At 63.3% G+C, this 55,638-nt stretch carries 55 protein-coding genes (2 of these 55 cut by a window edge); 33 read left to right on the top strand and 22 right to left on the bottom strand.

The window, feature by feature from the left end; genetic code table 11:
* The 4 genes in view from AB5Y47_RS18730 to AB5Y47_RS18715 are tightly spaced (at most 55 nt apart) and all read left to right on the top strand, a layout consistent with a single transcriptional unit that may run on beyond the window.
* Positions 1–99, top strand: partial view of a hypothetical protein gene (locus AB5Y47_RS18730; RefSeq protein ID WP_103261193.1) — the end only. 282 nt of this gene lie to the left of the window's left edge; 99 of the gene's 381 nt are visible here — the last part of the coding sequence; its start codon lies beyond the left edge, outside the window; the stop codon is at positions 97–99.
* Between the two features lie 55 nt (positions 100–154).
* Positions 155–2,197, top strand: coding sequence for a protein-disulfide reductase DsbD family protein (locus AB5Y47_RS18725; protein ID WP_368220504.1), 2,043 nt, complete (start codon positions 155–157; stop codon positions 2,195–2,197).
* A gap of 10 nt (positions 2,198–2,207) precedes the next feature.
* The gene (locus AB5Y47_RS18720) at positions 2,208–2,948 is read left to right on the top strand and encodes a DsbA family protein (RefSeq protein WP_010672791.1); all 741 of its coding nucleotides are present in this window, start codon (positions 2,208–2,210) and stop codon (positions 2,946–2,948) included.
* Positions 2,949–2,951: 3 nt separating this feature from the next.
* Complete coding sequence (locus AB5Y47_RS18715; protein WP_368220502.1) at positions 2,952–3,476, top strand: protein disulfide oxidoreductase; 525 nt, start codon at positions 2,952–2,954, stop codon at positions 3,474–3,476.
* Positions 3,477–3,554: 78 nt separating this feature from the next.
* Here the strand turns inward: AB5Y47_RS18715 and AB5Y47_RS18710 are convergent, their stop codons facing one another.
* Complete coding sequence (locus tag AB5Y47_RS18710; RefSeq protein WP_368220499.1) at positions 3,555–3,965, bottom strand: EF-hand domain-containing protein; 411 nt, start codon at positions 3,963–3,965, stop codon at positions 3,555–3,557.
* A gap of 267 nt (positions 3,966–4,232) precedes the next feature.
* On the opposite strand from AB5Y47_RS18710, the gene AB5Y47_RS18705 reads away from it, so the two are divergent.
* Genes AB5Y47_RS18705 through AB5Y47_RS18690 form a run of 4 tightly spaced genes read left to right on the top strand, consistent with a single transcriptional unit; the run spans position 4,233 to position 6,777 of the window.
* A complete protein-coding gene (locus AB5Y47_RS18705) occupies positions 4,233–4,517 on the top strand; it encodes a DnaJ domain-containing protein (protein ID WP_042079392.1) in 285 nt (94 codons plus the stop codon).
* A 23-nt stretch (positions 4,518–4,540) separates the two neighbouring features.
* Positions 4,541–5,083: a hypothetical protein gene (locus AB5Y47_RS18700; RefSeq protein ID WP_128296340.1), complete on the top strand. Its 543-nt coding sequence runs from the start codon at positions 4,541–4,543 to the stop codon at positions 5,081–5,083.
* Positions 5,084–5,095: 12 nt separating this feature from the next.
* Positions 5,096–5,863 carry a hypothetical protein gene (locus AB5Y47_RS18695; RefSeq protein WP_010672787.1) on the top strand — a complete coding sequence of 256 codons (768 nt, stop codon included), beginning with the start codon at positions 5,096–5,098 and terminating at the stop codon, positions 5,861–5,863.
* A gap of 11 nt (positions 5,864–5,874) precedes the next feature.
* Positions 5,875–6,777 carry a hypothetical protein gene (locus AB5Y47_RS18690; RefSeq protein ID WP_336591196.1) on the top strand — a complete coding sequence of 301 codons (903 nt, stop codon included), beginning with the start codon at positions 5,875–5,877 and terminating at the stop codon, positions 6,775–6,777.
* An 85-nt stretch (positions 6,778–6,862) separates the two neighbouring features.
* Here AB5Y47_RS18690 and AB5Y47_RS18685 read toward each other — a convergent pair whose 3' ends face one another.
* Positions 6,863–7,186 (bottom strand): hypothetical protein, encoded by a 324-nt coding sequence (locus tag AB5Y47_RS18685; protein WP_010672785.1) that lies wholly within the window; start codon positions 7,184–7,186, stop codon positions 6,863–6,865.
* A gap of 246 nt (positions 7,187–7,432) precedes the next feature.
* Here AB5Y47_RS18685 and AB5Y47_RS18680 point away from each other — a divergent pair, with 246 nt between their 5' ends.
* The 4 genes from AB5Y47_RS18680 to AB5Y47_RS18665 all read left to right on the top strand — a co-directional run bounded on the left by AB5Y47_RS18680 (position 7,433) and on the right by AB5Y47_RS18665 (position 10,376).
* Complete coding sequence (locus tag AB5Y47_RS18680; protein WP_368220595.1) at positions 7,433–7,684, top strand: hypothetical protein; 252 nt, start codon at positions 7,433–7,435, stop codon at positions 7,682–7,684.
* 148 nt (positions 7,685–7,832) lie between these two features.
* Positions 7,833–8,207 carry a hypothetical protein gene (locus tag AB5Y47_RS18675; protein WP_069651980.1) on the top strand — a complete coding sequence of 125 codons (375 nt, stop codon included), beginning with the start codon at positions 7,833–7,835 and terminating at the stop codon, positions 8,205–8,207.
* Positions 8,208–8,316: 109 nt separating this feature from the next.
* Positions 8,317–9,111: a CPBP family intramembrane glutamic endopeptidase gene (locus AB5Y47_RS18670; RefSeq protein ID WP_368220497.1), complete on the top strand. Its 795-nt coding sequence runs from the start codon at positions 8,317–8,319 to the stop codon at positions 9,109–9,111.
* A gap of 623 nt (positions 9,112–9,734) precedes the next feature.
* Positions 9,735–10,376 (top strand): hypothetical protein, encoded by a 642-nt coding sequence (locus AB5Y47_RS18665; protein ID WP_167825769.1) that lies wholly within the window; start codon positions 9,735–9,737, stop codon positions 10,374–10,376.
* Between the two features lie 47 nt (positions 10,377–10,423).
* Here AB5Y47_RS18665 and parC read toward each other — a convergent pair whose 3' ends face one another.
* The 11 genes from parC to nudF all read right to left on the bottom strand — a co-directional run bounded on the left by parC (position 10,424) and on the right by nudF (position 21,972).
* Complete coding sequence (gene parC, locus AB5Y47_RS18660; RefSeq protein ID WP_368220496.1) at positions 10,424–12,718, bottom strand: DNA topoisomerase IV subunit A; 2,295 nt, start codon at positions 12,716–12,718, stop codon at positions 10,424–10,426.
* A 254-nt stretch (positions 12,719–12,972) separates the two neighbouring features.
* The gene (parE, locus tag AB5Y47_RS18655; RefSeq protein ID WP_042015440.1) at positions 12,973–14,883 is read right to left on the bottom strand and encodes a DNA topoisomerase IV subunit B; all 1,911 of its coding nucleotides are present in this window, start codon (positions 14,881–14,883) and stop codon (positions 12,973–12,975) included.
* A 113-nt stretch (positions 14,884–14,996) separates the two neighbouring features.
* The gene (locus AB5Y47_RS18650) at positions 14,997–17,000 is read right to left on the bottom strand and encodes an FUSC family protein (RefSeq protein WP_043153984.1); all 2,004 of its coding nucleotides are present in this window, start codon (positions 16,998–17,000) and stop codon (positions 14,997–14,999) included.
* A 1-nt stretch (position 17,001) separates the two neighbouring features.
* On the bottom strand, positions 17,002–17,868 hold the full coding sequence (locus AB5Y47_RS18645) for an HlyD family secretion protein (protein ID WP_069651983.1): 867 nt from the start codon (positions 17,866–17,868) through the stop codon (positions 17,002–17,004).
* Positions 17,861–18,103: a DUF1656 domain-containing protein gene (locus tag AB5Y47_RS18640; RefSeq protein ID WP_039039819.1), complete on the bottom strand. Its 243-nt coding sequence runs from the start codon at positions 18,101–18,103 to the stop codon at positions 17,861–17,863. The genes AB5Y47_RS18645 and AB5Y47_RS18640 overlap by 8 nt, the downstream gene beginning before the upstream one ends.
* A 171-nt stretch (positions 18,104–18,274) precedes the next feature.
* A complete protein-coding gene (locus AB5Y47_RS18635; protein ID WP_039039754.1) occupies positions 18,275–18,679 on the bottom strand; it encodes a GFA family protein in 405 nt (134 codons plus the stop codon).
* A 36-nt stretch (positions 18,680–18,715) separates the two neighbouring features.
* On the bottom strand, positions 18,716–19,339 hold the full coding sequence (locus AB5Y47_RS18630) for an NUDIX hydrolase (protein WP_368220494.1): 624 nt from the start codon (positions 19,337–19,339) through the stop codon (positions 18,716–18,718).
* 2 nt (positions 19,340–19,341) lie between these two features.
* Entirely contained in the window at positions 19,342–19,929 is a 588-nt protein-coding gene (locus tag AB5Y47_RS18625) for a YqiA/YcfP family alpha/beta fold hydrolase (RefSeq protein WP_368220493.1), read from the bottom strand.
* A gap of 9 nt (positions 19,930–19,938) precedes the next feature.
* Positions 19,939–20,757, bottom strand: coding sequence for a 3',5'-cyclic-AMP phosphodiesterase (gene cpdA / locus AB5Y47_RS18620; protein ID WP_041214382.1), 819 nt, complete (start codon positions 20,755–20,757; stop codon positions 19,939–19,941).
* Positions 20,758–20,784: 27 nt separating this feature from the next.
* Entirely contained in the window at positions 20,785–21,231 is a 447-nt protein-coding gene (locus AB5Y47_RS18615) for a DUF1249 domain-containing protein (protein WP_039039758.1), read from the bottom strand.
* Between the two features lie 99 nt (positions 21,232–21,330).
* Positions 21,331–21,972 (bottom strand): ADP-ribose diphosphatase, encoded by a 642-nt coding sequence (gene nudF / locus AB5Y47_RS18610; protein WP_368220490.1) that lies wholly within the window; start codon positions 21,970–21,972, stop codon positions 21,331–21,333.
* 306 nt (positions 21,973–22,278) lie between these two features.
* On the opposite strand from nudF, the gene tolC reads away from it, so the two are divergent.
* Positions 22,279–23,604 carry an outer membrane channel protein TolC gene (tolC, locus tag AB5Y47_RS18605; protein ID WP_029313618.1) on the top strand — a complete coding sequence of 442 codons (1,326 nt, stop codon included), beginning with the start codon at positions 22,279–22,281 and terminating at the stop codon, positions 23,602–23,604.
* Positions 23,605–23,758: 154 nt separating this feature from the next.
* On the opposite strand, the gene hldE is transcribed toward tolC, so the two are convergent.
* A complete protein-coding gene (gene hldE / locus AB5Y47_RS18600; RefSeq protein WP_043153992.1) occupies positions 23,759–25,186 on the bottom strand; it encodes a bifunctional D-glycero-beta-D-manno-heptose-7-phosphate kinase/D-glycero-beta-D-manno-heptose 1-phosphate adenylyltransferase HldE in 1,428 nt (475 codons plus the stop codon).
* A gap of 248 nt (positions 25,187–25,434) precedes the next feature.
* On the opposite strand from hldE, the gene lpxL reads away from it, so the two are divergent.
* Positions 25,435–26,358 (top strand): LpxL/LpxP family Kdo(2)-lipid IV(A) lauroyl/palmitoleoyl acyltransferase, encoded by a 924-nt coding sequence (lpxL, locus tag AB5Y47_RS18595; protein WP_010672769.1) that lies wholly within the window; start codon positions 25,435–25,437, stop codon positions 26,356–26,358.
* Positions 26,359–26,472: 114 nt separating this feature from the next.
* Here lpxL and AB5Y47_RS18590 read toward each other — a convergent pair whose 3' ends face one another.
* The 3 genes from AB5Y47_RS18590 to AB5Y47_RS18580 form a co-directional block, all read right to left on the bottom strand.
* Entirely contained in the window at positions 26,473–28,452 is a 1,980-nt protein-coding gene (locus tag AB5Y47_RS18590; protein WP_167825831.1) for a bifunctional 2',3'-cyclic-nucleotide 2'-phosphodiesterase/3'-nucleotidase, read from the bottom strand.
* Between the two features lie 127 nt (positions 28,453–28,579).
* A complete protein-coding gene (gene lysE, locus AB5Y47_RS18585; protein ID WP_103243798.1) occupies positions 28,580–29,200 on the bottom strand; it encodes an L-lysine exporter in 621 nt (206 codons plus the stop codon).
* A 262-nt stretch (positions 29,201–29,462) separates the two neighbouring features.
* On the bottom strand, positions 29,463–30,245 hold the full coding sequence (locus AB5Y47_RS18580; protein WP_010672766.1) for a LuxR family transcriptional regulator: 783 nt from the start codon (positions 30,243–30,245) through the stop codon (positions 29,463–29,465).
* Positions 30,246–30,309: 64 nt separating this feature from the next.
* Here AB5Y47_RS18580 and AB5Y47_RS18575 point away from each other — a divergent pair, with 64 nt between their 5' ends.
* The 8 genes from AB5Y47_RS18575 to AB5Y47_RS18540 all read left to right on the top strand — a co-directional run bounded on the left by AB5Y47_RS18575 (position 30,310) and on the right by AB5Y47_RS18540 (position 40,757).
* Positions 30,310–30,939 (top strand): acyl-homoserine-lactone synthase, encoded by a 630-nt coding sequence (locus AB5Y47_RS18575; protein WP_029313613.1) that lies wholly within the window; start codon positions 30,310–30,312, stop codon positions 30,937–30,939.
* 233 nt (positions 30,940–31,172) lie between these two features.
* Positions 31,173–32,072, top strand: a complete 900-nt coding sequence (locus AB5Y47_RS18570) for a LysR family transcriptional regulator ArgP (protein ID WP_010672764.1) — start codon at positions 31,173–31,175, stop codon at positions 32,070–32,072.
* Positions 32,073–32,158: 86 nt separating this feature from the next.
* Complete coding sequence (locus tag AB5Y47_RS18565; RefSeq protein WP_368220489.1) at positions 32,159–34,180, top strand: exoribonuclease II; 2,022 nt, start codon at positions 32,159–32,161, stop codon at positions 34,178–34,180.
* 643 nt (positions 34,181–34,823) lie between these two features.
* The gene (locus AB5Y47_RS18560; protein WP_102983736.1) at positions 34,824–36,752 is read left to right on the top strand and encodes a PTS mannitol transporter subunit IICBA; all 1,929 of its coding nucleotides are present in this window, start codon (positions 34,824–34,826) and stop codon (positions 36,750–36,752) included.
* Positions 36,753–36,789: 37 nt separating this feature from the next.
* A complete protein-coding gene (locus AB5Y47_RS18555; protein ID WP_052815685.1) occupies positions 36,790–37,935 on the top strand; it encodes a mannitol-1-phosphate 5-dehydrogenase in 1,146 nt (381 codons plus the stop codon).
* Positions 37,936–38,032: 97 nt separating this feature from the next.
* Positions 38,033–38,554 (top strand): MltR family transcriptional regulator, encoded by a 522-nt coding sequence (locus AB5Y47_RS18550; RefSeq protein ID WP_010672759.1) that lies wholly within the window; start codon positions 38,033–38,035, stop codon positions 38,552–38,554.
* Between the two features lie 94 nt (positions 38,555–38,648).
* Positions 38,649–40,439, top strand: a complete 1,791-nt coding sequence (locus AB5Y47_RS18545; RefSeq protein ID WP_045523088.1) for a sodium:proton antiporter — start codon at positions 38,649–38,651, stop codon at positions 40,437–40,439.
* Between the two features lie 69 nt (positions 40,440–40,508).
* The gene (locus tag AB5Y47_RS18540) at positions 40,509–40,757 is read left to right on the top strand and encodes a hypothetical protein (protein WP_010672757.1); all 249 of its coding nucleotides are present in this window, start codon (positions 40,509–40,511) and stop codon (positions 40,755–40,757) included.
* Between the two features lie 35 nt (positions 40,758–40,792).
* On the opposite strand, the gene AB5Y47_RS18535 is transcribed toward AB5Y47_RS18540, so the two are convergent.
* Positions 40,793–41,311, bottom strand: coding sequence for a mechanosensitive ion channel domain-containing protein (locus tag AB5Y47_RS18535; protein WP_039039767.1), 519 nt, complete (start codon positions 41,309–41,311; stop codon positions 40,793–40,795).
* A gap of 9 nt (positions 41,312–41,320) precedes the next feature.
* Positions 41,321–42,286 (bottom strand): zinc transporter ZntB, encoded by a 966-nt coding sequence (gene zntB / locus AB5Y47_RS18530; RefSeq protein ID WP_201890531.1) that lies wholly within the window; start codon positions 42,284–42,286, stop codon positions 41,321–41,323.
* 131 nt (positions 42,287–42,417) lie between these two features.
* On the opposite strand from zntB, the gene AB5Y47_RS18525 reads away from it, so the two are divergent.
* From AB5Y47_RS18525 to AB5Y47_RS18515, 3 genes are all read left to right on the top strand, one after another.
* A complete protein-coding gene (locus tag AB5Y47_RS18525; RefSeq protein ID WP_039039769.1) occupies positions 42,418–42,870 on the top strand; it encodes a YaiI/YqxD family protein in 453 nt (150 codons plus the stop codon).
* A gap of 121 nt (positions 42,871–42,991) precedes the next feature.
* Complete coding sequence (locus AB5Y47_RS18520) at positions 42,992–43,261, top strand: PepSY domain-containing protein (protein WP_010672753.1); 270 nt, start codon at positions 42,992–42,994, stop codon at positions 43,259–43,261.
* Positions 43,262–43,308: 47 nt separating this feature from the next.
* Complete coding sequence (locus tag AB5Y47_RS18515) at positions 43,309–43,866, top strand: cytochrome b/b6 domain-containing protein (protein ID WP_239052849.1); 558 nt, start codon at positions 43,309–43,311, stop codon at positions 43,864–43,866.
* Between the two features lie 106 nt (positions 43,867–43,972).
* Here the strand turns inward: AB5Y47_RS18515 and AB5Y47_RS18510 are convergent, their stop codons facing one another.
* Positions 43,973–45,178 carry a NupC/NupG family nucleoside CNT transporter gene (locus AB5Y47_RS18510; RefSeq protein WP_041214374.1) on the bottom strand — a complete coding sequence of 402 codons (1,206 nt, stop codon included), beginning with the start codon at positions 45,176–45,178 and terminating at the stop codon, positions 43,973–43,975.
* Between the two features lie 527 nt (positions 45,179–45,705).
* On the opposite strand from AB5Y47_RS18510, the gene dbpA reads away from it, so the two are divergent.
* Both dbpA and AB5Y47_RS18500 read left to right on the top strand, forming a co-directional pair.
* Positions 45,706–47,085, top strand: a complete 1,380-nt coding sequence (dbpA, locus tag AB5Y47_RS18505) for an ATP-dependent RNA helicase DbpA (protein WP_039039771.1) — start codon at positions 45,706–45,708, stop codon at positions 47,083–47,085.
* Between the two features lie 85 nt (positions 47,086–47,170).
* A complete protein-coding gene (locus tag AB5Y47_RS18500; protein WP_039039772.1) occupies positions 47,171–47,461 on the top strand; it encodes a YkgJ family cysteine cluster protein in 291 nt (96 codons plus the stop codon).
* 9 nt (positions 47,462–47,470) lie between these two features.
* Here the strand turns inward: AB5Y47_RS18500 and AB5Y47_RS18495 are convergent, their stop codons facing one another.
* Positions 47,471–47,893, bottom strand: a complete 423-nt coding sequence (locus AB5Y47_RS18495; protein ID WP_069785431.1) for a hypothetical protein — start codon at positions 47,891–47,893, stop codon at positions 47,471–47,473.
* A gap of 255 nt (positions 47,894–48,148) precedes the next feature.
* Here AB5Y47_RS18495 and AB5Y47_RS18490 point away from each other — a divergent pair, with 255 nt between their 5' ends.
* Complete coding sequence (locus AB5Y47_RS18490) at positions 48,149–49,543, top strand: PepSY-associated TM helix domain-containing protein (protein ID WP_368220487.1); 1,395 nt, start codon at positions 48,149–48,151, stop codon at positions 49,541–49,543.
* Positions 49,544–49,746: 203 nt separating this feature from the next.
* Here the strand turns inward: AB5Y47_RS18490 and AB5Y47_RS18485 are convergent, their stop codons facing one another.
* Positions 49,747–50,652, bottom strand: coding sequence for a 1,4-dihydroxy-2-naphthoate polyprenyltransferase (locus AB5Y47_RS18485; RefSeq protein ID WP_043154004.1), 906 nt, complete (start codon positions 50,650–50,652; stop codon positions 49,747–49,749).
* Between the two features lie 210 nt (positions 50,653–50,862).
* On the opposite strand from AB5Y47_RS18485, the gene AB5Y47_RS18480 reads away from it, so the two are divergent.
* The 5 genes in view from AB5Y47_RS18480 to menC are tightly spaced (at most 33 nt apart) and all read left to right on the top strand, a layout consistent with a single transcriptional unit that may run on beyond the window.
* Positions 50,863–52,194: an isochorismate synthase MenF gene (locus tag AB5Y47_RS18480; RefSeq protein ID WP_043154006.1), complete on the top strand. Its 1,332-nt coding sequence runs from the start codon at positions 50,863–50,865 to the stop codon at positions 52,192–52,194.
* Positions 52,195–52,227: 33 nt separating this feature from the next.
* A complete protein-coding gene (gene menD, locus AB5Y47_RS18475) occupies positions 52,228–53,973 on the top strand; it encodes a 2-succinyl-5-enolpyruvyl-6-hydroxy-3-cyclohexene-1-carboxylic-acid synthase (protein ID WP_043154009.1) in 1,746 nt (581 codons plus the stop codon).
* A complete protein-coding gene (gene menH / locus AB5Y47_RS18470; protein WP_043154011.1) occupies positions 53,963–54,727 on the top strand; it encodes a 2-succinyl-6-hydroxy-2,4-cyclohexadiene-1-carboxylate synthase in 765 nt (254 codons plus the stop codon). The genes menD and menH overlap by 11 nt, the downstream gene beginning before the upstream one ends.
* A gap of 4 nt (positions 54,728–54,731) precedes the next feature.
* Positions 54,732–55,580 carry a 1,4-dihydroxy-2-naphthoyl-CoA synthase gene (menB, locus tag AB5Y47_RS18465; RefSeq protein ID WP_010672740.1) on the top strand — a complete coding sequence of 283 codons (849 nt, stop codon included), beginning with the start codon at positions 54,732–54,734 and terminating at the stop codon, positions 55,578–55,580.
* Positions 55,580–55,638, top strand: the 5' end (the start) of a protein-coding gene (gene menC / locus AB5Y47_RS18460; RefSeq protein ID WP_043154014.1) for an o-succinylbenzoate synthase. 871 nt of this gene lie beyond the right edge of the window; the window shows 59 of its 930 coding nt (coding positions 1–59); it begins with the start codon at positions 55,580–55,582; its stop codon lies beyond the right edge, outside the window. Before menB ends, menC begins: the two co-directional genes overlap by 1 nt.

Genomic DNA, 55,638 nt, shown 5'->3' with positions numbered 1-55,638 from the left:
GTGCCCCTGTCACGGCGCGCGCCGGCACTGCCTCCCCCCATCAATGTCTCGCCGCCGGAGCGGCGACTGCACCTCACCCTCTGCGTCTGGCGGGAATGAGTTCAGCCGCGCTTTTTCAGCCTGCTGTCACTCATTTTTTTGCGAGACCCAACACATGTCGAATCTCTTCAAGGCGGCCCTGCTACTGGGCAGCCTGCTGTGGCAATCCAGCGGATTGGCCAGCGATACGGGGTGGCTCACCCGCCCCCAGAACAGTCACGCCAAGGTCAGGCTGCAAGCCGACCGCAGCGTCCCGGATCAGACCCGCATCCTGCTCGATGTCCAGCTGGCGTCCGGCTGGAAGACCTATTGGCACAGCCCGGGTGAAGGGGGCATAGCGCCCCAGATCCTGTGGGATGAGCCGGTCGGCGACTTCCAGTGGCACTGGCCCACGCCGCGCCCCTTCGAGGTGGCCGGGCTCAACACCCAGGGCTATCAGGAGCAGGTACGCTTCCCCCTGAGTCTGGAATACCCGGCCGGGCAGCCGCTCAAGGGCACCTTGCGCCTCTCCACCTGCAGCAATGTCTGCATCCTGACCGACTACCCCTTCACCCTGGCGGCGGATGGGCAGACGCCGGCCGGTTTCGACTTCGCCTGGGCCCGGGCCATGAGCACCCTGCCACAGACGCTGCCCGCCGACACCCGGGTCGAGCTCGGCTACCAGCACAACCAGCTGCAACTGCGGGCCGAGCGGGTCGAGGGCTGGCAGACGCCTGCGCTCTTCATCGATGCGCTGGAAGGGGCCGAGTTCGGCAAGCCCGCGCTCGAGGTAAGCGGCACCACCCTGATCGCCCGGGTGCCGGTCAGCGACGGCTGGCAGGGGGATGCCCCTGACTTGCGCGGCCAATCCCTCGGCCTGCTGCTCGGTAGCGGCGAGCAGGCCTGGCAGACCCGCGCCACCATCGCCGGGCCCCTCGCCCTGCCGGCCCCCGAGCAGCCACGTCTCTGGCTGCTGGGGGCGGCGCTGCTCGGCGGTCTCATCCTCAACCTGATGCCCTGCGTGCTGCCGGTGCTGGCCCTGAAACTCGGCACCGTGTTGCAGCAGCAAGAGAGCGAACAAGGAGGCGTGCGCAAACAGTTCCTCGCCGCCAGCGCCGGGATAATCACCTCCTTCTGGGTGCTGGCAGCCATGAGCAGCCTGCTGCGCGCTACTCAAGGAGCCGTCGGCTGGGGGATCCAGTTCCAGAGCGCCGGTTTCATCGGCTTCATGGTGGCGGTGACCCTGCTGTTTTGCGCCAACCTGCTGGGCTTGTTCGAGATAAGGTTGCCCAGCAATCTCAACACTCGCCTCGCCACACGCGGCGGCGAGGGGCTCGGTGGTCACTTCCTGCAAGGGAGTTTCGCCACCCTGCTCGCGACCCCCTGCTCCGCCCCCTTCCTCGGCACCGCGGTGGCCTTTGCACTGGCGGCGCCGCTCGGCCAGCTCTGGCTCATCTTCACGGCCCTCGGCCTTGGCATGAGCCTGCCCTGGCTGCTGGTGGCGGCCCTGCCGCGCCTTGCCCTCTGGCTGCCCAAACCGGGGCGCTGGATGGGGCGGCTGCGTATTCTGCTCGGGCTGATGATGCTGGGCTCCAGCCTCTGGCTGACGAGCCTGCTTGACAACCATCTGGGCAGCACGGCCACCGGCTGGCTGATGGCCGCCATGGTGCTGGTGCTGCTGATGGGCATCCTCTGGCGCTATGGCCTGCGCGGTTTCACGTTGGCCCTCTCCCTCTCGGCACTCATCGGCGGCGCCCTGCTGCTGGGGGGCGCCCTCACGGTGAAAGGGGGTGGCAGCGTCGATCGCATCGCCTGGCAGCCGCTCTCCGAGCAGGCCATCGCCGACGCCCTGGCCCAGAACAAGCGGGTCTTCGTGGATGTGACCGCCGACTGGTGCGTCACCTGCAAGGCCAACAAGTACAACGTGCTGCTGCGTGACGAGGTGCAGCGCGCCCTGTCGGCCCCGGACGTGGTGGCCCTTCGCGGCGACTGGAGCCGGCCGAGCGATGCCATCTCCGCCTTCCTGCGCCAGCGCGGCGCCGCCGCCGTTCCCTTCAACCAGATCTACGGGCCCGGCCTGCCGGAAGGGGAGATCCTCTCTCCCCTGCTGGACAAGGCCGACTTGCTCGACAGCTTGCACAAGGCCGGCCTCGTTCAGGCCGATGCCACCCATTTCTAAGGAGAATGCCATGAGACTGCGAACCCTGACCCTCTGCACCGCCCTGGTAGCCGCCACCCTGGGCACCCCCACGCTGCACGCCGCCCCCTTCACCCCAGAGCAGGAGGCCCGCATCAAGGAGCTCATTCGCGAGACCCTGATCGCCAACCCCGGGATCCTCGACGAGGCAGCCGAATCCTGGGAGAAACAGAACGCCGCGACCCAGCAGGCCCAGATGGGTGACTTCATCAAGGGCAACCAGGACGTGCTGTTCAACAGCCCCACCAGCCCGCGCCTCGGCGCCAAGCATCCCAAGCTGACCCTGGTGCTGTTCACCGACTACAACTGCCCCTACTGCAAGCAGTTCGACCCGGCGGTCGCCAAGCTGCTCGCGGCCTATCCGGACGATCTGGGGCTGGTGATCAAGTTGCTGCCGTTCAAGGGACAGACCTCCGCCAAGGCAGCCCAGTACAGCCTGACCCTGTGGCAACAGGATCCTGCCCGCTTCCTCCCCCTGCACGACAAGCTCATGAGCAAGCAGGGGATGCTGACCGAGACGGACATCAACAAGGCGCTGGCCGCCACCGACAACCTGACCCTCAAGCCCGCAGGCAAGGCCACCGAAGAGCTGCGCAACAGCCTGCGCATCGGCACCCTCCTTGGCGTGCAGGGCACCCCGGCGACCCTGATCGGCAACCAGCTGGTGCCGGGTGCCATTCCCTATGACGAGCTGGAACAGCTGGTCAAAGCCGAGCTGGCCAAGCGGAGCTAAGCCATGGCCGAGGATGCAGGCATAAAGGCCCCCCGCTGGCGCCGCTGGGGCAAGGAGGCGCTCTGGCTGCTGCTGATGGCGCTCGTCATCACCACCCTGGTGGATCTGTGGCGCAGCCCCACCCTGCCGGCGGGGGCCATGGAGGCCCCCTTCACCCTGCAGGACGGCACCACCACCACGCTGGCCGAGCAGAGCCGCGGCAAGCCCCTGCTGGTCTACTACTGGGCCAGCTGGTGCGGGGTGTGCCGCTTCACCACTCCCACGGTGGAACAGCTCTCGCAGGAGGGCGAAAATGTGCTGACGGTGGCCCTGCGCTCCGGCAGCGATGAGCCGTTGCGCGCCGGGATGGCGAAGAAGGGGCTGACCTTCCCCACCCACAACGACGAGTCCGGGGATCTGGCCGCCCGCTGGCAGGTGGGGGTGACGCCGACCTTCCTCGTCATCAAGGATGGGGCTCTGGTAAGCAGCACCACCGGCTGGAGCAGCGCCTGGGGGCTCAGGTTGCGGCTGCTCTGGGCAAGCTGGTAGCCCCCCTTCATGCCAGAGATGAAAAAGAGCCCGGTATCGCTACCGGGCTCTTTTTCATCAGAGGGCTGACAACCCGCCCTATTGGGCGGCCTCCATCGCCCGCTTCTCAAGATTGGCCTTGATGTCGAGACGCTCAGACTCCCCGATCACCCCGTCACCGTTCTTGTCCAGGCGAGAGAAGAGCGCCTCCTGCCGCGCCATGAACTGGGCCCTGGTGGTCTCCCGCGACGGCTTGAGCTGGCTCATCCGCTCCGGGACCGGCTTGCCTGCCTGCTGCATCACGCCAGCCAGCTTTGCCAGGTTGGCCTCTTTCTCGGCAACCGACAGCACGCCGTCACCGTTTTTGTCCTGCAAGGCGAAGCGCTGGGCGGCGCGCTCCATGAACTGGGCCCTGGTGACATCCCCCATCAGCGGCGAGGCGGGCAATTTGTCGCTGGCAGAGGCGGCACTGCCTGCCATCGCGAGCACGAAAAACGCGGACTTGACCATGGCGATGACTCCTTGTGACGGCAGAATCCGGATGGTTCGGACAAGAGGGGGTCGGGCAACGCCAGAGCCTGCCGCCCCCCTCTGCCAGTGTAGCCCCGCCGCCATCTCGCACCGCCCGCTCTTTTCGTACAGAAAGACCGCACTTTCATGGCAGAGGCGCCGGCTTTCCGTTAAAATCTCCGGTTTTTGCCGAGCCTGGTTTGCCGACGTTGCGCCACCAGGTCGACACAGGATGAATTCCACCATGCCAGTGAGGCAGGATCCGTCATGAACAACTACTTCCGGGTGTTGGGCGTCAAGTCCAATGCCAGTGAAAACGACATCAAAAAAGCCTATCGACGGCTGTCGAACCAGTACCACCCCGACAAGCTGCACGGGGCAAGCGAAGAAGAGAAAGAGCAGGCAGCCCTCAGGCTGCACCAGGTAAAGCAGGCTTATGAAGTGCTGTCCGATCCGAAACAGCGGGCCGCCTTTATCAAGGATTTCAACAACGTCATCGTGACCGATCCCGCTGCTGCCATGCAGGAGATGTGGGACCAGTTCTACCCCTGAGCCACCAGGCAAGAAGAGCGACTATGCAAAAAAAATGGGACCAGGCACGGCTCAAGGCCCTGCAAAGCGATGCCAGCGAGAACATCGAATCCTACCGGGATCAGGATGACCCCAAGGGGCTCGAGCAGTTCACCGACCAGATGAAGGCCCTGCTGCTGGCCGACATGAGCATGCTGGAGTTCATGCCCGAATACCTGCCGCTCGCCCTCTATGGCCGGGTGCAGTTCCCGCCCAAGGCCAAGTCGCAGTGGAACAAGTGGCTCGCCAGCGGCGAGCAGCCCTCCTGGGACGAGTTCAAGGTGAGCGTCGGCTTCAACAACGCCATCCTGCCGCTGGTCAAGGCGGTGCGGGCACAGAGCGAAGATCAGCTGATGGAAGCCTGCGCCGTGCTGTTCCTCCTGGACAACCCGCTGCCACGCGGCAGCCACCGCGGTGATGACGACTATGAGCTGCGCGACGAAGAAGAGGAAGACGGGGAAGATGCCGACGCCGACTACCACGGCGGCAGTGACCGCTATGGTGATGACGACGGCGATCAGGATATGTACGACGAAGTCCGTTTCTAATTGGGGCAAGGCATGAGCAACAGTCTGATAGAAATTACCGCCATCGAGATCAAAGAGCTGGCCGTTATCGAGCCGAAGCAGGCCAGCGAGAAGTTCGAGCTGATCGCCAAGACCATGTCTGACGACCAGCTGGCAGAAGTGATTGAAAACATTGATATCGTTACCCTGACCCAGATTAACGGCCAGCACGACATCTCCTTCCCCTCCATCATCTCCGAGCTGATGACCCCGGAGCGGATCCGCGACATCGTCTGCCAGCAGCCCCTCTACTGGGAAGAGGCGATCAAGAACAACGCCGACGAGCTGCAACAGCACACCTTCGACTTCCTCAACTACCTGATCCGCACCCAGGAGAGCGAAGCCAAGCAGCGGGAGATCCTCGAGTGCGTGGCCGAGGATCCGGCCGGTCTCTTCTACCTCGCCATCCCCTTTATCGAGTTTTATCGCGGCGATCGCTATGAAGAGGACGAGGGCTATCGCGACGTGCTGCACGCCGAAGAGGAAGATCTCGAAGAGTCCCTGCGCTACAGCGAGCGCCAGCAGGCCGAAGACAGCCACGACTATGCGCTGGACGACCCGCGCAGCCTCTTGATGCTCATTCGCGAGCTGGCCCCCGAAGTGGAAAAATCCATCAAGTCGCTGCTGCGCAACGAGCACTCCACCTGGGACGGCATCATCAACAAGTTTGCCGCCGAGCTGGTGATGCAGGCCAAAGAGAAGAACAAGGTCGAGGAAGACGAGTACGGCGACGTCGACGACATGTTCAGCTTTCTGGATTAAGGAGCCCATTCATGCAGTTAGTCATTCGCGATGCCAACCAGGGCCCCTTTCTGACCCAGGTGCTGCGCTTTGGCCGCGACAACGAACTCTTGAGTCAGCAGCAGCTCGCCGCCATCAAGGGCAAGGCGGTGCTGATGAGCCTCAAATTCGCCGACAAGTACTACAACAAGTACAAGATGCACCTGCTGGAGCAGGCCGCCCACGACGTCATCGGCGTGGTGAGCCTCGGTCTGCAGGAGCTATCCCAACGGGATCCGGCCAAGGCCCTGGCCCTGTTGCAGGCGCCGGAAGGCCCCATCAAGCCGTTCCAGAAGGGCTGGTCCATGCTCATCACCGTCAGCCCCAAGCAGGCTGGCAACAGCCTCTACGGTGACGTAGATGCGCGGCTCTTGGACAAGATCTCGAGCCCCCCCGATGTGGAGGAGTGGCAAGGGTGGCAGGAGTACGAGAAGGCGCTGACCGAGCACAACAAGAGCCGCCTGATGGAGCTCATCGACCAGCACTTCTTCGCCTGCGAGAGCGACCACCCCACCATGGAGGACAAGCTGGCCGAAGCGCTGCTCTACCGCATCCTCTGCGGCAAGGGCAGTGGCGCCGCCCCCCTCAAGGTGAAACAGGATCTCAAGCGCAAGCTGGCGCGGGAGATTGAGCTCGACGAGGGCTGGTACGACACCGACTACCTCGCCGCCCAGCTCACCCTGATGCTGAATGCGCTGCCCGCCGACATGGCCGCCGCCCTGCGTCAGGAGCTGAGCCCGGGCTTTGTGCCCAACCTGCTGCATACCCTGGGGTTTGTGCGTCAGTACCAGCAGTTGCAAAAAGAGGACGCCTCGCCGGAGAAGCTCGACAACATGGAGATGCGCGCCGGTCTCAAGCATCCATTGCTCGGCTGGCCCCTCTACCACGACTTCTGATGACGGGCTTTCCCCTTCACGCTGTTCCAACGCCCGGCTTGCCGGGCGTTGTCATTTTTGCAGCTCGCAGATGGCGGCGCCGACCCTATCGGGCAATGGTCCACATGGCGCTTTGCATCCCGGTCTCCCGAAAATCGATCACCACGGGATAGTCGTTGCCACAGCCCGTCACCGTCCAGCGCTCCTGCCAGTGGCGACTGCCCGGCTCCCCCTCGGGAAGTTGCAGTACCACGGGCACGAAGCGCTCCGGCGCGTCACACCCCTTGGTGGTCACCCAGGATGCGACCCCCACCATGGCATCCCGGATCAGCTGCTGATTGGCCAGGGTACCTTCCTGCACGGGTTCACTCGGGCTGGCCTCGGCCTGGCACACCAGGGGAAAAAGCAACAGCAGGGCACAGGGTCTCATCACACCTCCAGAGGGGTCAGTCAAAAAGTGGTTCGTTCGAGGCTTTCATCATGACCCGAAACGGCGCCAGACAGAAGAGGCCACCAAGGGGAAGTAGGCGCAGGATCCGGGGCGCGGTGGCGTGCACGCAAGTCGGACTACCTCCTAAGCGTCATTGGCCCACATTTTGTCAGGGATATAATGACTCCCCCATACAAGCCGCCGGGGAGCCAGACCGTGAGCAGAAAGCCGGACCGCATGACCGCCATGCAGCAGATCATCGACGCCGTGAAGGTGGAATTTCCGCTCTATCAACCGGATACCTTCAAATGCGGGCCGGACAACACCTGCATCGGCTGCCCCAAGAAGCTGATGGAGCTGGTGGATACGGACCTCTGCTACTGGCAATATCAGATCGATCGCGGCATCCCGCCCAGCTTCGACGAGCTCAACCGCTTCGGCAAGATGTGCAAAAATATCCGCCGGGCCCTGGTGCGCAATGGCCGCATTCCCGCCTGACGAAAAGCAATATGCTGCCTTCATCGGTTTTTTGTGATGGTTTTATCCACCAGAATGAATCACCACCTTATTTAATGGCTAGGCACACCTTTTTCACCGCCTATCGTGCTGATGGCCGACGCAGGTTCATTGCCCCAAGGAGCACAATATGACTCAGGAAAGCATCCAGACCCGCTACACGCTGGCTCCCGCCCTTGCCAGCGCCACCGAGCTGGAGCAGGCCATCGCCCGGGCCATCGAGGCCAACAAGCAGGACTTCTTCCCCCTGCTGGAGCGGCTGGTGGATGTGGGCGATAGCCGGGTCAAGCTCAGCCAGAAGGATCCCCTGCGGGTGCTGGGGGTGGAACTCGACGAGGCTCGCACCGGCGGCACTGCCCGCCTCGGCTACGAATCCAACTTTTCCGAGAGCTGCCGCCTTATCGACGAATACGACCAGCACCAGACCAGCGTGGCCTTCACCCTCGACGGGGATCAGCTTGTTTTCGATCTTGAGCTGCCCATCGAGTGGAACTTCGACAACTGATTGGCGGCGGTGCCATTCCCCTGGCGTGTTGTAGCCAGCGGCGCCCCTTTCCCCCCTTTCTGGTGTAGGGTTGTCTGCACAGCAACGGATAAACATCCCGAGGATCACCATGGGTGAGCATCAACCTACAGCATTGCCGGTATTGAATGACAGTGAGCGCCTCGGGCTCGAGCGCAAGAGCGCCGGGGATTTCCCCCTCTATCGCCAGGATCCTCACACCCCGTCTGCCCGTGGCTGGGCACTCATCCTGCTGGGGGTCATCCTGGGGTTTGCGGCACTCTCCGCCCCCATCGACTTTTTCAAGACCACCTCAGGGGGCTTTGTGCCCGCACTCCTGTTCCCTCTCATTCCTCTGGCCGTGCTCGCCATGGTGGCGGGAAAAGGGTGGCGCTCACTGTTTCGAACGCCGACGCGGCGGGATTGTCTCTTGATGCTGGCGATTACCGGCATCAACATACTGGTCTCAATCGCCGTTGCCATGATCATGCAGCACCTGTTCCAGCTGAATGCAAACCCGGTCAACGCCATGCTGGCAGAGGCGTCCAATACGGCGCGTATCCTCTTTTATCTCAAGACGGCGCCCCAGCTCTTCGGCGAGGAGGTGATCTCCATCCTGCCTTTTCTGGCCATCCTCTGGTGTTGTCACCAGAAGCTCGGCCTGACCCGCAAGTCCGCCATCCTCATCGCCTGGCTATCGACTGCCCTTATCTTCGGAGCCCTGCACCTGCCCACTTATGACTGGAATTTTCTGCAATGTTTTCTGGTGATCGGCACGGCCCGCATCGTGCTGCTCAGTGGCTACATCATCACCAAAAACATCTGGGTATCGACCGGCTCACACATCATCAATGACTGGCTGCTGTTTAGCCTGATGCTGCTGCTTGGCAGCCACACAGGCACCTGATGCACGCAATACACAGGCTGGCCATGGATAGAGAGAGCCGTAGGCGTGCCCGCAGCATGGCGGCAGCCTGTTTTCGCGAACGTCTGATGACGCTTCGCTAATCAGACCTACGGCCTCCCCTCACCCTGACCCTCTCCCAAGGGGAGAGGGGATCAGCGCCTGCCAACCTGTAGCCATAGCTGTCACTCCATTTAAAAATTGCTGCGATCTGGGCTCCCTTCTCCCACTCTTTGCCATAGATAAGGGGAGAAGGGCGGGGATGAGGGGGAACATACCATCCCAACTGAAGCCATCGACAAGCAGCAGAGCGTTGAATCAAGCAGGGCAAGTAGGGTCGATTAGCGAAGCGTAATCGTCCACGCCATTTGTTCCGTAGCTATAGGCAAAAGAGAGAGAAGAGGGGTGGCCAACAGAACAGCAGCAACCGGTTTTCACGAACGTCTGATTACGCTTCGCTAATCACACCTACGGCCCTTCGGCTGCTTTATCTAACTAGACTAGTTACTCCCCCTTGAATAGAATAATAAAATTAAAAATTCAGGGTTCCTAGCGTGACACATAGAACGAAAATAAAATCAATTAAAGTACTATCACTTATCTTTATTTTCTTGTGGGTGAACGCAATGATTACAGCCCCATTGATAATGACTGAATTTTCTTGGGTTGAAATACAGAAAGTCTGGGATCGCTGGCAGACTTTCAACTCAGGTATGATTGCTCTTTTGGCGGCTGTACTTGCCATAAACGCAGCTCAATATACTGAGGATGCGAAGAGATACAGAGAACTAATCGCAGCAAAATCTCTCCTACCATTAGCCTTATCAGAGCTACACACCTACTGTACCGAATTAGCTACATACCTAAAAAATGAATTTATTTTTCTTAGTGAAGAACATCCGATAGATACATCAACAACCAAAGGAAATCATGAAGCCCCCATTCCACCAAAAGAATGGGTGTTTGAAGTATTTAAGAACTGCATGATTCATGAGCATGAAACTGAAGCAAAATTCATGGCATCAATACTATCTGACACGCAAATAACACGCGCAAGAATTGAGAGCATGAAAGATAAAAACAAACTAATTACAGAATATACATTTTCAAGCCATGCTAACGACATATGTGAATTACATGCTAAATTAGATAGGATGTACGATTACTCGAGGAAGCACTCTATATTATCGACAACAGAAATAACTGACGAGGAAAAAAACAATAGTATCTGTGTATTAGATATTGAATGCCTTCCCAGATACAAATGAACACCTCTATTTATAAATAAAGGGCGCTTTCGCGCCCTTTATATTTATTACCCTTCCTGATTTTCCCCGGCTGCCGGCTCGGCGCCCGCGACGGGTTCAATCTCGATACGATCCACCCGCTGCAGACCGCGGGGCAGTTTGGCGCCACGGCGGCCGCGCTCGCCACGGTAGTAGTCGAGATCAGCTGGTTTGAGGGTGAGCTTGCGCTTGCCGGCAAACAGGGTGACCGACTGGCCCTGGGGGATGACGGCCGCCATCACCACAAACTCCTCCCGCGCCTTCACGCGAGCCGAGGGGATGCTGATGAGCTTGTTGCCCTTTCCCTTGCCGAGTACCGGCAGGGTATTGAGCGGGAACAGCAACATGCGCCCCTCGTTGGAGATGGCCATGCAGAGATCCGTGTCCGGCGCGCCTATCCTCTGGGGCGCCATGACGATGCCCCCTTCCGGCACGGTCAGCAGCGCCTTGCCGTTCTTGTTCTTACCGATCAGGTCATCGTACTTGCAGACGAAGCCGTAACCGGCGTCAGAACAGATGAGGTACGGCTCGCCTTCATTGCCCATCACCAGATGGCGCACCTCTTCGCCAGCCCCCAGCGCGAAGCGACCGGTGAGCGGCTCGCCCTGACTGCGGGCGGAGGGCAGAGTGTGGGCCTCCAACGAGTAGGTTCTCCCCAGGGTGGAGAGGAACACCGCCTGCTGGTTGCTGCGGCCATGGGCGTGGGCGAGGTAGTTGTCCCCCGCCTTGTAGGAGAGGCCCTCCACATCCACGTCGTGGCCCTTGGCGGCGCGCACCCACCCCTTGTCGGAGAGGATCACGGTCACCGGCTCGCTCGGGGTAAGCTCCTTCTCGGTCAGTGCCACGGCGGTGGCGCGCTCCACCAGCGGGGTGCGGCGATCGTCGCCGTACTTCTCGGCATCTGCCAGGATCTCTTTCTTCAGCAATGTGCTGAGACGGCGCTCGGAACCCAGGATCAGTTCCAGCTTGTCGCGCTCTTCGGCCAGTTCATCCTGTTCGGCGCGCAGCTTGAACTCTTCGAGCTTGGCCAGGTGGCGCAGTTTGAGCTCGAGGATCGCCTCAGCCTGGGTCTCGCTGATGTTGAAGCGCTCCATCATCACCCGGCCCGGCTCCTCTTCGGTACGGATGATCTCGATCACCTCGTCGATATTGAGGTAGGCGATGAGCAAGCCTTCGAGGATGTGCAGGCGAGCCAGCACCTTGTCGAGACGATACTGCAGGCGGCGGCGCACCGTCTCGCGGCGAAAGCTCAGCCACTCGGTAAGGATGGTCTTGAGGTCTTTCACCTGAGGCCGGTTGTCCAGACCCAGGATGTTGAGGTTGACCCGGTAGTTCTTCTCCAAGTCCGTGGTGGCGAACAAGTGGGCCATCAGCCCCTCTACGTCCACCCGGTTGGAGCGCGGCACGATCACCAGACGGGTCGGGTTCTCGTGGTCCGATTCATCGCGCAGATCGGTGACCATGGGCAGCTTCTTGGCCACCATCTGGGCGGCAATCTGCTCCATGATCTTGGCGCCTGAGGCCTGATGGGGCAGCGCCGTGATGACGATGTCACCATCTTCTTCGCTCCACACCGCCCGCTGCTTGATGGAGCCCTTGCCGGTCTCGTAGATTTTGCGGATGTCGTCGCGGGGCGTGATTATCTCGGCGTTGGTCGGATAATCCGGTCCCTGCACATGGGCCATCAGGGCATCCAGGCCGGCATTGGGGTTATCCAAAAGCTCCACGCAGGCGTGGGCCACTTCCCGCGCGTTGTGGGGCGGGATATCTGTCGCCATCCCCACCGCAATACCGGTCACCCCGTTGAGCAGGATGTGGGGCAGGCGGGCGGGTAGCACCACGGGCTCTTTCATGGTGCCGTCGAAGTTCGGCGTCCACTCCACCGTGCCCTGGCCGAGCTCGGAGAGCAGCAGCTCGGAGAAGCGCGACAGGCGCGCCTCGGTATAACGCATGGCGGCGAAGGATTTGGGATCATCCGGCGCACCCCAGTTGCCCTGACCGTCCACCAGCGGGTAACGGTAGGAGAAGGGCTGGGCCATCAGCACCATGGCTTCGTAACAGGCGCTGTCGCCGTGGGGGTGATATTTACCCAGCACGTCACCCACCGTACGGGCGGACTTCTTGTGCTTGGACAGCGCCGACAGACCCAGCTCGCTCATGGCGTAGATGATGCGCCGCTGCACCGGTTTGAGGCCGTCACCGATGTGCGGCAAGGCCCGATCCATGATGACGTACATGGAGTAGTTCAAGTAAGCCTGTTCGGTAAAGGTGCGCATTGGCTGGCGCTCTACCCCGTCCAGACTGAGCTCGATGGCATCACTCATGTGATTATCTCTTTCGGTTCGGGAGCTGGTTGGCGCTCTACTTCATCCAACAGACTGAGCTCGATAGCATCACTCATATGTTTTTCTCTTGCTATGGCACGCCCTCAGAGGGCACGCCGGAAATGCGGGTCGGCAGGGGGCCGACGGTGAATCACAAGACCCCCTCCCAACCTCCCCCTCCATGAGGGGGAGGAGAGGCTTGGCCCCCTCCCCTTGCGAAGGGGAGGGCCGGGGTGGGGTACTTGCGACTCGCTTTAGATGATGGCGAGGTTGCCCTTCTCTTCCAGCCATTCGCGGCGATCACCGGCGCGCTTCTTGGCCAGCAGCATGTCCATCAGTTGCAGGGTCTCGTCCCCATCTTCCCCTTCTGCCCCCCCTTCCGCGCCCATGGTGAGCTGCACCAGACGGCGGGTGTTGGGATCCATGGTGGTTTCCCGCAACTGCTTGGGGTTCATCTCACCCAGCCCCTTGAATCGGGTCACCATCACCTTGCCCTTCTTCTTCTCGGCCTCGACCCGTTGCAGCACGCCGTTCTTCTCGTCCTCGTCGAGGGCGTAGAAGACCTCCTTGCCGATGTCGATACGATAGAGGGGCGGCATGGCCACATAGACATGGCCCTTCTCCACCAGCGTGCGGAAGTGCTTCACAAAGAGGGCGCAGAGCAGGGTGGCGATGTGCAGACCGTCCGAGTCGGCATCCGCGAGGATGCACACCTTGCCGTAGCGCAGGCCACTGAGGTCGTCGGAATCCGGGTCGAGCCCGATCGCCACCGAGATGTCGTGCACTTCTTGCGAGGCGAGCACCTGACCGGCCTCCACCTCCCAGGTGTTCAGGATCTTGCCGCGCAGGGGCATGATGGCCTGAAACTCGCGGTCGCGCGCCTGCTTGGCACTGCCGCCCGCGGAGTCCCCCTCCACCAGGAAGAGCTCCCCCTGCATGGGATCGGCGCAGCCGCAGTCGGTGAGCTTGCCGGGCAGGGCCGGGCCTTGCGTTATCTTCTTGCGCACTACCGTCTTGGCGGCGCGCATCCGGCGCTGGGCGCTGGAGATACAGAGCTCCGCCAGCTGTTCGGCCAGCTCGGTGTTGCTGTTCAAGTAAAGGCTGAAGGCATCCTTCACCACGCCCGACACGAAGGCCGAGCTCTGGCGGGACGACAGTCGCTCCTTGGTCTGCCCTGCAAACTGCGGGTCCTGCATCTTGATGGAGAGGATGTAGGCGCAGCGATCCCAGATGTCTTCCGGGGTGAGCTTGACCCCGCGGGGCAAGAGGTTTCGGAACTCGCAGAACTCGCGCATGGCGTCGAGCAACCCCTGGCGCAGGCCGTTGACATGGGTGCCACCGAGCGCGGTGGGAATGAGGTTCACATAGGATTCGGCGAGGCATTCGCCCCCTTCCGGCAACCAGCACAGGGCCCAGTCCACCGCCGACTGCTCGGAGCTGAAAGAGCCGACGAAGGGCTGCTCCGGCAGGCAGGTGAACTGCTTGACCGCATCGATGAGGTAATCCTTGAGGCCGTCTTCGTAGCACCACTCAAGCTTGATGCCGGTGTTCTTGTCGAGGAACTTGATGGTGAGGCCCGGGCAGAGCACGGCCTTGGCTTTGAGCAGGTGCTCGAGCTTGGAGACCGAGAAGCGCGGCGAATCGAAGTAGCGCGCCTCTGGCCAGAAGCGCACCCGGGTGCCGGTGTTGCGGCGTCCGCAGGTGCCGGTGATGGTCAGATCAGACACCTTGTCGCCCCGCTCGAAGGCAATGTCATAGACCTGGCCGTCCCGGCGCACCGTCACCTCGACCCGATCGGAGAGGGCGTTCACCACGGAGATCCCCACCCCGTGCAAGCCACCGGAGAACTGGTAGTTCTTGTTGGAGAACTTGCCCCCCGCGTGCAGCTTGCAGAGGATCAGCTCCACGCCGGAGACCCCTTCCTCCGGGTGGATGTCCACCGGCATGCCGCGACCGTCGTCGATCACCTCAAGGGACTGATCCTCGTGCAGGATCACCTCCAGATTGCGGGCGTGACCCGCCAGCGCCTCGTCGACGCTGTTGTCGATGACCTCCTGGCCGAGGTGATTGGGCCGGGTGGTGTCGGTGTACATGCCGGGGCGGCGACGCACCGGTTCAAGGCCATTGAGGACCTCAATGGCATCCGCATTGTATTGAGTGGACATGGAGGGCCTTGCGAATTGACGTTTGGGGGGAATCTTACTCGCTGGGAGGGCCCGGGACAAATGGGGCGCTCGCAAAGGGTGATCCAGAGGGGCTCCGGCCTCCCCGCCCGGGATCAGGCGGGTTCCCCGGGCAGGGCCTGCACAAGCTGGGAGAGGGAGCAGTGGAGTCGCCACACCAGCCCCGCCAGTGCCCGGGCCGCCGGGTCTGCATGTTCCCCCAGCCCCTGGCTGATGCGGTCCAGCTCCGCCAGGGTGCGCCCCAGGGTCTCGTGCTGCACGCCCCCTTCGGTCAGAATGCCTTTCAGGCAGCGCAGACAGCCGTCCCGCACCAGATAGAGGGCCGGATCCCGGCTGCGCCAGAGCCTGAGCTGCCAGACGATATGGCTGCAATTGAGCAGCACCACGCCCCAGCGCAGCACCCAGAGCCGGGCCCCCTGATCCTGACTCTGGCTGAGCTGGCTCACCGCGTGATAGACCCGGGATTCAAACTCCCCCTCGCTCTGATGCGGGGCCGGGGCCAGCTGGTCCACGAAATCCCGCCGCAGACGATGCATCAGGCGGCGGCTCTTGCGCCGATCCGAGCTAGGTCGCAGCAGCTGGAACGCCAGCCCTGCGCTCATCACTCCCAGTGCCTGCGCGAGGCTGCTGTTGACGAAGGCGAGGTAGTCGTAGCTCGGCGGATTGGTGATGGCGAGGAAGGAGCCGAGCAGCACGATGAGCTGGCCCCAGAGCGCCGCCCCCTGGGGGCGCTGCAATTTCAGCAGTTGCAGGGTGATGAGAGCGGGGAACAGCAGGGCGCAGAAGATCCAGAAGTCGTCGATGCGGATCATCAGCCCGAACTTGACCCCGAAGCAGATAAAGCTGAGCAGCACGATGGCCTTGAGCATGGTCTGGGCCCCCTTGGCCGGGGCCGGGGTGGCGGAATAGAGCACGCAGCAGATGGCGAGCAGGGTCAGGGCCGCAGCGCCCGCATCCCACTGGCTGTGGATCCAGAAGGTGCAGCCCAGCATCACGCAGAGGAAGGTACGCCCCCCGTTGTAGGCCGCCTCCAGGCCGTCGGTGTGGCTGGTCAGAGAGCTGTGGCGCGGCGGCGCCGGCCACTCCTGGCCATCGTGGCGGGCCAGCCTTTCCAGCCAGCGCTGACACTCCAGGTAGCTCCAGCAGAAGTGGCGCAGCCGCAGCCAGAAGGCCTGACAGCGATAATCATCCCCCGAACGGGCCACGAAGGGCGCCATCAGGCGGGCAATGCGCAGCTTGTCGCAGCCCCCCTGTCCCAGCTCCCGCAGCACGGCGGCCAGCATGGGGGCCGGGTCGACGGCGTCCTCTGGCCAGTGTTGCAGCATGCGGCGCAGCCCCGAGATGAGGCTGACCATCCTCAGCTGGCGATGGAGCAGATAGTTCAGCAACTGGTTGTGGCGGCGCAGGCGGTGGTGGCTCCAGACTGCCTGGATGCGCAGCACGTTCAGGGTGAGGATCTGACCGATCACCCCCTCGTGGGCGGTGCGCACATCGGCGCCCGTCTCCCCGAGCCAGAGCAGCTGGGCATGTTCCAGCAGCCGGGTCTGGCTCTTGCCAAGGGAGTCCAGCAGGGTCTCGCCATCGGAGAAACTCGGCAGGATCATCATCATCAGGCCGCCGCAGAGGATGCCGACGATCACCTCGCTCACCCGGGCCTGGGCGATGTCGAAGATATGTTGCGGGTCGGTCAGGTTGACGCAGGAGAAGGCGATGATGGCGGCGGTATAGCCCGCCAGGGCGAAACCGTAGGAGACGTTGTTCTGATGGTGGTTGGAGATGTAGGTGCAACCCCCCAGCCAGAGGGCGATAAGCAGGCTGAAGAGCCAGGGATCACCGATGCCAAGGCCGGTGATCATCACCGCCGCCATGGCGCCGATGAGGCTGCCCACCACCCGCCCCAGGCTCTTGCTGATGACGCCCCCCACGGTGGGAAAGCTCACCACGGCGGCGGAGGTCATGGCCCAGTAGGGAGAGTCGAGTTGCAGCACGAACGCCAGCCAGAGTGACAGGCACATGGCCAGGGCATTGCGCAGGGCGTAGCGCCACTGGCCGCCGTTGGCCTTGCCCCAGGGGGTCTGGCGCCAGAGCGAGGGGATCACCCTAGTCCCCTATGGTGATGGTACAGGTCGTGCCCGCGATCAAGACCAGATCCGGGGGAATCGCCAGCAGCCTGATCCGCACCGGCACCCGCTGGGCCAGGCGCACCCAGGGCACGTTCGGCTTGACGTCGAGCAGCAGCCCCTCGCTGCCTTCCAGGCTCTGATCGTGAATGGCGCGCCCTATGCTTTCCACCTCCCCCCTGAGTACCCGATCCCCGCTGTAGAGCACCACCTCGGCCGGTTTGCCGGGGGCGATGTGCCTGAGCTTGGTCTCTTCGAAATAGCCCTGCACATAGAAGGAGTGGGTGTCTATCAGGGCCACCAGGGGCACCCCGGCGGTGGCGTAGTTGCCGACCCTGGCCTGCAGGTTGGTGATGTAGCCGTCGCTCGCAGCATGGACCTCGGTCCGGGCAAGGGACCATCTGGCCTGCTCCAGATTGGCTTGGGCCACCTCATAGGCCGCCTTCATCGCCTGGGCATTGAGCCTGGATTCATCCACCGCCTCGGCGGAGATGACGGTGCGGGAGAGGCTCTGGCGACGGTTCGCCTCGTGCTCCGCCTTGTCGAGATCCGACTTGGCCTTGGCCAGGGCCGCGCTGGCGTTGTCCAGCGCGATGCGATAGGGCTCGGGATCCAGGGTGAAGAGCAGCTCCCCCGCCTTCACCAGCTGGTTGTCCTTGACCCCTATCCTGACGATCTTGCCCGACACCTGGGGCGTGATGCTGACCAGCTCGGCCCGCACCTTGCCATCCCGGGTCCAGGGCCCCTGCATGTAGTCGTTCCACAGCCACCAGAGCGACACCAGCGCCAGGGCAAAGACCAGCAGGGTGGAGAAGTATTTGAGGGTCGCAAGGGGTGATTTAGCCATGTAGCAATATCCATAGGGCGCCGCTGACGGCGAGGATGAAGAGGGAGAGATCCATCAGCAGGGGGTGCCAGACCTCGCCGCCGTAGAGCCAGTCCCGCAGCAGATGGTGCAGCGGCAGCCAGCCCAGCAGGCCGAGCAGCACGGCCTTGAACAGGGGCGGAAAGTAGAGCGAGGCCCCGAGGATCAGATCCGGCAGCGCTGAAGCAGTCGTCACGGGTGTGCCCCCTGTTGGCAGAGATGAAATGAAGAGAGAGGCCGGGGTCCGCCGGGAGACGGACAGGGCAAGGTTAACACAGCCATTGCGGGGGCTACACCAGCAGATGACCCCCTGAGGCGTCGTCACGGGAGTGGCACGACAACGCCTCGCCCGCCCTCCCCGCCACCCGTCGGGGCAGTCACCTCGCGTTCAATCGGCCACGGTATCTGCCGGGTGATGCACCCCGTCGCGGGTCGGCACCTCTCCCAGATCGAACGGGTTGACCCCCTCCAGACAGGCGAGGTTGTAGCCATATTCCGCCGGATTGGATCGGCGCTGGTGATGGGTGTAGATGCCGCAGACGCTGCAGAAGTAGTGTTTCGCGGTGCGGGTGTTGAACTGGTAGCAGCGAAGCGCCGCCTCCCCTTGCAGGATGCGGATGCCGGAGAGCGGCACCGAGGCGACGATGGCCCCACGCCGCCGACAGAAGGAGCAGTCGCAGCGGCGCGGATCCACCACGCCATCCGGCAGGGTCAGCTCCAGCACCACGGCGCCGCAGTGGCAGCTCGCCTTGTGTTTCTTCTGGATAGGGGTATTGCCGATGCGTGTGATCATGCTGCCTCCTTGCCGCAGTGTCAGGCTGCGAACCGGTTAATCGAACAGGGTATCCCGCCGCCCTTGTAAAAGATGGTCATGCAGGGTGCGTAGCTGGGACGCCACCACCCGGTGGCGGGAGAGTTCGGGCAAGGCGTCGATGGGGAAGTACCCCGCCCCTTTGGTTTCATCGGTGTCGGTAAGCAGAGCGCCCCCCGTCACCTCGCACAGGAAGAAGGCCTTGTGGGCGTGGGGCAACTGCGGGGGATGGGGATGCTTGAGCTTGTCGAACAGGGCCAGCAGTTGCACCGCCCGACAGACGAGGCCGGTCTCCTCCACCACTTCGCGCACCACGGCGTCCGCCGGCGAATCGCCGACATCACACCAGCCACCGGGTAGAGTCCAGCAGCCGTCGCTGCGCTCCTGCACCAGCAGGACATGGCCCGCGTCGTTCTGAATGAAGGCCCGCACATCGAGCTTGGGGGTGGGATAGCCGCTGTCGAGGGCAATCCAGTCGCCGATGGTGTCGGGGGCCAGCTCGCTCTGGCTGGCGATGAGCGTCACCGTGGCCGCTCGCAGCGCCTCGAAGCGGGCGATGTCGAAGGGATCGCGGGAATAGGTGAGCCCCGCCTGGGCCGTGGCCAGCACCTGTTCGAGGAAGGCGGCCAACGGCGGCTGCACGGCTAGAGCCCGAGGAAACGGACGATCTGGGCGGGGTAGCGCTCGAAGCCTGTGAAGGCGTGATCGCCGCCGCACTCCAGGGAGAGACGGGCAAAGCGGTATTCGTCCAGCGCCTTGCGATAGTCGAGCACCTCGTCCTCCTGCTGTTGCAGCACCCAGAGCCGCTCGGGGGCAGTCACCGGCACCGCCAGCGCTCTCAGCTCGTCCATGTGTCCGGGCAACAGTTCATAGCGTTCGCCGCTGTAGGGGTTGGTCTGGGGGCCGAGGTAGTCGCAGAGCAGATCGTGGGGGCGCACCGCCGGGTTGATGAGGGCGGCGCGGCAACCGTACATCTCGCTCACTCGCGTGGCCATGAAGCCACCGAGGGAGCTGCCCACGGCGCCCAGTCGCAGGGCGCTGCCGTGGCGGGCCTTCAGGTCGGCGATGGCCTGCTCGATGGCAGCCCAGGCGGCCGCCGGGGTGTTGGGCTGGGCCGGGATCACCACCTCGATATCGGGCCTGTTCTCTGCCACCCAGGCCGCCATCTGCTGCGCCTTGGCCGAGCCGGGGGATGAATTGAAACCGTGCAGGTAGAGGAGTACGGGCTTCATGGCAACCCCTCAGTAACCGGTGGCATTGGGGTCGGGCACGAACTGCCCCAGCGGCAGGCGCCACACCTGACTCGCCACCCGGCCATCCGGGTGCAGGGTGAGATAGCGCCAGCCCGGGCCGGATTCGTCCAGTGCGAAACCGTCGGAGAGCGGCTTGAACTGGATGCAGGTAGAGGGGCTGGCGATGAGCCGCACTCCGTGGTGCACCTCGTCAAACTCCTGATGGACGTGGCCGAACAGTATGGTCTTCTGCTGCGGGTGGCGGGCCAGCACGGCGAACAGGTCGTCGGCATTCTTGAGGTTGTGCTGATCCAGCCAGGCGCAGCCCACCGGCACCGCCTGATGGTGCAGGGCGATGAGGGCATGGCGCTCGGGATGCTGGCGCAGGGCCTGATCCAGGGCCGCCAGCTGGTGATCCCCCAGCACCCCGTGGGGTTTGCCGCGCACCTGGGTATCCAGCAGGATCACCTGCCAGTGCTCGCCTACCAGCTGCTTGGCCTCGCTGATGCCGGCCGCATGGAGGTATTCGGTCATCAGGGGGCCGTCGTCGTGGTTGCCGGGCAACCAGTAGATGGGGCGAGCCAGGGGCGCCATCATGGAGGCGAAGCGCTGGTAGGACTCCGGGCTGTGATCCTGGGAAAGATCCCCGGTGGCGAGGATGAGATCGAACGGGTGCTCGTTGGCCTGCACCCGCTCCAGCACGGCGGCCAGACTCTGCGCCGTGGGCACGGCCAGCAGCCGCCCCTCGGCACTGGCGAAGAGATGGGTATCGGTAATCTGTAACAGGCGCACACTGCCGTCCGGCGCCTGAGGTAGCTCTGTTTCCAAAATCACGCTTCTTTTTTATGGGTTCGACTAGAGGATGTTAATCAGGCTGGTGCCGTGTTTGAGACAAAATCTCAACCAATCGGCCAAGAATAGATTTACCTGCTCCTTTTCATCCCTGTGATGCATTTTTTGATTGGGATAATCATAACGTGGTTGCAACATTGAAATCTGTTGCGCCGCACACACTTCCGCCATTCGCACATCATGATACAAACGAATCTCTATCCGGGCTTGCAAGTAGCTCGGCAATTCGGGGTTGTGCTGGGCCAGGATCACCTGGCTGGTGAAGCGGCTCTCCTCGGTCACCGTGAGCTGGAACTGCAGGCCGTTGCCGACCTGATAGCGGCGCTCGGCACCCACGCTGCCGCCAGGCGGCAACAGTTTCATCAGCGCCATGTAATTGACCTCGCAGGTACGCTGCAAGGACATCAAATCAGGCACATAGCGCTTCATCGGGCTCTGGACTAATGACATGTCGCGGCTCCCTCAATCAGGGTCCATGAAGGGTGGACCCAGTGCACAGTGTTCCAGTCGGACACAGGGCACCTGACCCGGGTCTGAACGAGCGTCACCTCAGCGCCCCGCCAGCCAGCGTGCCCGCAGCTCGCCGTGGTTCAGAGCCAGCCACTGCAGGGCGATGACGGAGGCGGCATTGTCGATGCGCCCCTCTTTGAGCCAGGCATAGGCCTGCTCGCGGCTCACCACGTGGACCCGGATGTCTTCCCCCTCTTCCGCCAGACCGTGGAGCCCCTTGGCCTGACTGGCATCCACCTCGCCCACGAACACCTCGATGCGCTCGGTGCTGCCACCCGGGCTCACCAGATAGCTGATGGCGTGTTCGCAGCGTCCCACCTCGATCCCTGCCTCTTCCACCGCTTCGCGCCGCACCACTGCCTCGGCGGTCTCCCCTTCATCGATGATGCCGGCCACCAGCTCCAGCAGCCAGGGGGTGGCGCTGGTCTCCATGGCGCCGATGCGAAACTGCTCCACCAGCACGATCTCGTCTCGCACCGGATCATAAGGCAGCAGGGCGGCGGCATGGCCACGTTCGAACAGTTCCCGGGCGATGGGGGCGTTCCAGCCACCGGCAAACAGCCTGTGTTGCAGGCGGTAGACATTCACCTTGAAGAAGCCATTATATCCAGCTGATTTTTCAATGATTTTCACATCATCGCTGGAGTAGTGGCAGGTTTGAGGCAAGGCTTGCTGTGACATTCGAGACTCCTGCCAGCTTGACTTGGCTTGGTTTGACCATAATATTCGGGGGCATGAATGAACATTCATTCACTCGCTCTCGCCGACGATGAGGGAAGGATTTTAGCAGCCACAGGGCATTTGGCTAGGCGCGTTGCCGAGAAAACTCGCCCCGGACCTTGACGTTTCCGCAGCTGGAAAAGAGACAGTTCGCAATGAAATCTGCTTATAGTAGAGTGGTTAAGCTGAAATCAAGCTTGGTCGGTGACAATCCCCCCTTCATCCAGCGGACAGCTTTGGGTTGATACAAAAGGTTAAAACTATCATATGAAAAGAACACTCTTGTCAGTCATGGTGATGCTGGGTGTGAGCGGCGCCGCTCATGCCGAAAACCTGCTCGATATTTACCAACAGGCCCAGATCAAGGACACCCAGCTGCTGGAATCCAAGGCCAAGCGGGACCAGGCCTTCGAGAAGATCAACGAATCCCGTGCAGCCCTGCTGCCCCAGATCAACCTGGGCGCCGGCCTGAACTACCTGCAAAACAAGAACGACACCATGACCAACACGGGCGCTACCGGCTCCGTGACCCTGGATCAATCCATCTACCGTCGCAGCAACTGGGTCAACCTGGATCTGACCGAGAAGAGCGCCACCCAGTCCGACGTGGCCTACAACCTCGAGTACCAGAACCTGATGCTGCGTACCGCCCAGGCCTACTTCGACGTGCTCAAGGCCATGGATACCCTGGAATTCGTGCGTGCCAACAAGACCGCGGTCGAGCGTCAGCTTGAACAGACTCAGCAGCGCTTCGAAGTGGGCCTGACCGCCATCACCGACGTACACGAAGCCGAGGCCGAGCGCGATCAGGCGCTGGCGGACGAGATCAATGCCGAGAACACCCTGGACAACAGCTACGAGAGCCTGCGCGAGCTGACCGGTATCGACCACCGTCAACTGGACGTGCTCAACACCGATCGCTTCAGCCCGCAGAAGACCGCGTTCAACTCCGACAAGTGGCTGGAGCTGGCCCTGGACAAGAACCTGGAGCTGCACAGCGCCCGCATCGGCAAGGACATCGCCAAGGAGCAGATCGATCTGGCCAAGACCGGTCATGAACCGACCCTGGATCTGGGCGCCGGCCTGAACGCCGGTTACAACGATTACAAGGACGAGATCCGCAACCCCGAGAGCAACAGCAATCAGGGCAACATCGGCCTGAACTTCAAGCTGCCCATCTACACCGGCGGGGCCACCACCTCCCAGGTCAAGCAGGCACAGTTCAACTACGTGGCCGCCAGCGAACAGCTCGAGCGCAGCTTCCGCTCGGTGCAGAGCACGGTCCGCTCCTCCTACAACAACGTGAACGCCAGCATCGGCTCGGTCCGCGCCTACAGCCAGTCCGTCATCTCCGCCGACAGCGCCCTGAAAGCGACCGAGGCCGGTTACGAGGTGGGTACCCGCACCATCGTCGACGTGCTGGACTCCACCCGCAAGCTGTATCAGGCCAAGCAGAAGCTCTCCGAGGCCCGCTACAACTACATCCTCAGCATCCTCTCCCTCAAGCAGGCCGCCGGCATCCTGGAGCAGAAGGATCTGGAAGAGGTGAACCAGGGTCTGATGCCCGCCGCCCAGGTCACCAAGAAGTCCTGAGCCATGCGCACACCATGAGAAAAGGCGACCCCGGGGTCGCCTTTTTCATTTCTGTTCGCCGCTGGAAGTGCGTTGGTCGGGGCCTGCCAGGCAGCGGCCATGTCACCGACCCGGCAGCCCCATCAAAAAACCCGGCCTTGGCCGGGTTTTACGCTTATCCGCGCTCGCGGATGGTCTTGATGATGTCGGTGGTGGAGCAGCCGTCCTCGAAGTTCAGCACCCGCACCTCGCCGCCATTGGCGGTCACCTCGGCGTAACCCGCGATCTCTTCGGGCTTGTAGTCGCCCCCCTTGACCAGGAGGTCTGGCAGGATCTCGGAGATCAGGCGCTGGGGAGTGTCTTCGCTGAAGGGGACCACCCAGTCCACGGCACCCAGGGCCGCCAGCACCGTCATACGGCGCTCGGTCGGGTTGACCGGGCGACCCGGCCCCTTGAGGCGACGCACGGACTCGTCGGTGTTCACCGCCACGATCAGGCGATCCCCCAGCTTGCCCGCATTGGCCAGATAGGAGACATGACCCGCGTGCAGAATGTCGAAGCAGCCGTTGGTCATCACCACCTTCTCGCCGCGCAGACGGGCGGCCTGGACGGCCACCTTGAGCTGGGCCTCGGACATGACGCCAAAGCCGGTCTCCTGCTCGGTGTAGAGGGCGTTGGCCAGCTCCACCGGGCTCACGGTGGAGGTCCCCAGCTTGCCGACCACGATGCCGGCGGCGGTGTTGGCCAGGGCGCAGGCCTCATCCAGACTCTTGCCTGCGGCAAGGGAAGTCGCCAGGGTGGAGATGACGGTGTCACCGGCACCGGTGACGTCATAGACCTCGTGGGCCTGGGCCGGCAGGTGCAGCTCGGGCTGCCCTTCGCGGATCAGGGTCATGCCGTTCTCGGAACGGGTGACCAGCAGGGCGTCCAGCTCGAAGCGCTTGACCAGCTCCAGCCCCCTGGCGACCAGGTCTTCCTCCCCCTTCACCTTGCCCACCACGGCCTCGAACTCGGACATGTTGGGGGTCAGCAGGGTGGCACCGCGGTACTTCTCGAAATCGGTCCCCTTGGGGTCGACCAGCACGGGGATGCCGGCGGCGCGGGCACGCCGGATCATGCCGGGCACATCGTTGAGGGCGCCCTTGCCGTAGTCGGAGAGGATCATCACGTCCGCCTGGGGCAGCGCCTGCTCCACCTTGCCCATCAGCAGGCTGGCATCCACGTCGTGGAAGGCCTCTTCGAAGTCGAGGCGCAGCAGCTGCTGGTTGCGGGACAGCACCCGCAGCTTGGTGATGGTCGGATAGTCGGTCAGGCGCACGAAATCACAGGCCACCTTGACCCCGGCCATCTGGCTGGCGAGGGCATCGGCGGCTTCATCCTGACCGGTCAGGCCCAGCAGCACGGCCTGGGCGCCGAGGGCGGCGGAGTTGAGCGCCACGTTGGCGGCGCCACCCGGACGCTCCTCGATGTGCTCGACCTTGACCACGGGGACCGGCGCCTCGGGGGAGATCCGGCCGGTAGGGCCATGCCAGTAGCGATCCAACATGACATCGCCAACGACCAGGATGCGGGCTTTTTCAAACTCGGGCAGGGTGATTTTCATCTGTATCGGCTCTCAAAACCTGAAAAATTCAGCGGCCGATTTTATCACACTCTTTTCCGGGGCGTGAAAAAAGCACGGCCCTGCGCCCTGATGCCCCCTCTGACCAGATGACGGCGATTCGCGCCCGCCCCCGCTTTTCGGATAGAATCCTCGACATGCGAGTGACCGCATCCGCGCCGGGCCACCCCACACAGGCCCCCCGGTTCGGTCGGACTCCCCCCTTTGCCTTTGCGAACAAGAGACTCTTCATGGCCCAAGAACACGCTCCCCGCCTCGAACCCCGTCTGTTCCATCCCCGTTACTGGGGGAGCTGGCTGGGCCTCTCCCTGCTCTGGCTGCTGGTGTTGCTGCCCTGGCGCAGTCAGATGTGGCTGGGCCGCCAGCTCGGCACCCTGGCCCGCAAGCTGCTGAAATCCCGCGTCAAGATTGCCCGCCGCAACCTGGAGCTGGCGATGCCCGAGCTCAGCCGGGATGAGCGCGAAGCCCTCCTGGTGCAGAACTTCGAGAGCGTGGGCTGCGCCATCTTCGAGGTGGGCATGGCTTGGTTCTGGCCAGACTGGCGGATGCGCCGCCTGATGAAGGTGGAAGGGGAAGAGCACGTCATCAACGCCATGGAGAAGGGCCAGGGGATGCTGCTGCTCTCCTGCCACTTCCTCACCCTTGAGCTCAATGCCCGCTGCTTCGGCCTGGTGCGCCCCGGGGTCGGCGTCTATCGCCCCAACACCAATCCGGTGCTGGAGTACGCCCAGTACCACGGTCGCTGCGCCTCCAACAAATACCTGGTGGACCGGATGGACGTGAAGGGGATGATCAAGGCGCTGCGCAACGGCGACGCCCTCTGGTATGCACCGGATCACGACTACGGCAGCCATGCCAGCGTCTTCGTGCCCTACTTCGCGGTGGAGCAGGCCGCCACCATCACGGGCACCGCTACCCTGGCCCGGGTGAAGAACACCGTCACCCTGCCCTGCTACAACATCCGCACCCGGGAGGGCTACACCCTGCATATCGGGGCCCCGCTCGCGGACTACCCGAGCGGTGACGACATGGCGGATGCCAGCCGCGCCAACCGCGAGATTGAAGCCGCCGTGCGCAAGGCGCCGGAGCAGTACATGTGGCTGCACCGCCGCTTCAAGACCCGCCCCAATCCGGACGATCCCGGCTACTACTGATGCCCTCCCGCCCCGTCGACCGGGCAAGTCCAGACGACAGGACAGGATGGCACCGCGCCCCATGAAAAAGCCCTCGCACTGCGAGGGCTTTTTTATTGGCTGCCAGCGTCTGCCTTACTGGCGGATCAGGCGGTAGATGGCGTAGCCGGGGTGCTTGGCGTCATCCATCGGCAGGGTGGACTGGTACGACAGATCCGCCCCCGCCAGGGCCTTGGCCTCGTCGGTCGGCGAGGAGTAGAGGCGCACGTCCACGTTGGCGGGCAGGGCCTTCATGTGCCAGTTGTTGTTGGCCGCCGGGCTGAAGCCAGCCGGGTTGTCCGCAGACTGGGCCTTCAGGTACTGGGCGATGATCTCCCGCGTCTCGAAGGGATCTTCATGGACGATGTTGCTGCCGTCGATGCCCGGGAAGTGGCCGCCGCCGCTGGCGCGGTAGTTGTTGGTCACCACGTAGAACTTCTGGGCCGGGTCCACGGGCTGGCCGTTGAAGGTGAGGCCGCTGATGCGCTGGCCGTCGCTCACCTTGACCCCGTCCTTGCTGTAGCGGGCCGGCTGGGTGATGTCCACCTCGTAGTTGACCCCGTCAATCACATCGAAGTTGTAGGTGGGGAAGCTCTCGTTCACCAGCCACTGCACCCCGGTCTTGCCGGTGTCGATCTGGTTGAACTGGCCGGCGCTCATCTCCAGCCACTCCTTGACGGTGGCCCCGTTCACCTCGACTACCTGCAGGGTGTTCGGATAGATGTAAAGGTCGGATACGTTGCGCAGGGAGATGTCCCCCTGGGCCACATAGGTGAAGTCGTTGATGCCGTTGCGACCGCCACGGAAGGGGGCCGCCACCGAGAGGATCGGGTAGGACTCCTTGAGCAGGCCGTCTTGTTGCAATTGCTCCGCGTGGCGGCGCTGGGCATCGCTCACCAGCTGCACCGAGGGGTCGTCCTGTACCAGGGCGAAGAAGCTGTGGATGGGGGAGGTGATCTTGCCGAGCGGCTCGTCCAGCCACTGGTTGGTGGCGTCGTGATCCGCCTGCACCAGGTCCACCACCCGCTGATCCACCGCACTGCCCTCGCTGGCGTCTATCTTGCGCAGGCTGGCCTGGCTCTGCTTCACCTGCCACTTGCCGTCCACCTGTTCCAGCTTGAGGTCGATGATGCCGAGGTGGTTGCCCCAGTAACCGGGCATCACAGTGGGGATGCCGCTCAGGGTACCGGCCTGGTTGTCCACCTCCGGCAGATCCGGGAAGTCCCCCGGGAAGTTCTTGTGGGCGTGGCCCAGCATCAGGGCGTCCACCCCCTTCACCTTGGCCAGATGCCAGGCGGAGTTCTCCATCATGGCCTCATAGCTGCTGGCATTGATGCCGGTGTGAGCCACCACCACCACGATGTCGGCGCCCTTGGCGCGCAGCTCGGGCACATAGTGATTGGCGGTCTCGACCATGTCGGCCACCACCACCTTGCCCTCCAGATGACGCTTGTCCCACTGCAGCACCTGGGGCGGGGTCAGACCCAGAATGCCCACCTTGACGCGCTGGCGCTGGCCCTTGTCATCGGTCACCTCGCGCTCAAGCAGTAGATAGGGGGTGAACTTGTTGCCGCTCCAGTCAATCTGTCCCTTGGCATCGCGCTTGAAGGCCCCCGCCTCGAACACGTTGGCGTTCACATAGGGGAAGTCGGCTCCCGCCAGCACCTTGCCAAGGTAGTCCAGGCCGTAGTTGAACTCGTGGTTGCCCAGGTTGCCCGCGTCGTAGCCCAGCTCGTTCATCGCCTTGAACACCGGGTGCGCCTGCTTCTCGAGGTAGCCGGCACCGGACTGCTCGAAGATGTAGTCCGCCAGCGGCGTGCCCTGAATGAGGTCGCCATTGTCGAGCAGCAGGTTGTTGGGGTTCTCGGCGCGGGCGGCGCGGATCAGCAGGGCGGTGCGGGAGAGGCCGAACTTGCGATCCTCCTTGTTCTGGTAGTAGTCGTAGCCCAGCACGTTGGAGTGGATATCAGAGGTCTGGATCAGGCGCAGGGAGACGGTCCCCGGCTGCGCCTTGCTGTCATTCTCGTTGCTGCAGGCAGACAGCAGCACGATGGCGGCAATAGCCCCCAGCTTCATGGTGTTATTCACTGTTTTTTCCCTTTTATTATGAGTAACGCTTTACCAGCGCCGGGAATTTAACAGACGAATATGTCAGCAGATGGCACCGGGACTCATTTTTATGAAGCCCGGCACAAAAATAGCCTCATGAGGCCGGTATGGCACCCAATGCCAGCTTGGCCGCCAGCACCAGCATGATGAGACCTACAACAAGATCAATGGCTTGCTGCACCCGGCCCCGGGCAAGCCAGGGGGAGAGTGCCGCCGCCCCGAACGCCAGTCCGTAGAACCAGACCAGAGAAGCCAGCATGGCCCCCGCCGCGAAAGCGGGTCTGAGCTCCTCGGCAAACTGGCTGCCGAAGGAGCCAAGCAACATCAGGGTATCCAGGTAGACGTGGGGATTGAGCAGAGTGACTCCGAGGGTCATGGCCAGCACGCTCTTGACCCCCATCAACCGGGGCGAGTCCGCCAGGGCCGCCTCCTGGCCGCGCCAGGCACTGCGCAGGGAACGGATACCGAACCAGCCGAGGAAGAGCACGCCGCCCCAGGTCAGCAGGGCCAGGCCGATCGGGCTGGCCGCCAGCAGGTTGGCCCCGCCGAACACCCCGATGCCGATCAGCACGAGATCGCACAGGCAGCAGAGGGTCGCCGTCAGCAGGTGGTGATTGCGGTGAATGCCCCGGCTCAGCACGAAGGCATTCTGGGCCCCGATGGGGATGATCATGGCAAGGCCGAGGGTAAAGCCTTGCAGGGTGGTGGCGAACATGGGGATGCGTTCCTGTGAAAGAGAGAAACGCACTATAAGGGGGCGCGGGTAATCAGAGAAATTCATTCATTTTCTGATGTATTCATAAAACTGATGAAAACCGGGCCGAAACCACACAAAGAAGGTTGTCAATTGCAGGATCTGACAATTGTGGGGTCACAGCCCCGCCCCGAGAATCGGCGGCAGGATGGGACGGCGCAGGACAGCGGTGATGGCGACAGAGGGGATGCCAGGCGACGAGCCGGTGCCGCCGGGCCTGTATTCACTGCAGCAGGGAGGGGAAGTTGGTGACCACCACCTGCTCCAGGTTCGGCAGCAGGATGCCGCTGCTCACCCCCTTGGCGATGGCCTGGTAGCGGTTCATCGACCCCGTCTTGCGGGTGACCTGATTGAGGTGGTAGTTCACGGTGCGCTCCGTGATGCCGAGGATGCAGGCGATCTCCCCCGATGTCTTCCCTTCGCTGGCCCAGAACAGGCACTCGGTCTCCCGCTCCGTCAGGGGCTCCTGGGGATCGTCCTCCCTCATGCTCTGGCGCACGATCCGGATCGCCGCCTCGAAGATGTAGTTGGACATCCAGGAGAGGATGGGCGAGGACTCCAGCATCAGATCGCTCGACGCCCGCTCCCGGGTGATGAAAGAGAGTATGCCGTTCTCCCCCGCCGCCCCGTGCAGCGGGAACGAGATGCCGTTGCGCAACCCGAATTCCGCCGCCAGCCCCATCACATCCATGCTCCCCTCTTGCAGGAAGCGCGCCTTCTCGTCCAGCCGGTTCCAGTAGATGGGCAGGGTCTGCCTGCGGGCGAGCTGGATGATGGGATCGCAGGCCAGCATGTTGTTCAGGGTGTAGGCCTGTACCCAGGAGTCGGGGCACTGGTTGAACAGCACCACCTTGGGCCTTTGCATCGACATGGGCAGGATGAGGGCGAAGCGGTAGTAGTCGTAACCCATTCCCAGGGTGAAGCGGCCGATGAGCTCGGACAGCCGGTTGCCATCGGTCACCAGCGTGAAATGTTCCAGGTACTCAAGCAGTTGGTCGCGTGTCATAGGCAAGCCTCCCCTGGCCAAGGCCTTGGATTATAGCGCCTAACCATGAAATGGAGAGACATGAATGCTTGTTTTCAAAGGAAAATTGAAAGAACACCCCAGATGGGAGGTCGAAAACGAGCTCTACCGATTTCGCAACCGCGTCTTCTCCGATCGACTCGGTTGGGACGTGGAATCCCGCCGTGGCCTGGAGCGGGACAACTTCGACAAGCCCGACACCCACTGGGTGCTGATTGAAGACAAGCAGGGGCTGTGCGGATGCATCCGCCTGCTCAGCTGCGCCCAGGATTACATGCTGCCCAGCATCTTCCCCACCGCCCTCGCTGGCGAAGCCCCCCCGCGCGGCAACGACGTGTGGGAGCTGACCCGCCTCGCCATCGACGCCGACCGGGCCCCTCGCCTGGAGAACGGCATCAGCGAACTCACCTGCGTCATCTTCCGCGAGGTGCTGGCCTTCGCCAGGGAGCAGGGGATCCGCGAGCTGGTGGCCGTGGTCAGCCTGCCGGTGGAGCGCATCTTCCGCCGCCTCGGCCTGCCCATCGAGCGCCTCGGCCATCGCCAGGCGGTGGATCTGGGGGCCGTGCGCGGGGTCGGCATCCGCTTCCACCTGGACGAGCGTTTCGACCGCGCCGTCCATCGCCCCCTGCAGGGCCATTACCGGCCGGCGGGGGATGCACTGCTCGCCGTCATCTGAGCAAAAAAAGTCCCGGGACCGGCCCGGGATTCAAGACGCTCGCTATGGTCCGTTTCCACCCCATGCAAAAACGGACCGAGTGAGTATCTTATGAATCTCATGTCAGGACTACTGTCACATCTCACAGGGGCGGCCCCGGGCACCGGCCCCCTCCATGGGGGCGGTCAGGTTGTCCTCTGGCGCTCCCTTGAGTAGCATTCTTGCTGAACTCCCTTTTTTCATAAGGAATGCTGATGAAGACGCTGGACTACAAGCTGCTGCTGGCCCTGGACGCGGTGATCCGGGAGCAAAACTTCGAGCGTGCCGCCCAGCGCCTGCACATCACCCAGTCCGCCATCTCCCAGCGCATCAAGCAGCTGGAGCAGCAGTTTGCGGAGCCGCTCATCATCCGCAGCCAGCCGCTGCAGGCCACGGGGCTCGGCCAGAAGCTGCTGGCCCACTATCGCCAGGTGCGCCAGCTGGAGCTGGAGCTGGCCGGCGAGCTCTCCCCCGACGAGCCCAGGGCCCCCATCCGGGTCAGCATCGCCGTCAATGCCGACAGCCTGGCCACCTGGTTCCTGCCCGCCCTGGCACCACTGCTGGAGCAATACCCCATCGAGCTGAACCTGCTGGTGGATGACGAGAGCCGCACCCTGGACCGGGTGCGCGAGGGGCAGGCGTTCGGCGCCGTCAGCCTGCAACCCCAGCCGCTGGCGGGCTGCTGTGTCGACGAACTCGGCGAGATGCGCTATCTGCTCACCGCCAGCCCCGCCTTCGTCGCCCGCCACTTCCCGAACGGCCTCACGGCGGCAGCCCTGGCCAAGGCGCCGGCGGTGGCCTTCGATCAGCGCGACGACATGCACATCAGCTACATGGCCCGTCATTTCGCCCTCCCCCCCGGTGGCTACCCCTGCCACACGGTGCGATCCTCCGAGGCCTTCGTCGCCATGGCGGAGCAGGGGCTGGCCTGCTGCCTCATCCCGGAATTGCAGATCCGCCAGCAACTGGAAGAGGGGCGCCTGCTCGATCTCAACCCGGATCACCACCTGGTCGAGCAGCTCTACTGGCACCGCTGGGTGCTGGAGCGGGGGCTGCACAAGCAGATATCCCAGCGCCTGATCCAGCAGGGGCGACGGGCACTGCAACCCCGTTGAGGGGGCCATTCACCTTGGCTTTGGGGGGGTAAAAACGTATAGTGCTGGGCGATTAACCATCAGGTCTCCACTCAGGTTCCCCATTTATGTTCCAAGACAATCCGCTGCTGGCCCAGCTCAAGCAACAAATCCGCGAAAACATCCCCAAGAAAGAGGGTGTGATCCGCGCCTCCGATCGGGGCTTCGGCTTCCTGGAGGTCGATGAGAAGACCAGCTATTTCGTGCCGCCTCCCTACATGAAGAAGGTGATGCACGGTGACCGGGTGAGCGCCCTGATCCGCACTGAAAAAGAGAAAGAGGTGGCCGAGCCGGATGCCCTGCTGGAGCAGGCCGTCACCCGCTTCGTCGGCCGCGTCAAGATGTTCCGCGACCGCCTCAACGTGGTGCCCGACCACCCCCTCATCAAGGACGCCATCAAGGCCCGCGCCAAGAAGGGTCTGGACGAGAAATCCTTCAAGGAAGGGGACTGGGTGGTCGCCACCCTCAAGCGCCATGCCCTGGTGGACGGCAACTTCTCCGCCGAGATCACCCAGCTCATCGCCACCCAGGAAGATCACAACGTGCCCTGGTGGGTGGTGCTGGCGCGCCACAACCTGGCCCAGATTGAACCGGCGGACCTGCCGGAGTGGAAGGTGATCGAAGAGGAAGAGCTGCCCCGCCGGGATCTGACCCAGGTTCCCTTCTTCACCATCGACGGTGCCAAGACCAAGGACATGGACGATGCCCTGGCCATCACCAAGCTGGAGAACGGCTGGGAGCTGCTGGTGGCCATCGCCGACCCGACCGCCTATGTGGCCGAGGGGAGCGAGCTGGACAAGGAGGCCGCCCAGCGCGCCTTCACCGTCTACATGCCGGGCCGCAACGTACCCATGATCCCGCGCACCCTCTCCGACGAGCTCTGCTCCCTGAAAGAGGGCGAGGAGCGCAACACCCTGTGCGCCCGTCTGCTCATCGCCGAGGATGGCCTGCTGCTGGAGGAGACTGAGTTCTTCGCCGCCCGCATCAGCTCCCACGCCCGCCTCACCTATGACGACGTCTCCGACTGGGCCGAACACGGCAAAGCGCTGGATATCGACGCCGGCGTCCTGGCCCAGCTGCCGCTGATGAAGGCGATGACCGAGGCGCGCATCAAGTGGCGTACCGAGCACGCCCTGGTATTCCCGGATCGTCCCGACTACGACTTCGAGCTGGGCGAGAACGGCGAAGTGCTGGCCATCCACGTGGAGCCGCGCCGCATCGCCAACCGCATGGTGGAAGAGTCGATGATCGCCGCCAACATCTGCGCCGGCCGCGTGCTGGGCAAAGAGGTCGGCTACGGCATCTTCAACGTCCACACCGGCTTTGACGAGGAGTCCCTGGACGGCGCCATCGAGCTGCTCAAGACCGCCGAGGCCCCGTTCGAGAAGGAAGAGATCGCCAGCCTCTCCGGCTTCTGCGCCCTGCGACGCTGGATAGACAACCTGGACACCCGCTGGCTGGACGGCAAGATCCGCCGCTTCCAGAGCTATGCCCTGATGTCCGCCGAACCGGGTGCCCACTACGGCCTGGGTCTGGATGCCTACGCCACCTGGACCTCCCCCATCCGCAAATACGGCGACATGGTCAACCATCGCCTGCTCAAGGCGGTCATCGCCGGCAAGACCCCGGGTGAGCGCCCCAGCCTGGAGCTGACCGAGCACCTGACCGCCTGCCGCCGCCTGCACCGCATGGTGGAGCGCGACATCGGCGACTGGCTCTATGTGCGCTACCTCAAGGCCGATGCGGGCACCGACAAGGTGTTCAACGCCGAGATCATCGACGTGATGCGCGCCGGCCTCAAGCTGCGCCTGCAGGAGAACGGCGCCGTGGTGTTCATGCCCGCCCGCCATATCCTGGACAACAAGGATCGGCTGGAGTGCAACTGGGACAACGGTCGCGTCTATCTGGACAAGACCGAGGTGGTCTACGAGCTCGGCCAGATCATCGAGGTCAAGCTGACCGAGGCGGTGGAAGAGACCCGCTCCCTCATCGCCAAGCCGGCGGTGGATCTGGTGCCGGGTCCGGCACCGGTCGTCCCGACCAGCGAGGCCGATGCCGCGCCTGCCGACGAGGCCCCCAAGGCGCAGTGATCCCCCTGCTTGTCTGCTCTGCAAAAGCCCGCATCCTGCGGGCTTTTTTATGGCTGCGCTCCGCGGGCAGGCGGGATGGGAGACCCGCTCGCAGGCCCCTGCCTGCGTCGCTACCGGCAGGGAGGAGCGAGACGGGATCGGCTCAGGATCCGCCGCCAGGGCGTCAAAAGAGGCCTTGTCGGAACCGAACCTCTCGGGGGAAAAACTGAAAGTGGGTTACAAAATAAATGATTCATTGGTGATTAACGATGAACTGCGGCATATCCATCGTCATTACTTGCGAATACGAGGCGACAAACCATGACTCATTTGAGTGCAAAATTTGGTTTTGTGACGACAATCACGTTGACACCGTGTTTGCGCAAACCACAAAACGAGACATCAATCACAAAAAATTGACACCCAGAGGCGAGAAGATCGAAATGTAGCCGAAATACAGCGACTGACTGTGATCGTCATCACTATGCCGGGAGGGGGGAGGTCGGGGTATTTGAGATCCAGGTCACAAGACACCCCGTTTTCAGCCTAATTTGATCACAAGCTGGTAGATTGAAGTTGCTTAGACGACTGGGATGGGAGTTCGGCAAAACTCGTCATCCCGACTACCACTTTTAATCACACAGGCTTAAAACGGGGTCCCGACATGTTATCACCGGATACCAAAGTCAAGATACAGAATTTTGGACGCTTCCTGTCCAATATGGTCATGCCCAACATAGGCGCCTTCATCGCCTGGGGCTTCATCACCGCCCTCTTCATCCCCACCGGCTGGCTGCCCAATGAAACCTTGGCCAAGCTGGTCGGTCCCATGATCACCTACCTGCTGCCGCTGCTCATCGGCTATACCGGCGGCAAGCTGATCGGGGGTGACCGGGGGGCCGTGGTCGGTGCCATCACCACCATGGGCGTCATCGTGGGGACCGACATCCCCATGTTCATGGGCGCCATGATGGTCGGCCCGCTGGGTGGCTGGGCCATCAAGCGCTTCGACAAGGCGATGGAAGGTCGCGTCAAGAGCGGCTTCGAGATGCTGGTGAACAACTTCTCCGCCGGCATCATCGGCATGTTGCTCGCCATTCTCGCCTTCTTCGTCATCGGTCCCTTCGTCAAGGTGCTCTCCGGCGCCCTGGCCGGTGGTGTCGACTTCCTGGTCGCCCACAGCCTGCTGCCGCTGACCTCCATCTTCGTCGAGCCGGCCAAGATCCTGTTCCTGAACAACGCCATCAACCACGGCATCTTCTCGCCGCTCGGGATCCAGCAAGCCACCGAACAGGGCCGCTCCATCTTCTTCCTGATCGAAGCGAACCCGGGTCCGGGCATGGGCGTGCTGCTAGCCTACATGGTGTTCGGCCGTGGCGCCGCCAAGCAGTCCGCTGCCGGTGCGTCCATCATCCACTTCTTCGGCGGCATCCACGAAATCTACTTCCCGTACGTGCTGATGAACCCGCGCCTCATCCTGGCGGTGATCGCAGGCGGCATGACCGGGGTCTTCACCCTGACCCTGTTCAACGCCGGTCTGGTCTCCCCCGCCTCCCCGGGCTCCATCTTCGCCGTGCTGCTGATGACGCCGAAAGCCTCCCTCATCGGGGTGTTGCTCTCCATCGTCGCCTCCGCCACCGTCTCCTTCCTGGTCGCTGCCGTGTTCGTCCGTGCCCAGCAGCCGGAAGCCGACGAGGCCGATGCCCTGGGTGAAGCCACCCGCAAGATGAAAGCCATGAAGGGTGCCAAGCCCGAGACCACCGCCGCCAAGAAGCCGGAAACCGAGCTGACCGCAGTGCGCAACATCGTCGTCGCCTGCGATGCGGGCATGGGCTCCAGCGCCATGGGCGCCGGCATGCTGCGCAAGCGGGTGCAGGCCGCCGGTCTCGACATCAGCGTCACCAACCGTGCCATCAACAACCTGGACGATCAGGTGGATCTGGTCATCACCCACAAGGATCTCACCGACCGTGCCCGTCGCCATGCGCCGCATGCACAGCACATTTCGCTGACCAACTTCCTCGACAACGCCCTCTATCAGGAGCTGGTGCAGAACCTCAGCCTGGCCAACGCGGCCAACGATGACGTCGCCAACCCGCAACTGCTGGTGGCGGCCAACGACGACAGCTACGAGCCGCAGGAGCCGGAAGTTTTCACCCTGAGCCTGCAGGACGTGCACCTGGGCCTCAAGGCCGAGAGCAAGGAAGCGGCCATCGTGACCGCCGGCAAGCTGCTGGCCGAGCGAGGCTATGTGGCACCGGACTACGTCGACGCCATGCTGGAGCGCGAACAGCTGGTCTCCACCTACCTCGGCGAATCCATCGCCGTGCCCCACGGCACCATCGCCGCCAAGGAGCACGTGAAGCGTACCGGCATCGTCATCTGCCAGTACCCGGCCGGAGTCGCCTTCGGCGAGGGCGCCGATGAGGTAGCGCGCCTGGTCATCGGCATTGCCGCCCGCAACGATGAACACATACAGGTCATAACCCGCCTGACCAATGCACTGGATGAGCCCGGTCTCGTCGACCGTCTGGCCAGCACCCAGGATCCCCAGGAGTTCCTGGATCTGCTGGGGGCCGAGCAGGCCGCGTAATCATCCGTCATCGTCTTTGGTTGTAGAGGTTAATATCATGAAAACATTGCATTTTGGTGCCGGCAACATCGGTCGGGGCTTCATCGGCAAACTGCTGGCTGACGCCAGCCATCAGGTCACCTTCGCCGACGTCAACGAGACCCTGATCGACCAGCTCAACCACCGCCAGGAGTACAAGGTGCACGTGGTGGGCACGGATCAGAAGCTGGACGTGGTGCGCAACGTTGCCGCCGTCAGCTCGGCCGGACACGAGGTGATCGCCCGTATCATCACCGCCGATCTGGTCACCACGGCGGTCGGCCCCAACATCCTGGACAAGATTGCCAGCACCCTGGCCAAGGGGCTGCAGGCCCGCTTCGATGCCGGCAACCTGACTCCCCTCAACGTCATCGCCTGCGAGAACATGGTGCGCGGCACCAGCCACCTCAAGGAGGAGGTACTCAAGTACCTGCCGGTCGCGTATCATGCCACCCTCGAGCAGTGCGTCGGCTTCGTCGACTCGGCGGTGGATCGCATCGTTCCGCCCGCCGCGGCGAACGACGATCCCCTGGAGGTGACGGTGGAGAGCTTCAGCGAGTGGATCGTCGATCGGACCCAGTTCAAGGGGGAGCTGCCCCAGGTGGCGGGCATGGAGCCCACCGACAACCTGATGGCCTTCGTCGAGCGCAAGCTGTTCACCCTCAACACCGGCCACATCGTCACCGCCTACCTCGGCAAGCTCAGGGGCTATCGCACCGTGCGCGAGGCGATCGAGGATCCGCTGATCCGCAGCAAGGTGCGCCGCGCCATGGAGGAGAGCGGGGCCGTGCTGGTGAAACGCTACGGCTTCGACCCGCGCCTGCACGCCGCCTACATCGAGAAGATCCTCTCCCGCTTCGCCAACCCCTATCTGGTGGACGAGATTGACCGGGTCGGTCGCCAGCCGCTGCGCAAGCTGGCGGCGGGGGACAGGCTGGTGAAGCCGCTGCTCGGCACCCTGGAGTACGGCCTGCCGAGCGATCACCTGCAGGAGGGCATCGCCGCCGCACTGCATTACCGCAATGAGGACGATCCCCAGGCGGTGGAGCTGCAGGCCATGCTGGCGGAACTTGGTCCGGCACGGACACTGGCCCGCGTCACCGGCCTGGATGAGCACAGCGATGTGGTACGCACCATCGTCGCCCGTTACAACAACTTGAAGTGACCTGATGGGGTGGCGTCACACCGCCCGTGACGGACCCCATACGATACAAACCGGGGGAGGGCCTGCTCTCCCCCTGTCAGCCGGACCCGAAGCACTTATGACCACACACCAGGAAGATGAAGTACTGGAGCGACTGAACGAGCAGGATGGCCCCCGCGGCTTCTTTCTCGAGGTCGTGACCATCCTGGAAGAGGCGGTCGACTCCCTGATGCGGCGAGCCTTTCGTCAGGAGGAGTATGCCGTCAAATACGCCATCGAACCCCTGCTCAACCAGAGCGGACCCCTCGGCCAGCTGGAGGTGCGCCTCAAGCTCATCTTCGCCCTCGGCCTCATCTCCCTCGAGCGCTATCAGGATCTCGAGGCGTACCTGAAGATCCGCGACTTTCTGGTACGCGACCCCAAGGATTACCGCTTCAGCGACAAGCCGGTCCGCGATCTGCTCGAGCGCCTGAATGCCATCCAGCAGGGCAGCATGATGCCGCAGGATCCCCCGGCCAACGAGGAGGACTGGCCCCTCTACCAGATGCAGCTCAACCGGCTCGATCAGATGGTGCGCTCCGCCCTGGTGCTGGCGGTGACCGATTGCGTCACCGAACTCCACAAAGAGAGCCCCATCTGATCTGAGCGGCTCTCCCCTGCACGCCTGGCGGGTGTCATCTTGCCCCCCTTCCCCGCTACACTAGGTCCAACCCCATCACCTGTACGAGGTTGGCATGATTGCTCTCTCCCTCGCCGGAATAGCCCTCATCTCCCTGCTCGCCCAATGGCTTGCCTGGTCCGTGCGCGTTCCCGCCATTTTGTTCCTGCTGCTGAGCGGCCTCTTGCTCGGTCCGGTGACCGGTCTGCTCGATCCCGATCAGTTGCTGGGGGATCTGCTGTTTCCCCTGGTTTCCCTCTCGGTCGCCATCATCCTGTTTGAAGGAGCGCTGACCCTGCACCTGACCGAACTCAAGGGGATCGGCAAGGTGGTACGCAACCTCTGCTCCACCGGCATGGTGACCAGCTTTGCCGTCATCGGCGCCGCCAGCTACTTCCTGCTTGGGCTGGACTGGCGGGTCGCCATGGTGCTCGGCGCCGTGCTGGTAGTGACCGGCCCCACGGTGATCGCCCCCATGCTCAACGTGATCCGCCCGGTCCGGGAGGTGGACAAGATCCTGCGCTGGGAGGGGATCGTCATCGACCCCATCGGCGCCCTGTTCGCGGTACTGGTGTTCGAGGCGGTGCGCCTCGGCAGCCAGGGGGATCTGGTCGGTCATACCCTGCTGGCCCTGGCCAAGACGGTGGGAGTGGGGTCGCTCATCGGGGTCGGTGCCGGCTGGCTCACCACCCTGCTCATCCGCAAGGACTGGCTGCCGGTCAGCCTGCACAAGTTCGGGGTACTGGCGCTGGTGCTGGTGACCTTCACCCTGTCTGACTGGCTCAGTCACGAATCCGGCCTGCTGGCGGTGACGGTGTTCGGCATCTGGCTCGCCAACCAGGAGGGGCTGGATCTGGAGGAGGTGCTGGCCTTCAAGGAGGATCTCGCCGTCATTCTCATCTCCTCCCTCTTCATCCTGCTGGCGGCCCGCCTCGATCTGGCCCAGCTCTGGCAGCTCGGCCCCATGGTGCTGGCCCTGCTGTGCGTGGTGCAGTTCGTGGCCCGCCCGCTCTGCATCCTGGTCTCGACCCGGGGGTCGGACCTGCCCTGGCGCGCCCGCGCCCTGCTCGCCTGGATAGCCCCCCGGGGCATAGTGGCGGCGGCGGTCAGCGCCTCCTTCGCCATCAGCATGCACGAGGCCGGCATCGAGGATGCCGACAAGCTGGTGCCCCTGGTGTTTGCGGTCATCATCTTCACCGTGGTGCTGCAGAGCCTGACGGCCACGCCATTGGCCAGATTGCTCGACATGCGCCAGAGCGCCCCCAATGTCTGGCTGCTCATCGGCGCCAACTCGGTGGCCCGGGCCATCGGCAAGGCGCTGGCGGATCAGGGGATCCCGGTGCAGCTCTCCGATCCTGCCTGGGAGCACTGCAAGCTGGCCCGCATGAGCGGCCTGCCCTGCTACTTCGGCAATCCCCAGTCGGAGCACGCCGAGCGGCACCTGCCCCTCACCAGCATCAGCACCGTGCTGGCGCTCTCTCCCAGCCGCCACAACAACGCCCTCGGGGTACTGCACTTCGCCCACCTCTACGGGGAGGAGAAGGTCCACTCCCTGCGTTCCAGCGAACAGCACGGCAAGGCCAACCGGGAGAGCGCCACCTTCCGTGCCCGCCAGAACCTGTTCGGCGCCGACATCAACTTCGCCAGGCTGAGCGGCCTGCTGAGCCGGGGCGGGCAGATCAAGGCGACCCGCCTGAGCGACACCTTCGACTGGGACCAGTATCAGGAGGCCAATCCCGGCGCCATTCCTCTGTTCGTGCTGGATGCCAGAGCCAGACCCAGGGTGGTCACCGGCCCTGTCACGCCGCTGCCCGGGGAGCTGCTGATCGCCCTGCAACCGCCCCGTGAGGGGGCGACGGCGCCCTGATCCGATGACGGCGCCACCGGGAAGGAGAACTAGACTTGAGGGTGGCGCCATGAGTCATAGGAGGATGTCATGACAGTCAGTGAATTGCGCGCGCTTCACCAGCAGCACAGGTTCAAGGAGGCGGAGATCATGCACGACATCGTCTCCCCCGGCTGGATCGTGGAGTTCAGAGGGCAGGACGGCCACCTCTACGTGATGACGGACACCCTGGGGTGCCCCATGAGCTTCTCGTCCACCGAGGAGGCACGGGACCACATCCACCTGGTGGCCGACTGCCCCGTCCAGGTCGAGCACCTCTACCGCTTCTTCGAACGCTGAACAGCCACGAAAAAGGCTCCCGAGGGAGCCTTTTCTCATTCCGGCTGCGTGGACTCAGCCTCCTTTCCCTCCAGCCGCCTCACCGGCTTTTGCAGAATAAGGTTGGCCGGATAGGTGACCAGATCGCCGTTGTCATCCCGCACCCGCACGTAGAAGAGGCCGATCTCGGTGATGATGCCGGTGACGGAGTCATCCTTGTCGAGGATGCGGATGCGATCGCCAATCTTGTAGGGGAAGGCGAAGAAGATGGTGATGCTGGCGGTGATGTTGGAGAGGATCGACCACTGGGCCACCATGGCGACCCCCAGTACCGCGAAGAAGGAGGAGGCGAGCACCACCAGCCGGGAGAAGTCGAGCCCCCAGACCCCGGCCAGGATCAGCAGGGTGGCGCAGCCCAGCAGGAAGTGGAATACGTGCTCCACGTAGAGTACCCGGTTCTCGCTCACCTGCCGGCTCTGGCCAAGGGCCATCAGGCTCTTGTGAATGAGGCCGCGCACCAGGGTGTGCCCCAGCAACAGCAGCAGGGTCACGCCAAAAGATTCCCATGTCGTCATGTTCACTCCTTACCACCAGCGCCTGTGCTTGAGCCAGACCGCCAGTCCGGTCGCCAGCACCAGCAGGAAGCCACAGAACACCCAGAAGGCGGTCGGACTCTCGGCCCCGGGGATCCCCCCCAGGTTGATGCCGAACAGGCCGGTCAGGAAGCTGGCGGGCAGGAACAGCAGCGCCATCACCGACATCTGGTAGGCACGGCGGTTGGTCGCCTCCGCCATCAGGTTGTTGATCTCGTCCGCCAGCACGGCGGTGCGCGCCACCCCGGCATCCAGATCGTCGAGCCAGCGCCGCAAGCGGTCGGCGATGTCGAGCAGGCGTCGCCTGTCATCTTCGTCCAGCCAGCTGATCTTCTCGTTGGCCAGGCGCGCCACCAGATCCCGCTGGGGGGAGAGGTAGCGACGGATCATGATGAGCTGCTTGCGGATGCGCGCAAGCCGACCGTTGGCGGGCAGGTCGCGCATCAGCACCATCTCCTCCAGATCCAGGATCTGGTCGTGCAGCTCCTCGACGAACTCCCCGGCCCGGTCGGTCAGGGCGTCGCATATCTCCACCAGCCAGTCGGCGGGTGTGTCGGCACCGCCCCCCAGCGACAGCTGCTCGAACACATCTTTCTCGGAGAGCAGCGGACGACGTCGGCTGCTGATGATGAGATCCGGCGTGATGAAGATCCGCAGGGCCACCATCTCTTCAGGCCTGTGATCCTTGTTGTGGTTGATGCCGCGCAGGATCAGCAGCACCGTCTCCCCCATCCGCACCAGCTTGGGACGATTGCTCTGGCCGAGCAGGGCCTCCCGGGCCGCCTCCCCCAGCAGCGGCGTCTGCAGCAGCCAGCGCGCCGACTCCGGGTTGCCATAGTCCAGATGCAGCCAGCCGGGCTGGGCACAGGGGATCTCGCTACCTTCGGCCAGCGGGATCATGCCCCCCTTGCCGTCCAGGGTCAGGCCATAAATCACGTCACCGGGCACCCGATCCATCTCGTCTCCTTCTCGTTTCATGTGCAGGCCCCAGCTTACACCAAAGGCGGGGACGACTCAGCCCCGGGGCAGCCGCCCCGCACCAGCCATGCTAAGATGCGCCACCCGTTCCAGACACAGGAAGCCATGCCATGCCCATCTGGGTTGATGCCGATGCCTGCCCCATCCCGGTCAAGGAGATCCTCTACCGCGCCGCTCACCGCGCCCAGGTGGTGACCACGCTAGTGGCCAACCAGGGGCTCAGAGTCCCCCCCTCCCCCTTCATCAAGACCCAGCAGGTGGAGAAGGGCTTCGATGTGGCAGATCATGTCATCGCCCAGCAGGTCAAGCCAGGCGACCTGGTGATCACCGGCGACATTCCCCTCGCCTCCTGGGTCATCGACGCCGGGGGCGAGGCGCTCAATCCCCGGGGCGAGATCTACACCCGGGAGACCATCCAGGCACGGCTCGGGATGCGCAACTTCATGGAGGAGCTGCGCTCTGCCGGCGTCCAGACCGGTGGCCCTGCGCCCTTCAACGCCGCCGACAAGCAGCGCTTCGCCAATGCGCTGGACAAGTGGCTGGTCAGGGGCAAGCTGAGCTGATCACCCTCTCCCCGGCCCACCGCCGGGGAGAGCCATTCATTTCCCTTTTCCCTTAATTCTTCCTTAATGCTCCTTGATTAGCCTTGCGACTGTTGACCCAACCACCCGCAAGGAGCAAGCAATGAAACTGACCCCCCTGTTGTTACTGATCCCCCTGTTGAGCGGCGCAGCCCTGGCCGACCCCCAATGCACCCAGGCCGACAAGAGCAAGTGGATGAGCGAAGCCGACGCCCAGCAGCAGATCAAGGCGATGGGCTACGACATCAAGAAGTTCAAGGCCACCAAGACCGGCTGCTACGAGATCTACGGCTGGGACAAGGAGAAGCGCAAGGTCGAGATCTACTTCGACCCGACCGACCTGAAAAAGGTGAAAGAAGAGATCGACGAGTAACGCCGCCCCGGCCGGTCTTCCCCCGGCCCCCACCATGGAGCCTTGCCATGACACCTGCCTCTGAAGTGAAAGTCTGGGATCCCCTCATCCGGGTGTTTCACTGGGCGACCGTCACCCTCTGCCTGCTCAACTTCTTCATGCTGGAAGAGGGCAGCAAACCCCACAGATATGCTGGCTACACGGTGGGCATCCTGCTCATCATCCGCCTGCTGTGGGGACTGGTCGGCCCCTATTACGCCCGCTTCGGCCAGTGGTGGCCAACCCCTGCCCGGGTCCGCTACTACCTGCGCCAGCTCGCCCAGGGGCGCCACCCCTACTACCTCGGCCACAATCCGGTCGGCTCCCTGATGATCTGGCTGCTGCTGCTGTCCCTGGTCGGGACCGTCGTCACCGGCTGGCTCACCACCTGGGATGCCTTCTGGGGCGAGGAGTGGCTGGAGGAGCTGCACGGCATCATCGCCAACACCCTGATGGCCGCCGTTGGCGTCCATGCGGCAGTGGTACTCCTGACCGATCGCCTCACCCGCAGCGATTTGGTCCGCGCCATGGTGCTGGGCAAAAAGCGGGTCCCCGCCAACATCAAGGTGGAAGACCCCCGCGCTTGATGGCCGGGCTGCCGACCAGTCCCCTCCTCTGTTCACCCGCTCATCTGCCCAAAAAAAGACCCCCTGCCAAGGCAGGGGGTCGTCATGAGCAGCGCGGGGGGAGGACCTAGATCATCACACCGGCGATAACGGCGGAGAGCAGGCTCACCAGGGTGGAGCCATAGACCAGCTTCAAACCGAAGCGGGAAACCATGTTGCCCTTCTCTTCGTTGAGCGCCTTCACCGCACCGGCAATGATGCCGATGGAGCTGAAGTTGGCGAACGACACCATGAAGATGGAGAGGATCCCGACGGTGCGCGGGGAGAGCTCGGCGGCAATCTTGCCCAGATCCATCATGGCCACAAACTCGTTGGTCACCAGCTTGGTCGCCATGATGGAGCCTGCCTGCAGCGCTTCACTGCCCGGGATGCCCAGGATCCAGGCTACGGGATAGAAGATGTAGCCCATGACGTGCTGGAAGTTGACGCCAAACGCCGCCTCGAACAGGTAGTTGATGAGGGCGATCAGGGCGATGAAGCCCACCAGCATGGCACCGACGATCACCGCCACGGTGAAACCGGCCATGATGTATTCCCCCAGCATCTCGAAGAAGTTCTCCTTCTTCGGCGTATGGTGCTCGTCACCCTCGGCCAGCGCCTTGGCATCGGTCACGGTATTGTCGGGCTCGTAGGGGTTGATGAGGGAGAGCACCACGAAGGTGCTGAACATGTTGAGTACCAGTGCGGCCACCACGTAGCGCGGTTCGATCAGCTGCATGTAGGCACCGACGATGGACATGGAGACGGTGGACATGGCTGTCGCCGCCAGGGTGTACATCTGCTTCTCGTTCAGGTGCGGCAGTATGTTCTTGAGGGCGATGAAGTTCTCGGACTGACCGACGATCATGGAGCTGATGGCGTTGAAGGACTCCAGCTTGCCCATACCGTTGATCCTGGCCAGCACGGTGCCGATGCCACGAATGACGATGGGCAGCAGACGGATGTACTGCAAAATGCCGATCAACACGGAGATGAAGACGATGGGCATCAGCACCATCAGGAAGAAGGAGAAGGCCCCTTCGTTGACCAGACCGCCGAACACGAAGTCGGTCCCCTGCTTGGCAAACTCCATCAGCTTGGTGAAGCCGGCGGCAAAGCCACCCACCACCGCCAGACCCACTTCGGAGTTGAGCATGAACCAGGCGAGCGCCAGCTCGACCACCAGCAGCTGGCCGATGTAACGCAGCTTGATCTGTTTCCAGTTGCGGCGGTTTGCCAGCAACGCCAATGCCAGGACCATCACGAGTCCGAGCACGAAATGAACGTATTCCATACCAGTAGCACCCATTGAATTGTTATTTTTGACCGGCGCCATCATAAAGAACTGCATATTTAAAAATCAGAGAATCATCACAATCCGCGGTAAAAATATGCATGCGAAATAATACAAACGTTTTTAAATTAATTGCCAAGGCACATGATTATTAATCGTCATTGAGAAAGCTTAAAAATAAATCAAAAACAATAAGTTATGCTCTTTCATTAATTTTATTCCTCATTCATATATATATTTCATAACGGCCATATCCCATATGACATCCTCCGATGACTCATCATCACAAGGACATGTTTAATTAAAAACGTTTTCTCGCCATTCATCATGATCTGGCCATGACCACCCTGTTCCATTGTGATCTTTTTACATACCGCAAGCCCGTCAACGCAGACAGAAGCCTCCATCGGCAACCCATGACACCAACCGTTCAAATATTCACCGCATCCGGCGGCACATTCTGGTATGATGCGCCCCCTTGCGCACCGCGCACCCCCATTTCTGATTTTCCGACATAGAGTCCTTTTGTGAACAACAGCGAATTTAGCAGCCTGAACCTCTCCTCCGCCCTGCAGGACAACCTCGCCAGCCTGGGCTATCTGCAGATGACCCCGATCCAGGCCCAGAGCCTGCCCCTGGTGCTCGACGGCAAAGATTTGATCGCCAAGGCGAAAACCGGCAGCGGCAAGACCGCGGCCTTCGGCCTGGGTCTGCTGGCCAAGCTGGACGTCAACCGGCTGGCCGTGCAGGCGCTGGTGCTCTGTCCGACCCGCGAGCTGGCGGATCAGGTGGCCACCGAGATCCGCCGTCTCGCCCGCACCCTGCCCAACGTCAAGCTGGTGACCCTGTGCGGCGGCACCCCGACCGCACCGCAATCCGCCACCCTGGGCTTTGGCGCCCACATCGCCGTCGGCACCCCGGGCCGGATCCTCAAGCACCTGGAGCAGGGCACCCTTGAGCTCGACGACCTCAAGACGCTGGTGCTGGACGAAGCGGATCGCATGCTGGACATGGGCTTTGGCGAAGACATCAACCGCGTCATCAGCCACGCCCCGCGGGATCGCCAGACCCTGCTGTTCTCCGCCACCTATCCGGAAGGGATCGCCCAGATGAGCCGCGGCGTGCAACGCAACCCGGTGGAGGTGAGCGTGGAATCCCTGCACGAAGAGAGCGCCATCGAACAGAAGTTGTATGAAGTGCCGGCCGGCCAGCGCCTCGATGCCCTCACCTGGCTGCTCAGCCACTACCAGCCGGGCTCCTGCGTGGTGTTCTGCAACACCAAGCGCGCCTGCAACGACGTGGCCGATCACCTGGCCGCCAAGGGCTTCTCGGCGCTGGCGCTGAACGGTGACCTGGAACAGCGTGAGCGGGATCAGGTGCTGGTGCGCTTCGCCAACGGCAGCGCCACCATACTGGTCGCCACCGACGTGGCGGCCCGCGGCCTCGACATCAAGGAGCTGGGGGCCGTCATCAACTACGAGCTGACCTACGACCCCGAGGTGCATGTGCACCGCATCGGCCGTACCGGCCGCGCCGGCCAGCAGGGCCTGGCCCTGAGCCTCTACCAGCCGAACGAGGCCCAGCGCGTCAACTTCATCGAGGAGTACCAGCAGGCCCCCATTCCCCAGGGCGACCTGGCCGGGATCGGCCGCGACATCAAGCCGATCGCGCCGCAGATGGTGACCCTCTCCATCGATGCGGGCCGCAAGAGCAAGGTGCGTGCCGGTGACATCCTCGGCGCCCTGACCGGCGAAGGCGGCATTGCCGGGGCCGATGTGGGCAAGATCCAGATTTCCGAGCAGTACTCCTACGTGGCGGTGAAGCGCCAGGTGGCGAGCGCCGCCCTCAAGCGGTTGCAGGAAGGCAAGATCAAGGGGCGCAGCTACCGTGCCCGCAAACTGGGCTAAGGTATTTCACACGCCCGGCCAGACCACAGGCGCCTGACAGGCGCCTGTTTCATATCATTCGCCGCCATGCGGCAAGACAGGTGACATGACCCAAGCAATCCAGAGCGATGTGAGCTGCCAGAACTGCGAAGCCTGCTGCTGCCGCCTCGAGGTGATGCTCTTCACCGACACCGGCGTGCCGGACCGCTATATCGAGGAACGGGAAGGAGAAGTGCCCGTGATGCACAGACTGGAAGATGGCTGGTGCGCCGCCCTCGACCGCAACACCATGATGTGTCGCATCTACGAGGTGCGGCCGCTTATCTGCCGTGAATTCGAGATGGGGGAGCCCGACTGCCTCGACGAGCGGGACAAGTGGTTCATCAGGCTGGAATGAACGGGAAGTTCAACCCGTGCTGACGTGGTTCTCCTTGCCTTGCAGCCCCTCGAGGCGCTGTGTCAGCCAGTGGATGGCCTGTGCTTCCTCCTCGAAATAGCGCACCTCCTGAAAGGGAAGCTCGCTGAAGACGTGATCCGCCAGATAACGTTTGAAATCCCCGATCATGACCACCGCCAGAAAGGCGCAGCCATGAGTGGCGCACCAGTTGAACTGGCGACGAAAACGGGCCAGCACCTCGGGGCCGGCGGCCTCGAACTCGGTCGCGACCTCGACGATGCCCCAGGGGGCTCCCTGCAAACGGCTTATCTGCTGGCTGAACTTGCCCTCATAGGCCATGGCGCCTGCCAGGTTGAAAGGGCCGCTCGGCCGACAGATCAGCAGTTGCCCTTGTCGCTGCATCTCAAAATGGCCGTGTGCTTGCACGTTCACCTCCTGCCTTGAGTCCTTCGCTGCGGCTGATATGCCCTGTGTTGCCACAAAGTAAGAATTTATCCCCGAAAAGTCCATGAAGCTCCCCCCATTGTGAACGGAAAGCTCCATTCAACCCCCGTTTTTACCCCGGTGGCGGAATGTACATTTCTTCGACATGTTCTGTTGCAGTTAACAAAACGTTGCTGCTATTATCCGCGCCACTCAAAACATTCCACCTACTGAAACCTTTTGGCGTTCACCCAGGGAACAACGATGAAGCAACAAGACGCAAGTTATTACCAACGGATCTGGCGCTGGCATTTTTATGCCGGTCTCTTCGTCGCCCCCTTCCTGATCCTGCTCTCCCTCACCGGCATCGTCTACCTGTTCAAGCCGCAGCTGGACAACCTGCTCTACCCCCAGCTGATGAAGGTGACGCCCGCCACCCAGACCCTGAGTGCCGACCAGCTGCTGGCCAAGGCAACCATCGCCATGCCGGACGCCAGCCTGCGCAAATACCTGCCCCCGGTGGCAGCAGACGCGAGCGCCCAGATAGTCGTGATGCGTGAAGGGCAGGAGCTGACCCTCTTCATGGATCCCGCGAACGGCGCCCTGCTCGGTACCATGGACAACAAGTGGAACCTGCAGGCGGTGGCGCGCGCTCTCCATGCGGAGCTGATGCTTGGCACCACGGGTGATCGCCTGATCGAGCTGGCCGCAGGCTGGGGAATCGTGCTCCTCGTCAGCGGACTCTATCTCTGGTGGCCCCGCAAGGGGCCGGGTGTGGGGGGCATCCTCTGGCCGAGAATGCACCAGCGCGGCCGTCTCTGGTGGCGTGATCTGCACGCCGTGGTCGGCTTCTGGGGCGCGGGTTTCCTGCTACTGCTGCTGCTGACGGGCATGACCTGGACCGGTTTCTGGGGCGGCCAGTTCGCCGACGTCTGGAACCGCTTCCCTGCGGCCATGTGGAACGAGGTGCCCAAGTCGGCTCCCCTCACCCGCAGCCTCAACCAGGCTCACGAACAGACCGTCTCCTGGGGGGCCGAGACCCTGCCCATGCCGAGCTCCCAACCCACGGCAGAGAGCCATGATCACAGCGCCATGACCCATGGCGGCGGACACGAGGGCATGGTCATGGCCAGCCATCGCATTCCGCTGCAACAGGTGGTCGACATCGCCAGCGAGCGGGGGGTCAGCCCGGGTTACAGCATCACCCCCCCGGTCGGTGAAACCGGCGTCTATACCATCGCCATCTTTGCCGATGATCCCCGCAACGACGCCACCCTGCACATCGACCAATACAGCGGCAAGGTGCTGGTCGACGTGCGCTGGCAGGATTACGGCCCGGTCGCCAAGACGGTGGAAACCGGCGTCATGCTGCACATGGGCAAGCTCTACGGCTGGCCGCACCAGCTCGTCATGCTGCTCATCTGCCTGATGATTCTGGCAAGCTCGGTGAGCGGGCTCTGGATCTGGTGGAGCCGCCGTCCCAGTGGTCGCCTCGCCGCCCCGCCCCTGCCCGCCAAGCTGCCTCCCATGGGCGGTGCCATCGCGGTGCTGGTCGTACCCGGGATCTGCTTCCCGCTGGTGGGGGCCTCCATGGTTGCCATCTGGCTGCTGGACAGTCTCTTCTTCTCTCGCCGCACGGCCGTGGCCCAGGCAAGTTGATCCAGGGGCAAGCACGCCTCATGCACACGAGGGCTCCCTGTCGGGGGCCCTCGTCGTCTGCATCACCTGGCACCATCCTGCGCCTGGCGGCATGCTCCTCCCCTGGCGATCATCACATCGGTCTGATGAAACAACAACGCATCGACACATCAGCAAAAAGGGCTCCCGTTCGGGAGCCCTTTTCATTGCCAAACGCGTCGGCCTCAGGTGAGCGCCAGCCCGGCAGAGAGCAGCAGGCTGAACAGAAATGCGCTGATGGCGGTCTTCTTGAGGGCGCCGGTCAGCACCTCGCCATCGAAACTCTCTCGCAGGGTGCAGGCGGCATCGGTGAGGGGCTTCATGGCGGGCAGGAAGATCCAGGGCCAGAGGCTCGCAGGCTGAGTCAGCAGGAAGGCGATGGTCGCCAGCAGCGCCGCCCCCAGCAAGACCCAGTGATAGGCGATGGCACGGTTGCGGCCAAGGCGCACCGCCAGGGTGATCTTGCCGCTGGCGGCATCGGTCTCGATGTCCCGCACGTTGTTGATGTTGAGCACGGCAGTCGCCAGCAGGCCGCAGGCGGTGGCGGGCAGCAACAGGTCCCACTCCAGGCTATGGGTGAAGAGGTAGTAGGAGCCGAGCACCCCCAGCAGGCCGAAGAACAGGAACACCGAGATGTCCCCGAAGCCGCGATAGCCGTAGGGGCTCTTGCCCACCGTGTAGGTGATGGCCGCGACGATGGCCGCTCCCCCCAGCAGGATGAACGTCAGGATCTGCTGCCACGCCTCCCCGAAGGCGCAGACCAGCAGGGAGAGGCCGCTCACCACGGCCGCCAGGGCGGTCAGCCCCATGGCCACACACATCTGGTGCCGGGTGATGAGGCCGGAAACCACGGCGCGCTGGGGACCGATCCGCTCCCCGTTGTCGGCTCCGGAGACCGCATCGCCATAGTCGTTGGCCAGATTGGAGAGAATTTGCAGCAGGATGGCGGTCAGCAGGGAGAGCCCCATGATGGTGCCGTCAAACGCTCCCCGGCTGGCTGCCAGCCCCGAGCCCAGCAAGATGGAGGAGCACGCCAGGGGCAGTGTTCGCAAACGCGCCGCCAGCAACCAAACAGAGAAGGTATTTGTCATATTGTGATGGCCAAACAATCAGATATTGATCGTGTTAAGGGTTATCGAACCGGATTTAGGTATACTTGGCTGCGCGGGGGCGTCGGCTCCCCCGGGCAATTTACATGGACGAATGGGCAGATAATATATAGGAAATCGTCGCCCTTTGGCATCAACCTGCGCCATCCTCCCCCGGAGCGATCGCGATTATCCGGCTCAGACTAGACATCCATGTTGGCTCAGACCCACCTCAAGCAACAACTGGACGCCCTGCGTCACAGCACTGTCAGCGGTTTCGTGCGACTGCGCGTGGCCGCTCACGTCGACGTCTTTCCCGGCTGGTTGGCGGCCCAGACGCTCTACCCCCGCATCTATTGGCACGCCAGAGGGCAACAGAGCCCGGAGTACGTGGCGCTTGGCGCCATCCACGAACTGACCCGGCCGGAGGATATCCAGCGGGTCTGCGACCTTGCCGGCACGGCCAGTGAAGACAGCCCTCGCTACTACGGCGGTCTGGCGTTCGACCCGGATCTGCCCGGCTGGCAGGGTTTTGGCCCCTGCCGCTTCGTGCTGCCCCGCATCGAACTGGTACGCCGGGGGGAGTGCACCAGCCTCTGCCTCAATCTCTGGCTGCCTGCCCGGGAAGAGGGTCACGCATTCGAAGCCGAACTCTGCGCCGCCGAGGCGGCGCTCGATGCCCTGCAACCCGAGGCCCCCCTGCCCGCCCTGCAAAAGCGGCCATGGCAGCGCCAGGACCTGCCGGGCCCTGCCCAGTGGCAGACCCTGGTGGAGCAGGTCACGGCCCCCGACTTCCAGGCCCGCACCCCCAAGGTGGTACTGTCCCGGGAGAGCCTGCTCCAGAGCGAGGCGCACGATGCGCCACTCTGCCCCTGGTCCCTGCTGACACAGTGGGCTCGCCACGCCCAGGAGTGCTTCCACTTCGGCTTCCAGTTCTCCCCCGAGCAGAGCTTCATCTCCTGCTCCCCCGAGCGCCTCTACCGCCGGGAGAAGGGCCACCTCTTTACCGAGGCGCTGGCAGGCACCATTCGCCGTTCCGGGGATGAGGCGACCGACGCGGCCCTGGCCGCCGAGCTGCTGGCCGACAGCAAGAACCGGCTGGAGAACCGGCTGGTTCACGCCGACATTCTCAGCCGCCTGGCCCCCCTCACGACCGATGCCACCCTGACAGAGCCGCGCATTCTGAAATTGCGGCTGCTGCAACACCTCAAGTGCGACATCGAGGCCGAGCTCAAACCCGGCGTCTGCGACTGGCAACTGCTGGCTGCCCTGCACCCCACCCCCGCCGTGGGGGGCGCCCCCCGCGAGGCGGCGCTCGCCTTCATCCGTGAATGCGAGCCCCATGATCGCGGCTGGTATGCCGGTGCCTGTGGCATGCTGAGCCGGGAGACCTCGGAGTTCTCCGTCGCCATTCGCAGCGCCCGGATCAGGGGCCCGCGCATCAGCCTGTTCGCCGGTGCCGGCATAGTGGCGGGATCGGAGCCCGCCGCCGAGTGGGCCGAACTCGACAACAAGATCGCCAACGTGCTCTCCCTGCTGGGATAGCGTTTCTTACCGACTCCTCACTGCGAGAGCTTCATGTCCGCCAGCCACGTGTCCGCGCATCACGCCTTTGCCAGCCATCACGCCACCTTCAACCATGTCTGGTCCTCCCTCTTGCTGGAAGAGCTCTTTCGCCTCGGCGTGCGTGACATCGCCCTGGCCTCCGGATCCCGCTCGGCGCCGCTCACCATGGCCGCCGCAGCCCACCCGGGCTTTCGCCGCCACCTGCACTTCGACGAGCGGGGTCTGGGCTTCATGGCGCTGGGGCTGGCCAAGGGGAGCGGCCGCCCGGTGGCGGTCATCATGACCTCGGGCACCGCGGTGGCCAACCTCTGGCCCGCGGTGGCGGAAGCCCAGCTCACCGGGGTCCCGCTCATCATTCTCTCTGCCGACAGGCCACCCGAGCTCATCGACAACGGGGCCAACCAGGCCATCGATCAGCCGGGGATCTTCGGTCGCTACCCCGTCTATCAGCAAAATCTGCCGAGCCCCACTCCCACCATTCCGGCGGCCTTCGTGCTGAGCTCGGTGGATCAGGCCCTGGCCCGACAGGCGCACACCCCGGGGCCGGTGCACTTCAACTGCATGTACCCCGAGCCCCTCTACCCCGGCGACCACTATCTGGACTTTGCCGACTACCTGGCGCCTCTCGGCGACTGGCTGCACTCGGCCAAGCCCTGGAGCCCCTGGCTGGCGGGCGAGCCGGGCTGCCCCGCCCAGCCGGACTGGGAGGAGCTGAAGGGCAAGCGCGGTGTCATCGTCGCCGGACGCATCCAGGATCCGGTGCAAGGCAAGGCGGTGGCCGAGCTGGCCGACCGCCTCGGCTGGCCCCTGCTGGCAGATCTGCAAAGCCAGATCCGCTTCGATGATCGCAACCTCGTCCACACGGATCTCGCCCTGCAACACAGCGACTTCGTGGCCGAGCTGGCCCGCGCCGAGGTACTGCTGCAATTCGGCGCCCGCCTCATCTCCAAGCGCCTCGGCCAGTTCATCAAACAACACCCCTGGCAGGATTACTGGCTGGTGGACCCGCAGCCGGCACGCCTCGACCCCGACTACCGGCTGCGCCGTCGCCTGGTGTGCGACCCCGCCGCCTTTGCGGCTACCCATCCAATCCCCCATTCGCAGCAGCCCTGGCACCAGTTGGCCGCGCGCCAGCAGGCTATCAGCCAGCAGATCCGCACCGCCTGTGATCGCTTCTCGGAGCTCGGGGTGTGCCACCGCCTGAATCAGCTCATCCAGGGTCAGTTGTTCGTCGGCAACAGCATGCCGGCCCGGCTGATGGACATGCTGGGCGAGGTGGGCAAGGGCCCCAGCCGGGTGATGACCAACCGCGGCGCCTCCGGCATCGATGGCCTTATCGCCACCGCATACGGCTTCGCACAGTCGGTCCCGCCTGACAGTCGCGAGCCCACCACCCTGCTGCTCGGGGATCTCAGCGCCCTGCACGACCTCAACAGCCTGGCGCTGCTCGGCAAGGGGAGCCGCCCCCTGGTGGTGATCCTGCTCAACAACGACGGCGGCAGCATCTTCCGCATGCTGCCTGTGCCCACCCAGGACGCCCTGCTGGAGACCTACTACTGCCTGCCCCACGGCCTGCACTTCGAGCACGCCGCCGCCATGTTCGGCCTGCACTACCGGGCCCCCACCACCCTCGACGCATTTGAGCAGGACTATGCCGCAGCCCTGAAAAACGGGGTAACCCTGATTGAAATCAAGGTACCGAGCAGTGAAGTCGCCGAGGATCTCAAGGCACTGGGAGCCGCTATCCGTGGTCTCTGATCCCGCCGTACCACTGGTGCTGCTGCACGGCCTGCTGGGGGACGCCGACGACTGGCGACCTGTTATCCAGGCCCTGCCCGGCGTCCCGTGCCATGCCCTGGATCTGCCGGGCCACGGCCGCAACCGGGCACTGCGGGTGAGCGGCTTTGACGAGGCCCATCGCTGGCTCTGCGCCGAGCTGGCCGCACGGGATATCGCCCACTACCGGCTGGTGGGGTATTCGCTGGGGGGGCGGCTCGCGCTTCATCACGCCAGCCACACCCCGGCGGGGTTGCAGGCCCTGCTGCTGGAGAACTGCCACCCCGGGCTGCCTGCCGGTGAACGTCCGGCCCGCATCGCTCACGATGAAGCCTGGGCCCGGCGTTTCGAGTGCGAGCCCCTGACCTGGGTGCTTGCCGACTGGTACCGCCAGGGCGTCTTCGCCGACCTGGACGACGATGCCCGCACCCGCCAGGCCGCACGCCGCCTTGGCAACGACGGCAAGGCCGTGGCCGCCATGCTGAGGGCCACGTCCCTGGGGCGGCAGCCGGATCTCGCCCCCTGGCTTCGGGATACCCGGCTGCCGGTGCAGTGGATCTCAGGCAACCGGGATCACAAATTCCATGCCCTCGCTTGCCAGTTGGTAAAGCAAGGCTGCAATATCAAACACTTGGCTCTGGATGGCGGACACAATCTGCACACAAGCCAGCCCGATACCTTTGCCCGGCTCCTGCGGGAGTGGGCTCACCAACCAGAAGAGAAGATCCATGATTGAAGCAATGACGGAAGCCGAGCTCTATGCCCCTGTCGAGTGGCACGACTGCTCCGCCGGTTACGAGGACATCCTCTATCACAAGTCCCCAGAGGGCATTGCCAAGATCACCATCAACCGTCCCCAGGTGCGCAACGCCTTCCGCCCCCGCACCGTGAAAGAGATGCTGCAAGCCCTGGCCGATGCCCGCTACGACGACAAGGTCGGCTCCATCATCCTCACCGGCTTTGGCGAGAAGGCCTTCTGCGCCGGCGGCGACCAGAAGATCCGCGGCGACTACGGTGGCTACAAGGACGATGAAGGCACCCATCACCTCAACGTGCTCGACTTCCAGCGTGACATCCGTACCTGCCCCAAACCCGTGGTGGCCATGGTGGCTGGCTACGCCGTCGGTGGCGGCCACGTGCTGCACATGATGTGCGACCTGACCATCGCCGCCGACAACGCCCAGTTCGGCCAGACCGGCCCCAAGGTGGGCTCCTTCGACGGCGGCTGGGGCGCCTCCTACATGGCCCGCATCGTCGGCCAGAAGAAGGCTCGGGAGATCTGGTTCCTCTGCCGCCTCTACGACGCCAAACAGGCCCTCGACATGGGGCTGGTCAACACCGTCGTGCCCCTGGCCGAGCTGGAGCGTGAAACCGTGCGCTGGTGCCGCGAGATGCTGCAACACAGCCCCATGGCCCTGCGCTGCCTGAAGGCGGCCCTCAACGCCGACTGCGACGGCCAGGCCGGTTTGCAGGAGCTGGCAGGCAATGCCACCATGCTGTTCTACATGACCGAAGAGGGTCAGGAAGGGCGCAACGCATTCAACGAGAAACGCCGTCCCGACTTCTCCAAATACAAGCGGAATCCCTGATGACACTCGCCCTCTACCGCTACCAACTGCCCTTTACCCAGCCCCTGGCCTTTCATGG

The sequence above is a fragment of the Aeromonas sp. R7-2 genome (assembly GCF_040908105.1).
Classification (GTDB): Bacteria; Pseudomonadota; Gammaproteobacteria; order Enterobacterales; family Aeromonadaceae; genus Aeromonas; species Aeromonas caviae.
Note: the sequence above shows the minus strand (reverse complement) of the source record. Positions and strands in the feature narration are given on the sequence as shown.

Excerpts from the sequence above, each read along its gene's own strand:
- AB5Y47_RS18680 (WP_368220595.1), top strand. The coding sequence starts at position 7,433 with ATGCAGCAGATCATCGACGCCGTGAAGGTGGAATTTCCGCTCTATCAA.
- AB5Y47_RS18525 (WP_039039769.1), top strand. The coding sequence starts at position 42,418 with ATGCCCATCTGGGTTGATGCCGATGCCTGCCCCATCCCGGTCAAGGAG.
- AB5Y47_RS18625 (WP_368220493.1), bottom strand. The coding sequence starts at position 19,929 with ATGAAGCCCGTACTCCTCTACCTGCACGGTTTCAATTCATCCCCCGGC.
- AB5Y47_RS18705 (WP_042079392.1), top strand. The coding sequence starts at position 4,233 with ATGAACAACTACTTCCGGGTGTTGGGCGTCAAGTCCAATGCCAGTGAA.
- AB5Y47_RS18490 (WP_368220487.1), top strand. The coding sequence starts at position 48,149 with ATGAAGCAACAAGACGCAAGTTATTACCAACGGATCTGGCGCTGGCAT.
- AB5Y47_RS18635 (WP_039039754.1), bottom strand. The coding sequence starts at position 18,679 with ATGATCACACGCATCGGCAATACCCCTATCCAGAAGAAACACAAGGCG.
- lpxL (WP_010672769.1), top strand. The coding sequence starts at position 25,435 with ATGGCCCAAGAACACGCTCCCCGCCTCGAACCCCGTCTGTTCCATCCC.
- nudF (WP_368220490.1), bottom strand. The coding sequence starts at position 21,972 with ATGTCACAGCAAGCCTTGCCTCAAACCTGCCACTACTCCAGCGATGAT.
- zntB (WP_201890531.1), bottom strand. The coding sequence starts at position 42,286 with ATGGATCGGGTGCCCGGTGACGTGATTTATGGCCTGACCCTGGACGGC.
- AB5Y47_RS18535 (WP_039039767.1), bottom strand. The coding sequence starts at position 41,311 with ATGACGACATGGGAATCTTTTGGCGTGACCCTGCTGCTGTTGCTGGGG.
- AB5Y47_RS18480 (WP_043154006.1), top strand. The coding sequence starts at position 50,863 with ATGTTGGCTCAGACCCACCTCAAGCAACAACTGGACGCCCTGCGTCAC.
- AB5Y47_RS18555 (WP_052815685.1), top strand. The coding sequence starts at position 36,790 with ATGAAAACATTGCATTTTGGTGCCGGCAACATCGGTCGGGGCTTCATC.
- AB5Y47_RS18550 (WP_010672759.1), top strand. The coding sequence starts at position 38,033 with ATGACCACACACCAGGAAGATGAAGTACTGGAGCGACTGAACGAGCAG.
- AB5Y47_RS18590 (WP_167825831.1), bottom strand. The coding sequence starts at position 28,452 with ATGAAGCTGGGGGCTATTGCCGCCATCGTGCTGCTGTCTGCCTGCAGC.
- AB5Y47_RS18690 (WP_336591196.1), top strand. The coding sequence starts at position 5,875 with ATGCAGTTAGTCATTCGCGATGCCAACCAGGGCCCCTTTCTGACCCAG.
- AB5Y47_RS18545 (WP_045523088.1), top strand. The coding sequence starts at position 38,649 with ATGATTGCTCTCTCCCTCGCCGGAATAGCCCTCATCTCCCTGCTCGCC.
- AB5Y47_RS18520 (WP_010672753.1), top strand. The coding sequence starts at position 42,992 with ATGAAACTGACCCCCCTGTTGTTACTGATCCCCCTGTTGAGCGGCGCA.
- tolC (WP_029313618.1), top strand. The coding sequence starts at position 22,279 with ATGAAAAGAACACTCTTGTCAGTCATGGTGATGCTGGGTGTGAGCGGC.
- AB5Y47_RS18500 (WP_039039772.1), top strand. The coding sequence starts at position 47,171 with ATGACCCAAGCAATCCAGAGCGATGTGAGCTGCCAGAACTGCGAAGCC.
- AB5Y47_RS18580 (WP_010672766.1), bottom strand. The coding sequence starts at position 30,245 with ATGACACGCGACCAACTGCTTGAGTACCTGGAACATTTCACGCTGGTG.
- AB5Y47_RS18720 (WP_010672791.1), top strand. The coding sequence starts at position 2,208 with ATGAGACTGCGAACCCTGACCCTCTGCACCGCCCTGGTAGCCGCCACC.
- AB5Y47_RS18570 (WP_010672764.1), top strand. The coding sequence starts at position 31,173 with ATGAAGACGCTGGACTACAAGCTGCTGCTGGCCCTGGACGCGGTGATC.
- AB5Y47_RS18725 (WP_368220504.1), top strand. The coding sequence starts at position 155 with ATGTCGAATCTCTTCAAGGCGGCCCTGCTACTGGGCAGCCTGCTGTGG.
- menB (WP_010672740.1), top strand. The coding sequence starts at position 54,732 with ATGACGGAAGCCGAGCTCTATGCCCCTGTCGAGTGGCACGACTGCTCC.
- AB5Y47_RS18560 (WP_102983736.1), top strand. The coding sequence starts at position 34,824 with ATGTTATCACCGGATACCAAAGTCAAGATACAGAATTTTGGACGCTTC.
- menD (WP_043154009.1), top strand. The coding sequence starts at position 52,228 with ATGTCCGCCAGCCACGTGTCCGCGCATCACGCCTTTGCCAGCCATCAC.
- AB5Y47_RS18565 (WP_368220489.1), top strand. The coding sequence starts at position 32,159 with ATGTTCCAAGACAATCCGCTGCTGGCCCAGCTCAAGCAACAAATCCGC.
- AB5Y47_RS18695 (WP_010672787.1), top strand. The coding sequence starts at position 5,096 with ATGAGCAACAGTCTGATAGAAATTACCGCCATCGAGATCAAAGAGCTG.
- parC (WP_368220496.1), bottom strand. The coding sequence starts at position 12,718 with ATGAGTGATGCCATCGAGCTCAGTCTGGACGGGGTAGAGCGCCAGCCA.
- AB5Y47_RS18575 (WP_029313613.1), top strand. The coding sequence starts at position 30,310 with ATGCTTGTTTTCAAAGGAAAATTGAAAGAACACCCCAGATGGGAGGTC.
- AB5Y47_RS18645 (WP_069651983.1), bottom strand. The coding sequence starts at position 17,868 with ATGGCTAAATCACCCCTTGCGACCCTCAAATACTTCTCCACCCTGCTG.
- AB5Y47_RS18685 (WP_010672785.1), bottom strand. The coding sequence starts at position 7,186 with ATGAGACCCTGTGCCCTGCTGTTGCTTTTTCCCCTGGTGTGCCAGGCC.
- AB5Y47_RS18540 (WP_010672757.1), top strand. The coding sequence starts at position 40,509 with ATGACAGTCAGTGAATTGCGCGCGCTTCACCAGCAGCACAGGTTCAAG.
- AB5Y47_RS18710 (WP_368220499.1), bottom strand. The coding sequence starts at position 3,965 with ATGGTCAAGTCCGCGTTTTTCGTGCTCGCGATGGCAGGCAGTGCCGCC.
- AB5Y47_RS18675 (WP_069651980.1), top strand. The coding sequence starts at position 7,833 with ATGACTCAGGAAAGCATCCAGACCCGCTACACGCTGGCTCCCGCCCTT.
- AB5Y47_RS18485 (WP_043154004.1), bottom strand. The coding sequence starts at position 50,652 with ATGACAAATACCTTCTCTGTTTGGTTGCTGGCGGCGCGTTTGCGAACA.
- AB5Y47_RS18510 (WP_041214374.1), bottom strand. The coding sequence starts at position 45,178 with ATGGAATACGTTCATTTCGTGCTCGGACTCGTGATGGTCCTGGCATTG.
- hldE (WP_043153992.1), bottom strand. The coding sequence starts at position 25,186 with ATGAAAATCACCCTGCCCGAGTTTGAAAAAGCCCGCATCCTGGTCGTT.
- AB5Y47_RS18665 (WP_167825769.1), top strand. The coding sequence starts at position 9,735 with ATGATTACAGCCCCATTGATAATGACTGAATTTTCTTGGGTTGAAATA.
- AB5Y47_RS18615 (WP_039039758.1), bottom strand. The coding sequence starts at position 21,231 with ATGTCATTAGTCCAGAGCCCGATGAAGCGCTATGTGCCTGATTTGATG.
- parE (WP_042015440.1), bottom strand. The coding sequence starts at position 14,883 with ATGTCCACTCAATACAATGCGGATGCCATTGAGGTCCTCAATGGCCTT.
- AB5Y47_RS18515 (WP_239052849.1), top strand. The coding sequence starts at position 43,309 with ATGACACCTGCCTCTGAAGTGAAAGTCTGGGATCCCCTCATCCGGGTG.
- AB5Y47_RS18700 (WP_128296340.1), top strand. The coding sequence starts at position 4,541 with ATGCAAAAAAAATGGGACCAGGCACGGCTCAAGGCCCTGCAAAGCGAT.
- AB5Y47_RS18670 (WP_368220497.1), top strand. The coding sequence starts at position 8,317 with ATGGGTGAGCATCAACCTACAGCATTGCCGGTATTGAATGACAGTGAG.
- lysE (WP_103243798.1), bottom strand. The coding sequence starts at position 29,200 with ATGTTCGCCACCACCCTGCAAGGCTTTACCCTCGGCCTTGCCATGATC.
- AB5Y47_RS18715 (WP_368220502.1), top strand. The coding sequence starts at position 2,952 with ATGGCCGAGGATGCAGGCATAAAGGCCCCCCGCTGGCGCCGCTGGGGC.